The 56,919-nt window shown below is 65.2% G+C and carries 57 protein-coding genes (2 of these 57 running past the window's edge); 48 read left to right on the top strand and 9 right to left on the bottom strand.

What is annotated here, in order from left to right; translation table 11 throughout:
• Together AB4Y63_RS07430 and AB4Y63_RS07435 are read left to right on the top strand one after the other, a co-directional pair.
• On the top strand, positions 1–629 hold the 3' portion of the coding sequence (locus AB4Y63_RS07430; RefSeq protein WP_441790477.1) for an NAD(P)H-dependent glycerol-3-phosphate dehydrogenase. Its footprint begins 463 nt before the window's first position; 629 of the gene's 1,092 nt are visible here — the last part of the coding sequence; its start codon lies off the left edge, out of view; it ends in the stop codon at positions 627–629.
• Positions 532–1,632: a D-alanine--D-alanine ligase family protein gene (locus AB4Y63_RS07435; RefSeq protein WP_441790412.1), complete on the top strand. Its 1,101-nt coding sequence runs from the start codon at positions 532–534 to the stop codon at positions 1,630–1,632. The genes AB4Y63_RS07430 and AB4Y63_RS07435 overlap by 98 nt, the downstream gene beginning before the upstream one ends.
• A 74-nt stretch (positions 1,633–1,706) precedes the next feature.
• On the opposite strand, the gene AB4Y63_RS07440 is transcribed toward AB4Y63_RS07435, so the two are convergent.
• Complete coding sequence (locus AB4Y63_RS07440; RefSeq protein WP_441790413.1) at positions 1,707–2,234, bottom strand: DUF3515 domain-containing protein; 528 nt, start codon at positions 2,232–2,234, stop codon at positions 1,707–1,709.
• A gap of 24 nt (positions 2,235–2,258) precedes the next feature.
• On the opposite strand from AB4Y63_RS07440, the gene thiL reads away from it, so the two are divergent.
• Positions 2,259–3,284, top strand: a complete 1,026-nt coding sequence (gene thiL / locus AB4Y63_RS07445; RefSeq protein ID WP_441790414.1) for a thiamine-phosphate kinase — start codon at positions 2,259–2,261, stop codon at positions 3,282–3,284.
• Positions 3,285–3,426: 142 nt separating this feature from the next.
• Here thiL and rsmD read toward each other — a convergent pair whose 3' ends face one another.
• The gene (gene rsmD, locus AB4Y63_RS07450) at positions 3,427–4,005 is read right to left on the bottom strand and encodes a 16S rRNA (guanine(966)-N(2))-methyltransferase RsmD (protein ID WP_441790415.1); all 579 of its coding nucleotides are present in this window, start codon (positions 4,003–4,005) and stop codon (positions 3,427–3,429) included.
• A gap of 129 nt (positions 4,006–4,134) precedes the next feature.
• Between rsmD and AB4Y63_RS07455 the strand changes: the two genes are divergently transcribed.
• On the top strand, positions 4,135–6,312 hold the full coding sequence (locus AB4Y63_RS07455) for an ATP-dependent DNA helicase RecG (protein WP_441790478.1): 2,178 nt from the start codon (positions 4,135–4,137) through the stop codon (positions 6,310–6,312).
• Positions 6,313–6,359: 47 nt separating this feature from the next.
• On the opposite strand, the gene AB4Y63_RS07460 is transcribed toward AB4Y63_RS07455, so the two are convergent.
• Complete coding sequence (locus AB4Y63_RS07460) at positions 6,360–7,295, bottom strand: TetR/AcrR family transcriptional regulator C-terminal domain-containing protein (RefSeq protein ID WP_441790416.1); 936 nt, start codon at positions 7,293–7,295, stop codon at positions 6,360–6,362.
• 76 nt (positions 7,296–7,371) lie between these two features.
• Here AB4Y63_RS07460 and AB4Y63_RS07465 point away from each other — a divergent pair, with 76 nt between their 5' ends.
• The 12 genes from AB4Y63_RS07465 to AB4Y63_RS07520 all read left to right on the top strand — a co-directional run bounded on the left by AB4Y63_RS07465 (position 7,372) and on the right by AB4Y63_RS07520 (position 18,852).
• Positions 7,372–8,562: an FAD-dependent monooxygenase gene (locus tag AB4Y63_RS07465; RefSeq protein WP_441790417.1), complete on the top strand. Its 1,191-nt coding sequence runs from the start codon at positions 7,372–7,374 to the stop codon at positions 8,560–8,562.
• Between the two features lie 175 nt (positions 8,563–8,737).
• A complete protein-coding gene (coaD, locus tag AB4Y63_RS07470) occupies positions 8,738–9,226 on the top strand; it encodes a pantetheine-phosphate adenylyltransferase (protein WP_441790418.1) in 489 nt (162 codons plus the stop codon).
• Between the two features lie 119 nt (positions 9,227–9,345).
• Complete coding sequence (locus tag AB4Y63_RS07475) at positions 9,346–10,347, top strand: AAA family ATPase (RefSeq protein WP_441790479.1); 1,002 nt, start codon at positions 9,346–9,348, stop codon at positions 10,345–10,347.
• An 80-nt stretch (positions 10,348–10,427) separates the two neighbouring features.
• A complete protein-coding gene (locus AB4Y63_RS07480) occupies positions 10,428–11,693 on the top strand; it encodes a DUF58 domain-containing protein (RefSeq protein WP_441790419.1) in 1,266 nt (421 codons plus the stop codon).
• Positions 11,690–14,044: a transglutaminase family protein gene (locus AB4Y63_RS07485; RefSeq protein ID WP_441790420.1), complete on the top strand. Its 2,355-nt coding sequence runs from the start codon at positions 11,690–11,692 to the stop codon at positions 14,042–14,044. Before AB4Y63_RS07480 ends, AB4Y63_RS07485 begins: the two co-directional genes overlap by 4 nt.
• A gap of 20 nt (positions 14,045–14,064) precedes the next feature.
• Positions 14,065–14,637: a YceD family protein gene (locus AB4Y63_RS07490; RefSeq protein WP_441790421.1), complete on the top strand. Its 573-nt coding sequence runs from the start codon at positions 14,065–14,067 to the stop codon at positions 14,635–14,637.
• A 2-nt stretch (positions 14,638–14,639) separates the two neighbouring features.
• Positions 14,640–14,843, top strand: a complete 204-nt coding sequence (rpmF, locus tag AB4Y63_RS07495) for a 50S ribosomal protein L32 (protein WP_345063222.1) — start codon at positions 14,640–14,642, stop codon at positions 14,841–14,843.
• A 24-nt stretch (positions 14,844–14,867) separates the two neighbouring features.
• Complete coding sequence (rnc, locus tag AB4Y63_RS07500; protein ID WP_441790422.1) at positions 14,868–15,560, top strand: ribonuclease III; 693 nt, start codon at positions 14,868–14,870, stop codon at positions 15,558–15,560.
• 8 nt (positions 15,561–15,568) lie between these two features.
• Positions 15,569–16,480: a bifunctional DNA-formamidopyrimidine glycosylase/DNA-(apurinic or apyrimidinic site) lyase gene (gene mutM, locus AB4Y63_RS07505; protein WP_441790423.1), complete on the top strand. Its 912-nt coding sequence runs from the start codon at positions 15,569–15,571 to the stop codon at positions 16,478–16,480.
• A gap of 226 nt (positions 16,481–16,706) precedes the next feature.
• A complete protein-coding gene (locus AB4Y63_RS07510) occupies positions 16,707–17,105 on the top strand; it encodes a GntR family transcriptional regulator (protein WP_441790424.1) in 399 nt (132 codons plus the stop codon).
• A 2-nt stretch (positions 17,106–17,107) separates the two neighbouring features.
• Complete coding sequence (locus tag AB4Y63_RS07515) at positions 17,108–18,037, top strand: ABC transporter ATP-binding protein (protein ID WP_441790480.1); 930 nt, start codon at positions 17,108–17,110, stop codon at positions 18,035–18,037.
• Positions 18,034–18,852: a hypothetical protein gene (locus tag AB4Y63_RS07520; RefSeq protein ID WP_441790425.1), complete on the top strand. Its 819-nt coding sequence runs from the start codon at positions 18,034–18,036 to the stop codon at positions 18,850–18,852. Before AB4Y63_RS07515 ends, AB4Y63_RS07520 begins: the two co-directional genes overlap by 4 nt.
• 13 nt (positions 18,853–18,865) lie before the next feature.
• Here AB4Y63_RS07520 and AB4Y63_RS07525 read toward each other — a convergent pair whose 3' ends face one another.
• Positions 18,866–19,942 (bottom strand): GNAT family N-acetyltransferase, encoded by a 1,077-nt coding sequence (locus AB4Y63_RS07525; RefSeq protein WP_441790426.1) that lies wholly within the window; start codon positions 19,940–19,942, stop codon positions 18,866–18,868.
• Between the two features lie 136 nt (positions 19,943–20,078).
• Here AB4Y63_RS07525 and smc point away from each other — a divergent pair, with 136 nt between their 5' ends.
• A complete protein-coding gene (gene smc, locus AB4Y63_RS07530) occupies positions 20,079–23,645 on the top strand; it encodes a chromosome segregation protein SMC (RefSeq protein WP_441790427.1) in 3,567 nt (1,188 codons plus the stop codon).
• Between the two features lie 12 nt (positions 23,646–23,657).
• Here the strand turns inward: smc and AB4Y63_RS07535 are convergent, their stop codons facing one another.
• Positions 23,658–25,037 carry an FAD-binding oxidoreductase gene (locus AB4Y63_RS07535; RefSeq protein ID WP_441790428.1) on the bottom strand — a complete coding sequence of 460 codons (1,380 nt, stop codon included), beginning with the start codon at positions 25,035–25,037 and terminating at the stop codon, positions 23,658–23,660.
• Positions 25,038–25,162: 125 nt separating this feature from the next.
• Between AB4Y63_RS07535 and ftsY the strand changes: the two genes are divergently transcribed.
• The 7 genes from ftsY (at position 25,163) to rimM (ending at position 30,617) form a co-directional block, all read left to right on the top strand.
• Positions 25,163–26,038: a signal recognition particle-docking protein FtsY gene (gene ftsY, locus AB4Y63_RS07540; protein ID WP_441790429.1), complete on the top strand. Its 876-nt coding sequence runs from the start codon at positions 25,163–25,165 to the stop codon at positions 26,036–26,038.
• An 8-nt stretch (positions 26,039–26,046) separates the two neighbouring features.
• On the top strand, positions 26,047–26,550 hold the full coding sequence (locus tag AB4Y63_RS07545; protein WP_441790430.1) for a DUF2004 domain-containing protein: 504 nt from the start codon (positions 26,047–26,049) through the stop codon (positions 26,548–26,550).
• Positions 26,551–26,623: 73 nt separating this feature from the next.
• Positions 26,624–28,189, top strand: a complete 1,566-nt coding sequence (ffh, locus tag AB4Y63_RS07550; protein WP_441790431.1) for a signal recognition particle protein — start codon at positions 26,624–26,626, stop codon at positions 28,187–28,189.
• Positions 28,190–28,304: 115 nt separating this feature from the next.
• Positions 28,305–29,093 (top strand): LLM class F420-dependent oxidoreductase, encoded by a 789-nt coding sequence (locus tag AB4Y63_RS07555; protein WP_441790432.1) that lies wholly within the window; start codon positions 28,305–28,307, stop codon positions 29,091–29,093.
• A gap of 195 nt (positions 29,094–29,288) precedes the next feature.
• Positions 29,289–29,708 carry a 30S ribosomal protein S16 gene (gene rpsP / locus AB4Y63_RS07560; RefSeq protein WP_441790433.1) on the top strand — a complete coding sequence of 140 codons (420 nt, stop codon included), beginning with the start codon at positions 29,289–29,291 and terminating at the stop codon, positions 29,706–29,708.
• Between the two features lie 2 nt (positions 29,709–29,710).
• Positions 29,711–29,947 (top strand): RNA-binding protein, encoded by a 237-nt coding sequence (locus AB4Y63_RS07565; RefSeq protein ID WP_179578221.1) that lies wholly within the window; start codon positions 29,711–29,713, stop codon positions 29,945–29,947.
• Between the two features lie 97 nt (positions 29,948–30,044).
• Positions 30,045–30,617, top strand: a complete 573-nt coding sequence (gene rimM, locus AB4Y63_RS07570; RefSeq protein ID WP_441790481.1) for a ribosome maturation factor RimM — start codon at positions 30,045–30,047, stop codon at positions 30,615–30,617.
• Positions 30,618–30,717: 100 nt separating this feature from the next.
• Here rimM and AB4Y63_RS07575 read toward each other — a convergent pair whose 3' ends face one another.
• Positions 30,718–31,398 carry an endonuclease domain-containing protein gene (locus AB4Y63_RS07575; RefSeq protein ID WP_441790434.1) on the bottom strand — a complete coding sequence of 227 codons (681 nt, stop codon included), beginning with the start codon at positions 31,396–31,398 and terminating at the stop codon, positions 30,718–30,720.
• 516 nt (positions 31,399–31,914) lie between these two features.
• Between AB4Y63_RS07575 and trmD the strand changes: the two genes are divergently transcribed.
• The 12 genes from trmD (at position 31,915) to AB4Y63_RS07635 (ending at position 42,442) form a co-directional block, all read left to right on the top strand.
• Positions 31,915–32,691, top strand: coding sequence for a tRNA (guanosine(37)-N1)-methyltransferase TrmD (gene trmD / locus AB4Y63_RS07580; RefSeq protein WP_441790435.1), 777 nt, complete (start codon positions 31,915–31,917; stop codon positions 32,689–32,691).
• 27 nt (positions 32,692–32,718) lie between these two features.
• Positions 32,719–33,261, top strand: coding sequence for a hypothetical protein (locus AB4Y63_RS07585; protein ID WP_441790436.1), 543 nt, complete (start codon positions 32,719–32,721; stop codon positions 33,259–33,261).
• Positions 33,262–33,472: 211 nt separating this feature from the next.
• A complete protein-coding gene (gene rplS / locus AB4Y63_RS07590) occupies positions 33,473–33,814 on the top strand; it encodes a 50S ribosomal protein L19 (protein ID WP_179578218.1) in 342 nt (113 codons plus the stop codon).
• Positions 33,815–33,894: 80 nt separating this feature from the next.
• Positions 33,895–34,641, top strand: a complete 747-nt coding sequence (gene lepB, locus AB4Y63_RS07595; RefSeq protein WP_441790437.1) for a signal peptidase I — start codon at positions 33,895–33,897, stop codon at positions 34,639–34,641.
• A complete protein-coding gene (locus AB4Y63_RS07600) occupies positions 34,641–35,285 on the top strand; it encodes a ribonuclease HII (RefSeq protein ID WP_441790438.1) in 645 nt (214 codons plus the stop codon). Before lepB ends, AB4Y63_RS07600 begins: the two co-directional genes overlap by 1 nt.
• 12 nt (positions 35,286–35,297) lie before the next feature.
• The gene (locus tag AB4Y63_RS07605; protein WP_066596196.1) at positions 35,298–35,621 is read left to right on the top strand and encodes a DUF2469 family protein; all 324 of its coding nucleotides are present in this window, start codon (positions 35,298–35,300) and stop codon (positions 35,619–35,621) included.
• 58 nt (positions 35,622–35,679) lie between these two features.
• Positions 35,680–37,110, top strand: coding sequence for a glyceraldehyde-3-phosphate dehydrogenase (locus AB4Y63_RS07610; RefSeq protein WP_441790482.1), 1,431 nt, complete (start codon positions 35,680–35,682; stop codon positions 37,108–37,110).
• Positions 37,111–37,237: 127 nt separating this feature from the next.
• The gene (locus AB4Y63_RS07615; protein WP_441790439.1) at positions 37,238–37,594 is read left to right on the top strand and encodes a YraN family protein; all 357 of its coding nucleotides are present in this window, start codon (positions 37,238–37,240) and stop codon (positions 37,592–37,594) included.
• A complete protein-coding gene (locus AB4Y63_RS07620) occupies positions 37,594–39,129 on the top strand; it encodes a YifB family Mg chelatase-like AAA ATPase (RefSeq protein WP_441790440.1) in 1,536 nt (511 codons plus the stop codon). Before AB4Y63_RS07615 ends, AB4Y63_RS07620 begins: the two co-directional genes overlap by 1 nt.
• Positions 39,126–40,376, top strand: coding sequence for a DNA-processing protein DprA (locus AB4Y63_RS07625; protein WP_441790441.1), 1,251 nt, complete (start codon positions 39,126–39,128; stop codon positions 40,374–40,376). The genes AB4Y63_RS07620 and AB4Y63_RS07625 overlap by 4 nt, the downstream gene beginning before the upstream one ends.
• A gap of 93 nt (positions 40,377–40,469) precedes the next feature.
• Complete coding sequence (locus tag AB4Y63_RS07630; RefSeq protein WP_441790442.1) at positions 40,470–41,507, top strand: phosphodiesterase; 1,038 nt, start codon at positions 40,470–40,472, stop codon at positions 41,505–41,507.
• 2 nt (positions 41,508–41,509) lie between these two features.
• Positions 41,510–42,442 carry a tyrosine recombinase XerC gene (locus AB4Y63_RS07635; RefSeq protein ID WP_441790483.1) on the top strand — a complete coding sequence of 311 codons (933 nt, stop codon included), beginning with the start codon at positions 41,510–41,512 and terminating at the stop codon, positions 42,440–42,442.
• Positions 42,443–42,482: 40 nt separating this feature from the next.
• On the opposite strand, the gene AB4Y63_RS07640 is transcribed toward AB4Y63_RS07635, so the two are convergent.
• Complete coding sequence (locus tag AB4Y63_RS07640) at positions 42,483–43,061, bottom strand: M23 family metallopeptidase (protein ID WP_441790443.1); 579 nt, start codon at positions 43,059–43,061, stop codon at positions 42,483–42,485.
• 350 nt (positions 43,062–43,411) lie between these two features.
• On the opposite strand from AB4Y63_RS07640, the gene rpsB reads away from it, so the two are divergent.
• From rpsB to AB4Y63_RS07685, 9 genes are all read left to right on the top strand, one after another.
• Positions 43,412–44,341 (top strand): 30S ribosomal protein S2, encoded by a 930-nt coding sequence (gene rpsB, locus AB4Y63_RS07645; RefSeq protein WP_441790444.1) that lies wholly within the window; start codon positions 43,412–43,414, stop codon positions 44,339–44,341.
• 11 nt (positions 44,342–44,352) lie between these two features.
• Positions 44,353–45,180, top strand: coding sequence for a translation elongation factor Ts (tsf, locus tag AB4Y63_RS07650; RefSeq protein ID WP_441790445.1), 828 nt, complete (start codon positions 44,353–44,355; stop codon positions 45,178–45,180).
• A gap of 112 nt (positions 45,181–45,292) precedes the next feature.
• Positions 45,293–46,024 (top strand): UMP kinase, encoded by a 732-nt coding sequence (pyrH, locus tag AB4Y63_RS07655; protein ID WP_441790446.1) that lies wholly within the window; start codon positions 45,293–45,295, stop codon positions 46,022–46,024.
• Between the two features lie 31 nt (positions 46,025–46,055).
• On the top strand, positions 46,056–46,610 hold the full coding sequence (frr, locus tag AB4Y63_RS07660) for a ribosome recycling factor (RefSeq protein ID WP_441790447.1): 555 nt from the start codon (positions 46,056–46,058) through the stop codon (positions 46,608–46,610).
• A 12-nt stretch (positions 46,611–46,622) separates the two neighbouring features.
• On the top strand, positions 46,623–47,603 hold the full coding sequence (locus AB4Y63_RS07665; protein ID WP_441790448.1) for a phosphatidate cytidylyltransferase: 981 nt from the start codon (positions 46,623–46,625) through the stop codon (positions 47,601–47,603).
• A 48-nt stretch (positions 47,604–47,651) separates the two neighbouring features.
• Positions 47,652–48,197 (top strand): DivIVA domain-containing protein, encoded by a 546-nt coding sequence (locus AB4Y63_RS07670; protein ID WP_441790449.1) that lies wholly within the window; start codon positions 47,652–47,654, stop codon positions 48,195–48,197.
• Positions 48,198–48,311: 114 nt separating this feature from the next.
• A complete protein-coding gene (locus AB4Y63_RS07675; protein ID WP_441790450.1) occupies positions 48,312–48,914 on the top strand; it encodes a lytic transglycosylase domain-containing protein in 603 nt (200 codons plus the stop codon).
• Between the two features lie 57 nt (positions 48,915–48,971).
• Positions 48,972–49,271 carry a hypothetical protein gene (locus AB4Y63_RS07680; RefSeq protein WP_441790451.1) on the top strand — a complete coding sequence of 100 codons (300 nt, stop codon included), beginning with the start codon at positions 48,972–48,974 and terminating at the stop codon, positions 49,269–49,271.
• A 21-nt stretch (positions 49,272–49,292) separates the two neighbouring features.
• Positions 49,293–50,027 (top strand): alpha/beta hydrolase, encoded by a 735-nt coding sequence (locus AB4Y63_RS07685; RefSeq protein WP_441790452.1) that lies wholly within the window; start codon positions 49,293–49,295, stop codon positions 50,025–50,027.
• On the opposite strand, the gene AB4Y63_RS07690 is transcribed toward AB4Y63_RS07685, so the two are convergent.
• Together AB4Y63_RS07690 and AB4Y63_RS07695 are read right to left on the bottom strand one after the other, a co-directional pair.
• Positions 50,024–51,073 carry an AI-2E family transporter gene (locus AB4Y63_RS07690; protein ID WP_441790453.1) on the bottom strand — a complete coding sequence of 350 codons (1,050 nt, stop codon included), beginning with the start codon at positions 51,071–51,073 and terminating at the stop codon, positions 50,024–50,026. The genes AB4Y63_RS07685 and AB4Y63_RS07690 overlap by 4 nt on opposite strands.
• Positions 51,074–51,124: 51 nt before the next feature.
• Positions 51,125–52,738 (bottom strand): hypothetical protein, encoded by a 1,614-nt coding sequence (locus AB4Y63_RS07695; protein ID WP_441790454.1) that lies wholly within the window; start codon positions 52,736–52,738, stop codon positions 51,125–51,127.
• 212 nt (positions 52,739–52,950) lie between these two features.
• Here AB4Y63_RS07695 and AB4Y63_RS07700 point away from each other — a divergent pair, with 212 nt between their 5' ends.
• The 3 genes from AB4Y63_RS07700 to AB4Y63_RS07710 all read left to right on the top strand — a co-directional run.
• On the top strand, positions 52,951–54,771 hold the full coding sequence (locus AB4Y63_RS07700; protein ID WP_441790455.1) for a hypothetical protein: 1,821 nt from the start codon (positions 52,951–52,953) through the stop codon (positions 54,769–54,771).
• Positions 54,768–55,745, top strand: a complete 978-nt coding sequence (locus AB4Y63_RS07705) for a tetratricopeptide repeat protein (RefSeq protein ID WP_441790456.1) — start codon at positions 54,768–54,770, stop codon at positions 55,743–55,745. Before AB4Y63_RS07700 ends, AB4Y63_RS07705 begins: the two co-directional genes overlap by 4 nt.
• Before the next feature lie 220 nt (positions 55,746–55,965).
• Positions 55,966–56,919: the 5' portion of a S8 family serine peptidase gene (locus AB4Y63_RS07710; RefSeq protein WP_441790457.1), read on the top strand. 528 nt of this gene lie beyond the right edge of the window; only the first 954 of its 1,482 coding nucleotides appear in the window; the start codon lies at positions 55,966–55,968; its stop codon lies beyond the right edge, outside the window.

Consider the following 56,919-nt stretch of genomic DNA (forward strand, 5'->3'; position numbering starts at 1 on the left):
CGGCGCAGGCCGTCGCGATGCTCGCGAACACCCGCTACTTCCGTTCCTATGTGAACACGGATGTCATCGGCACTGAGTTCGGCGGCGTCCTGAAGAACCTCATCGCCGTGGCCATCGGCATCGTCGACGGTGTCGGCTACGGCGAGAACACCAAGGCCTCGATCATCACGCGCGGACTCGTCGAAATGACCGACTTCGCCGTCGCCTACGGCGCTCACCCCGAAACACTCGCCGGTCTGGCCGGACTCGGCGACCTGATCGCCACCTGTCAGTCGCCGCTGTCGCGCAACAACACGGCGGGACGCCTCCTCGGCCAGGGCTACAGCATCAATGATGTGACCAAGCAGATGCAGCAGACCACTGAGGGTCTCGCATCCGTCGGCCCGATTCTGGAACTTGCGCGCGCCAAGGGCGTCGAAATGCCTATTGTCGAGCAGGTGCGCCAGGTACTTGCCGGAACATTGAACCCGAGGGACATCGCGCCCCACCTGACCACCGACTCTGGGGAACCGCAGGGCGAAAGGACGATTGATGACGGACAAGCTCACGGTAGCGCTGCTCTTTGGGGGTCGCTCAAGCGAACATTCGATCAGCTGCGCCACAGCCGGCGGGGTATTGGCGGCAATTGACCGCGACCGCTACACGGTCATCCCGATCGGGATCACGCGCGACGGCGCGTTCATCCTCGAGGCAGACGACCCCACCAAGTTTGCGCTGAACCCGGCAGCGATGCCGGAGGTCGTCGACAACGGCACCCGAGTGATCTGGCCGGACAGCGCGGGCAACACGACGTTGCGTGTGACGGATGGCGGCGAAACGCGTGACCTGGGTGACGTCGACCTGGTCTTTCCGATCGTTCACGGGCCCTTCGGCGAAGACGGCACCCTGCAGGGGATGCTCGAGTTGATCGGTCTGCCCTACGTGGGTTCCGGCGTGCTCGCCTCGGCGCTCGGCATGGACAAGCACTTCACCAAGACGGTGCTGATGCAGGCGGGGGTACCGGTGGCGCCGTGGCGCACGATCACTGCTGACGCGCACGCGGCCGACTCCACGCTGGCAGAGCAGGCGCTGACCGAACTCGGTCTTCCCGCGTTCGTGAAACCGGCCCGCGCCGGGTCGAGTGTCGGCGTGAGCAAGGTGTCGACTCCGAATCAGCTGGCCGAGGCGTTGGCGACGGCGTTCGCCGAAGACCACAAGGTGCTTATCGAATCGGGCCTGGTCGGGCGCGAAATCGAGGTCGCCGTGCTGCAGGACCGACCGGGAACGCCCACCCGGGCATCCGTCGCCGGTGAGGTCATCGTCAGCGGTCGCGACTTCTACGACTTCGCCGCCAAGTATGAGGGGGCGGCCGGTATCGACCTGGTCTGCCCGGCCGATCTCTCCGCTGCGGAGCTGGCCGAGATGCAGGCGCTGGCGATTCGCGCGTTCGACGCGATCGGCGGCGCGGGGCTCGCCCGTGTCGACTTCTTCTTGACCGCCGACGGCTGGGTCGTCAACGAGCTCAACACGATGCCGGGCTTCACGCCGATCTCGATGTTCCCCACGTGCTGGTTGGCCAGCGGCTTCACCTACCCGCAGCTGATCGATGAGCTGATCGAGGTGGCGCTCGCGCGGGTCGGGCACGGATCGTAGCCTTCGACCCGATTCATCACAGGTACGTCAACAGCCCCCGATCACGGATCGGGGGCTGTTGACGTTGACGGGTGCTACGGGGTCGGCGCGTCTGAGGGGAGCGTCACGTCATCGGCGCCGAGGCACGCTCCAGTGGCCGGGATGACGCTGACGGCGTTGGTGAGGTCGGCCAGCACGGTTGACCCGGCGACGGCCTTCGAGTCGACGACCACCTCGACGGCGGGTTCACGTCCATAGGTCGTGAACCGGTAGAGCGGGGCGTCGGCATCGTCTTCAATCCAGTCGACGCCGTTGATACTCACACACGGCAGAGTCGTCGGCCCGGGAACGTCCACACCGCAGTGCAGCAGAATCGCCGAAGCGCCGGGTTCCCCCCACGCGCCGGTCGCCTGCGCATTGGTCTCGAGTTCTGCCTTGTCGGCGACGGAGATGGGCAGATGAACGACGACATCGGCACATTTCGCGTTCGTCGCGTCGGGAGCCGGCTGCATCGGAACGGCCGCGGCACAGCCAGAGAGCAGCAGGGCGCCGACGAAGAGAACGGGGGCCGCGAGTGCGGCAGGGCGGAGTGCGGCGTGGCGCGCGCGGAATCGGAGAGTCATCCCTTTCAGGCTACCGTTTCAGATATGACGAATGCTGCGAGCACCCCTCCTTCGCCGAGATCGGCCAGTGCCGACACGCTGACCCTGGCCGACCTGAGCGAGGGCGAAGTGCTTGCGCGCATTTTTCCACGTCTGCCGCACGCCGACGCCGAACTGCTCGGCCCCGGCGACGATGCGGCGGTGATCGCCGCCCCGGACGGGCGCTTCGTCGTGACCACCGACATGATGATCCACGGTCCTGACTTTCGGCTGGCCTGGTCGACGCCGAACGACCTCGGCTGGAAGGCTGCGGCCACCAACCTCTCGGATGTCGCGGCCATGGGTGCGACACCGTCGGCGCTCGTCGTGGCCATCGCGGCGCCCCCGCACACACCGATCAGCGTGATCGAGGGCATCGCCGACGGACTGCGAGCCTGCTGCGAAGCCCTGTCCCCGGGCTGTGGGGTCGTTGGAGGCGACCTGTCGGCGTCGGACACCCTCACCCTGGCCGTGACGGCATTCGGCGATCTGGGCGGGCGCGCCCCGGTTCTGCGCTCGGGCGCGCGTCCCGGCGATGTCGTGGCGATCGCCGGTCGCCTGGGCGCCGCGGCGGCCGGTCTCGAACTGCTGTTTCGGCACGGTGTCGACGAGGCGGGCAACCCGGATGCCGCGCGTGCGGCCGAACTGAAGCTCGCGCATCCCGAGGCCCTCAACGCCCAGCTTCGCCCCGAACCGCCCGTCGTGCTCGGCCCGGTCGCCGCGATCGGCGGGGCCACGGCGATGCTGGATGTCTCCGACGGGCTCGCCATCGACGCCGGACGGATCGCCCGTGCGAGCGGCGTCGGCATCGATTTCGACTCATCGACGCTGGGGGAGCGCATCGAGGTCTCGCTCGGCGGCGGCGAAGACCACGGTCTGCTCGCGACGTTCCCCGCCGACGTGCCGCTGCCCACCGGATTTCGGGCGATCGGGATCGTCACGGCGAAGGTGGGATCGATTCTCGTCGATGGTGCCCCGCACGACCAGAATGGCTGGGACCCCTACCGTGGTTGGAACGGTGCGGTCGGCTAATCCCTCGCGCCGAGTTTGACACTTGCGGTCGAAACACCCTGGCGTGCCGGGGTACTTCGACCGGAACGGTCAAACTCGGCGACGTGTGATGGGCGGATGCGCACGGTCAGATGGTGAGGTCAGGCGTGAGCCAGTCAGCAGATCAGGCGTCGGGGAGGGCCGGCTCCACGTACCAGACGATCGTCTCGCCGTAGGCCTTGCGACGCGAGGGCACGAGGCCGGTGCCCCACACGGGCTCGGGCGAGCGCGAGCCACGCTCCAGAACCACGAGGGCGTCCTCGGAGAGCAGGGGAGCCAGCGCCGCTAGGTTCTGGGTCAGCTCGGCCTCGTCGAGGTCGTAGGGCGGGTCGATGAAGACCAGGTCGAACTCGCCGGTGGCCGAGTTCAGGAAGGCCTGCACCGACTGACCGGTTGTCGAAATCTTGGGGGCGTCGCGTGAGGGGGCCATCCGCAACACGGCCTCGGTGTTCTTGCGGCACATTGCGGCGGCGCTCGAGGCCTTCTCGACGAGCACGACAGAACGTGCTCCGCGACTGGCGGCTTCGAGGCCCAGGCCGCCGGAGCCGGCGTAGAGGTCGAGCACGCGGGTGTGGCTGATGGCGTCGCGCGCGTCGAGCGCCGAGAAGATCGCTTCGCGCACACGGTCGCTGGTGGGGCGGGTGCCGGTCTTCGGAACGGCCAAGGTCAGGGAGCCGGCGAAACCGGCGACAATTCGAGTCATCTCTCTTTGAGCCTATCGGCAGAGCGAGGTGGGGAATGAAAAGATAGGGGGGTGACTGACGCTGCGCCGATTCTGCCCAACCCGTCGGCCGAGCCTTCGGCGCACGCCTCCGGACCCGCCAAGCCGCTGATCTATGACGCCACCCTCGACACCAAGATCTCGGCCGTCGTCGGCGGTCGCACGGCCCAGGCACTGGCCAAGGCGTTCGACATGGAAACCGTCGGTGACCTGCTCAGCCACTACCCGCGTCGCTACGCCCGTCGCGGCGAGCTGACTGCGCTCGACGAGCTGCCGCGCGGCGAGAGCGTCACGATCGTTGCCGAGGTGCTGTCGGTCAATCTCCGGGAGATGAAGTCCAAGCGCGGGTCCATCGTCGAGGTCAAGATTTCCGACGGCAACGGCATTCTCACGTTGACTTTCTTCAACCAGAAGTGGCGCGCCGAAGCGCTGCGCCGCGGCATGCGCGGCATCTTCGCCGGCAAGGTGACGGACTACAAGGGCGCTCTCCAACTGGCGCACCCCGACTACGAACTCTTCACCGACGACGCCGAGGCACCTCCGCGCGACAGTGATGCACAACGGCGCTGGGTCGAGGCGCCGATTCCGATCTACCCGGCCACCTCGACAGTGGCCAGCTGGCAGATCGCGAAGACCGTGGCGTTGGTGCTGGACGCCTTGGGCCCGCTGCCCGACCCGCTGCCCGGTGCCCTGCGCACCGAACGCTCACTGCTCACTCAGCGCGACGCCCTCGAGAAGATCCATCGCCCGGCAACGGATGCCGACTGGCGCGGGGCCAGAGACACGCTCAAGTTCACCGAGGCGTTCGTTCTGCAGTGCGCGCTCGTACTGCAGCACAATGCGGCCCGCGGGCGGGCGACGCGGCCTCGCGTGCCGACGCCCGGCGGTTTTCTCGATCACTTCGACGCCACCCTTCCGTTCGAGTTGACCGGCGACCAGCGCCAGGTGGGCGGCGAAATTGCCCGCGACCTGGCCGAGAGCGGTCCGATGAACCGTCTCGTGCAAGGTGAGGTGGGTTCGGGAAAGACGGTCGTCGCGCTGCGCGCCATGCTCGCGGTCGCCGATTCCGGCGGACAATCCGCCCTTCTTGCGCCGACCGAGGTGCTCGCGGCACAACATCTTCGCTCGATCGTGCGCATGCTCGGACCCGACCGCGCGGCCGAGCTCATGCCGACTCTGCTCACCGGAGCGCTTCCGGCCGCCGACCGCAAGAAGGCGCTGCTGCGTACGGTGTCCGGCCAGGCGCGCATTGTCATCGGCACCCACGCGTTGCTCAGCGACACGGTTCACTTCTTCGACCTCGGCCTCGTCGTCGTCGACGAACAGCACAGATTCGGGGTCGAACAGCGTGAGGCCCTGCGTTTGAAGGGCGCCCAGCCGCCGCACGTGCTCGTGTTGACGGCCACTCCGATCCCGCGCACCATTGCGATGACCGTGTTCGGCGACCTGGATGTCAGCACCATCGCCGAACTCCCGGCCGGGCGCCAAGGGATCGAGAGCTTCGTCGTACCACTCGCCGAAAAACCCGCCTGGTCGATGCGCGTCTGGACGCGGCTCGCCGAAGAGCTCGCACAGGGTCGCCAGGCCTTCGTCGTCTGTTCCGCAATTTCGCCCAAGCTACGGGAGCCGGGGGAGGAGACCCTGCCGGCCGGTGAGGGCGACGACGTGAAGACGCCGCCGGTCACCGTCGAGGGGTTGCTCGCCGAGTTGCGCGCCAAGACTGAGCTCGCCAGCGCACGGATCGAGCCGCTGCACGGTCGGATGTCGAGCGACGAGAAAGACATGACGATGCGTGCGTTCGCCGCGGGTGACATCGACATCCTCGTGGCGACGACGGTGATTGAGGTCGGCGTCGACGTGCCCAATGCGTCGGCGATGGTCGTGATGGATGCCGATCGCTTCGGCGTCTCTCAGTTGCACCAGTTGCGGGGACGGGTGGGGCGAGGCGAGATCCCGGGGCTCTGCCTGCTCGTGACCACCGCGTCGGCCGACTCCCTCGCCCGGGAGCGCGTCGATGCCGTCGCATCCACTCTCGACGGCTTCGAACTGGCCCAGGCCGACCTCTCGCTGCGGAGGGAAGGTGACGTTTTGGGTGGCGAGCAGTCAGGTGGCAAGTCGTCGTTGCGGCTGCTTCGCGTCGCCACGGATGGCGAGCTGATCACCCAGGCCCGTGCCCACGCACACGAACTCATCGGGGACGATCCCGATCTGTCGAGCATCCCGCCCCTGGCCGCAGCGGTGCGCCGCCGGCTCGATGAGTCTGAGCGCTCCTGGCTCCGCAAGGGCTGAGTCGCGTCTCAGCCCGTCGTGCTCTCCGACGGGGGAGCGACGAACGATCAGGCTTCCCCGGGGGCCAGGGGCTTCTTTGCGCTGGGGGTCGTGTTGTCGACGACAGGCGTACGGGCGAGCCAGCCTTCGATTCCGTCGAGCAATCGCTGGAGCCCGAATTCGAACAAGGCGTTCAGGTCAAGGTCGAAGTCGTCTGATCGCACCAGGGAGGCGAGCAGCGGGAGGTCTTGCGGCGATACCATCGCCGCGATGTCTGGGGATCGTGTCGTCATGTATTCGTCGGCTGTGAGACCCGTGTCTTGCTGTTGCTCGGCCTCGGAGGCGATGTCGATCGCCATCCCCTTGACGTGACTGAAGACGATGACGCTGATGTACATCATCAACTCCATGCTCAACTCAAGCGGAGCGAGTGCTCGCAAACACCATTCCGTATAACGGAATCCATTCGGCACGAGCTGTGGTCTCGTGATTGACATCACGCCGGCGAGCCACGGATGCCGCAGAAAGCCCGCCCACTGCAACCGGGCGGAGACCTCCAGATCGGCACGCCAGTCCGAGTCCGACGGGGGTGGGAAGGAATCCTCCCCGAGCACCGTATCGATCATGAGCAGGACGAGGCCGTCCTTGCTTTCGACATACCGGTACAGCGACATCGTCGAGGTGCCAAGCTCGGCGGCGATGCGTCGCATCGAGATCGCATCGATGCCTTCCGCATCCGCCATCATGATGGCGGCCGCCACGACCCTTTCGGTCGACAGGTGTGCCGGCGACGGGGCGGCCGGCGATGCGACCACGCTCCCAATGCCCGGCGTCGACACGATGAGCCCCTGCAGTTGCAGCTGCGCAAGCGCCTTCGTGGCGGTGGCAATTGCGACGCCCCACTCCTTGGTGATCCCGCGCGCCGAAGGGACTCGATCGCCGGGGCCCAGAATTCCCGACACGATCCGCTTGGCGATCTCCGCCGCAATGCTCTGAGAAGTCACACGCACCGTACTAGTACACCACCCTCACAACTAGAACACTTGTACGGCGTACATTGCTTGTACTACCGTTCGAGCTATGAACGAATACAGTGTACTCATTTCAGGTGCAGGGATCGCAGGGCCCGCCCTCGCGCATTGGCTGCACCGGCAGGGCATTCGGTCCACGATCGTCGAGCAAGCGCCCGATCTTCGACTCGGCGGACAGGCCGTCGACCTCCGTGGTCTCGGCGAGGTGGTCGCGCAGCGTATGGGAATCATGCCGCGCGTTCGAGAACGCATCGTGCACGAGAAGGGGCTGCGCTACATCGACAGAACCGGCAGGGAGCTCGCCACGATGCCCGCTGATCTGTTCGTCGGCGACGGCAGTCCGGTGACCGAGATCGAGATCATGAAAGGCGACCTCACGGAGATCCTTCACGACCTCGTCGAGGAGCACACCGAGATCATCTTCGGCGACCGCATCACGGCGCTGTCGGACGGTGTCGACGGCGTCGCCGTCACCTTCCTCAGCGGGCTCACACGCACCTTTGACCTCGTCGTGGGAGCCGATGGGATCCACTCGGGTGTGCGATCGCTCGCCTTCGGTCCGGAGTCCCAGTTCGTGGTCCACCTCGGCGCCTACCTCGGCTACTGCACGGTCTGGGATGCCGGACCACTCGACTCGTGGTTCGACATGTACAACGAGCCCGGCAGGATGCTCGCCCTTCGGCCGGAGCGAGGCGGCACCGCCAAGGCCATGCTCGCCTTTGCCGACACCGGAGTGGACGTCGATCGGCGCGACGTCGCCAGCCAGAAGCGTCTTCTGCACGAGGTCTTCGCGGGCATGGGCTGGCGATCTGAGGAGCTGCTCGCGGCGGCCGATGCGGATGACGACTTTCACCTCGACACAGTCAGCCAGGTGCATATGGAGGGCTGGTCCTGCGGCCGGGTCGCGCTGCTCGGAGATGCGGGCTACTGCGGCTCGCCGCTCACGGGCATGGGCACGAGCTTGGCCCTGGTCGGCGCGTACGTGCTGGCCGGTGAGCTGGGCCGTGCACAGGGGGATCACGCCGCGGCCTTCTCGCGCTACGAGAAGGTCATGCGGCCGTATGTCGCCGCGTCCCACACGCTGCCCCCGGGCGGCGTCAACGGCTTCCTTCCGAAGGGGCGCTTCATGCTCCGGATGCGGGTGCTCTCGGCGCGGATGATGCACCACTGGCCGATGCGCCAGCTCGTCGCTCGACTGCTCGACAAGTCCGACGCGATCGCCCTCCCCGAATACGGCTGAGAGGCAGCACCGGGGCCGGAACCCGGTGCGCTGATTTCGAGTGCCACCGGGCAGGGCGAGCAGGGCGGGCGGTCGCGAGTTCATCGCATCCGCCCGCTTCTGTGCGGACACGCTCAAGCTTGGAGGTTGCCTCTGAACGAAGCGGTGGATTACCGGTGGCGCTAGTGTGATCCCTATGCACAGGATCGCCGTCGTCCCTGGTTCTTTCGACCCCGTCACCCTCGGGCACCTTGATGTGATCGGACGGGCCGCCGGCCTCTTCGATGAGCTTCACGTTCTCGTTGTGCACAACCCCGGCAAGTCGGCGCTGCTGCCGATCACCCAGCGGGTCTCCCTGCTGGAGGAGGCGATCGCCGAGGCTGAGCTGCCCGGCAACATCGTCGTCGCCTCCTGGAGCGTCGGTCTGCTGGTCGACTACTGCCAGGAAGTCGGCGCGAGTGTTCTCGTCAAAGGCATCCGCTCGCAGGTTGATGTGGCCTACGAAACCCCGATGGCCATCGTCAACCGCAACCTGGCATCGGTGGAGACGATCTTTCTGTTGCCCGACCCGGCCCACGCCCACGTCTCAAGTTCCCTCGTGCGTCAGGTCGCCTCGCTCGGCGGTGACATCGCCCCCTATGTGCCGTCGAATGTCGCCCGCTACCTGCAGCAGGTGCGCGTGTGAACCCGGGCTCGCTTCCCGTCTCGACCGACCAGGGAGTCGGCCGGGACGTCGCTGTTTCTGTCGAGGATGCGGCGGTGCGCGGCGCGCAGGGAGGGGAACCGGCCGGGAGCACACACGGGGTGAGTTCCTCCCGGCTCGCTGATGGCTCGATCCCGGCCGTCGCTGAGATCCAGACGGCTGCGGCCCGCATCATCCGCAACGTCGAAAAGGTCATCGATGGCAAGTCGGCCGCGGTGCATACGGCGCTGACGGTGCTGCTGGCCGGCGGTCACCTCCTGATCGAAGATGTGCCGGGTGTCGGAAAGACAATGCTGGCCAAAGCCTTGGCCGCCTCCGTGGACTGCAGCGTCAGTCGCATCCAGTTCACCCCCGATCTGCTTCCCTCCGACGTCACGGGCGTCTCGATGTTCAATCAGGCCGAGCGGCGGTTCGAGTTCAAGCGCGGCGCGGTGTTCGCCAACATCGTTATCGGCGACGAGATCAACCGGGCAAGCCCGAAGACGCAGTCGGCTCTGCTCGAATGCATGGAAGAGCGCCAGGTCACCATCGATGGTGTCACCTACCCGCTGGGGAGCCCCTTTACTGTCGTCGCCACCCAGAACCCGATCGAGATGGAAGGCACCTACGCGCTGCCCGAAGCACAACGTGACCGGTTCATGGCCCGGATTTCGATGGGCTACCCCGACACCTCGTCGGAGCTGGCCATGCTCGATTCCCGTGACACCACGAGCCCGCTGTCTGAGATCGGAGCGGTCGTGTCGGTCGAGGAGTTGAAAGCGATGATGGTGGGCGCCCGCAACGTTTTTGCCTCCAGCGCAGTCAAGGAATACGTGGTGGCGGTCGTACGCGCCACGCGGGATGATCGTGACCTCCGGCTGGGGGCGAGCCCGCGCGCCACTCTCCAACTGATCAGAGCGGCAAAGGCCCAGGCCGCCCTGCATGGGAGGGACTACGTTCTGCCCGACGACATCGACTCCCTGGCCGTCGCGGTGCTCGGGCACCGTCTCATGCCGACCAGCCGGGCCGTCGGCCACCATCGCCAAGACAGCGCGCCGATCATCGAGGAGATCGTGCTGCGAATCCTTGCGGCGACACCTGTTCCGGTGAGTGTCGCGCGCTGACGACAATGTCCCCACGACGGCGACCGGCGGTTCCGGTCTGGTTTCCGCGGCTGACTTTGCGCGGCAGAGTCTTTCTCATCGTGGCTGCCGCAATTCTGGCCGTCGCCTATCTGCTCGGACGTCAGGACCTGCTCTTCATTGGGAGCGTGCTCGTTTTTGTTCCCGTCGTCGCGGCGGTCGTGGTCGGATTACGGCCGGTGCGGGTGCAGATCACTCGCGTGTTTCGGCCGCCCGTCGTCGCTGCGGGGTCGTCGGCGTCGGTGTCGGTGCGGCTGCAGAATCTGTCGGCGGGTCCCCTCAACGGCATCCGTTGGACAGAGCTCACGTCCGCAGGGCTGCTCGGGCCGGATTCTGCCGTGCTCCCGGGACTCCAGGGGGTGCTGGGCGGCGCGCCGCACCGGCCGCAGACCGTCACCGTCGACTACACCCTCACCCCCGACGAGCGGGGCGTCTACGACGTCGGTCCACTCGTGCTCACCCGGTTTGACCCGTTCGGCTTGGCGTTCTCGCAACGGCCCTGCGGGTCGGCCAACGACCTGGTCGTGACGCCGCGCGTCGCGTGGCTTCCGGGCAGCGGGCTGTCTGTCGTCGGCGGCGACGGAGCAAACCACGAGCTGCAACGCCACCATAATCCGCACGCGGATGAACTCATCGCGCGGGAGTATCGCCCGGGGGATCCGATGCGGCGGGTCAATTGGCCGGCAACGGCCAGGCGCGGCGAGATCATGGTGCGACAAGAGGAACAACGCAGCAACCCGTCGGTGCGGATCGTGCTCGACACGACGGAGGCCGCCAACTCCTCCCGCGATTTCGATGTGATGAACCCCGGCGATTCCGCCTTCGAGCTGAGCATCGAGTTCGTTGCCTCGATCGGTGTGCATCTGCTGGAGGCAGGCTACCGCCTCGAGGTCATTGAACTCGGACAGAGTCAGTTGCGCGCCGACGGGCCCGGCAGTGATGCGGCAGCCCTCCACGGCGATGTACCCGCGACCTACACCGGTCTGCACGGCGATCGTGTCCTGCTCGAGGGTCTGGCCGGAATTGTTCCGGTCGCCGCGCCGGTCGATGGTTCTCCCGCGGGCCCGCGGCGCACAGAATCGTCGGCAGATCGGGGATTCGAACCGACCTTCGCCATTCTGTCGGCGGTCGACGATCAGGATGTCCACACCCTCGACGTTCTGCGCGTGCATGCCGACCCCGCCGTTGCCTTCGTGCTCGACACCGTGTCAGAAGAGATGATCGATCGGTTGGCCGACTCCGGCTGGCTCTGCGTGGCCGTGCATCGCGAAGAAGACTTCGGTCGGGCCTGGGAGCAGGCGATGAGTGTGCGCAAGGTCGAGAAATGATCCCGGTGCAAGCACCTCCCGGTTCTCCGGCCGTCGTGCGGCCTCCGGAGGCCACCGAAGAATCTGCGCGCGAACGAGCCGCACGCGGCAGGAAGCGGCGGGTACCCGACGCCCAGTGGCCAATCGTTGCAGCCCTGCTGGTTCTCTTCGCGGTCAGTTGCGGAGCCCTCGGCGCGATCCTCGACGGCACCGGATGGTGGCTGCCGATGGTGGTCACCGCCGCAGTGGTTCTCGGCGCCGGGGGACTCCTCCGCGCGCGCGGACTCGGCCCCCGACTGACCGTGCTCGCGGAGGTCGGCGTCTTCGTGATGCTCATCACCTTGTTCTTCGGTCGAGGCAGTGGTCTGCTCTGGCTGATTCCGACGACGGCGACGATTGACCGGCTGGACGCCCTGGTCGGGGAGGGCATCGATTCGATCTATGTGCAGAACGTTCCGGCAGACGTCGATGCCGGCATTATGTTCTTGCTCATCGTCGGGGCCGGACTCCTCGCGATTCTGATGGATGCCTGCGCAATCGCCTGGCGGGCCCCCGCGTTGGCGGGGGTGCCGATGTTGATTCCGCTGGCTGCGCCCGGCCTGCTCATCGATGGTGGAGCGTCTGTGGTGGCGTTGATGCTGGCCGCCGCCGCCTTCCTGGCCCTGCTCATGGTCGATCAGCGAGTGCGACGGCGCGTGGAGCAGTGGCGCGTCGGCGGTTCGCTTGTCGTCGGCGGAATCGGAATTGTTGCCGCGCTGATGCTCAGCATCGTCTTCCCGCCGGTCGGGGCGGGCCCGCTGGTGGGAAACGGAACCGGCGGGCTGTTGTTCGGTTCCGGGGTCAGCCCCCTGGTCGACATCGGCAAAGACCTGCGCCGACCCGATCCGAGCCCCGTACTTCACTACACGACGACGGCCACGACCCTTCCGTACTTCAAACTGCTGACCCTGGACCGTTTCGTCGGAACCACCTGGACGTCCGGGTCTCCTCCGGGGCGCACCGGCCTCTCCATCGACGAGATCACCCGGCCCCCCGGGCTCGGCCCAGATGTCAAGACGTCGGAGTCGAGGACCGAGGTTGACATCGACGGGGTGGCGACGACCTGGCTTCCGGCGYCGTCGCCCGCTGTTGCGGTCGATGGTTTGAACGGCCGATGGTTCTGGAACGACTCGGCAGAGGTGATCACCAGTTCGAACAGCACCACCAGGGGCCAGCGGTACACCGTCACGGCGCTGCAACTCGAGCCGACAGCTGAACAGCTGCGCGCCGCGAGCACAAGCTATCCCGAGGACATCCTCGGCTCGCTCGACGTGCCGTCGCCGCGGCCCGCCATCATCGATGAGACCGCACAGAGCGTGACAGCAGGCGCGACGACCACCTACGACTCCGCTGTGGCCCTGCAGGACTATTTACGGAGCTACCGATTCAGCTACGACACCAAGGCTCCCGTCGTGAATGGCGCCGAAAGTGGGGGAGTCCAGGTCATCGGTGCCTTCCTGGAATCGAAGACCGGATACTGCGTGCACTTCGCCTCGGCGATGGCCATCATGGCTCGCACGCTCGGCATCCCGGCCCGGGTGGCCGTTGGCTACCTTCCGGGATCCCGCGAATCCAACGCCGGGGCGTCGGCCGGCACGTACACCGTCGACTCGCACGACCTGCATGCGTGGCCGGAACTGTATTTCGTCGGAATCGGCTGGGTTCCGTTTGAGCCGACGCCGAGCCGCGGAACCGTGCCCGCCTACGCCAGGCCCAATCAGCCGGCACCCGCCGGGAGCACGCAGAGCCCCGCGGCGCCGTCGTCGATTCCGCGCCCGACCGACAAGCCAGGGCAGGGCCAGAGCACGGCAATTCCTGCTGAAGCCGCTCAGGCGCAGACGATCGACACGGTGGGGAAGGTGACCGGCGCGGTGTTCGCCGTGCTGCTGCTGCTGCTTGTGCCGCTGGTCGTCCGCCAGCTGCGCCGCGCCCGCCGCCGCGCTCTGATCAGATCCGGCGACGCGAATGCCGGTGTGGCCTGGTTGGAACTCACCGACACCGCACGGGATCACCGCATCGGCGTGTACAGCACGGAATCCCCGCGAGCTTTCGCGGCGCGACTGGCCGACATGCCGGCGATGACCGGTGCCGAGGAGCGAGCCGCGCTGGAGCGACTGCTCGTCGAGGAGGAGCGGGAACGATACGATCGCCGCCCTCGCGGGGACGATCGAACAAGCGGTGTCGAACGAGAACACGACGTTCTGCTCGTGGTCGGCGCACTTCACTCCGGCGCCTCACGCTTCACCCGTCTTCTCGCGACGCTGCTGCCGGCTTCGCTTCTCCCGCAGGGCCGAGGCGCTGCCCGCCCTGACCCGAGCAAGCTCCCATCTTGAGAAGCGTAGAATTAGATCTCGTGACCAAGTTCAAGAAAACGCCATACACGGTCGAAGTGCGTGACCTCATCAATCGGCCAGGCTCGATGCACGAGCGCCACCTCGATCTCGTGGTTCCAGAAGACCTCGGTGAAGGACTCGTGTCCGTTAAAGCCGGCTCAATCATGGCCACCGACCTGCGCCTGGAAACGATCCACGACGGCATTCTGGTGACCGCAGATCTGTCTGCACAGGCATCCGGAATCTGCGGCCGATGCCTGATTGACATCGAGTTCCCGCGTCAAGTTCATTTTCAGGAGCTTTTCGCGTACTCTTTAGACGAAGCTTTTGAGTTTGAAGTTCAAGATGACCACGTGGATCTTGAACCTCTGATCAGGGATGCAGTGGTTTTGTCACTGCCTTTCCAGCCGGTTTGCCGGCGGGATTGCCCAGGTCTCGACATGGAGACCGGGCAGCGGCTTGCCGAATCCCCGGTACTTGAACCGAAAGAAGTGCGCGACCCCCGGTGGTCCGCGCTTGCGGGATTCCAAGCCTTCGAAGACATCGGCACGGATGAAGACATTCATGCTGAAACAGATAGAGAAGAGAAGTAGTCATGGCAGTTCCGAAGCGGAAGCAGTCACGAAGCAACACCCACGCGCGTCGTTCACAGTGGAAGGCCGAGGCCCCCACGCTGGTCAAGACGCTCGAAAACGGCAAGGTCACCTACAGCCTCCCGCACCGCGCCAAGGTTGTCGAAGACTCCGCAGGCACCCCGCTGTTCATGGAGTACAAGGGCCGCAAGGTCGCCGACGTTTAGTCGATACTTTTCGGTATACCAGTCATGACCGGTATGCAGGCCGAGGGCTCGTCGCTCCAGACGACCCTCGGTGTGTCGATTAACCCGCAACTTTTAGAGCTCGCGCTCACACACCGGTCTTACGCCTATGAACATGGCGGAATTCCGACCAACGAGCGACTCGAGTTTCTGGGCGATTCAATTCTCGGGCAGGCCGTCACGGTCATGCTGTACCGGGATTACCCTCATCTCGATGAGGGCGATCTCGCCAAGCGCCGGGCAAGTCTCGTCTCGAGTGCTGCGTTGGCCGAGGTCGCGCGGAGCATTGGTCTCGGCCAATACATCCGCTTGGGCCGCGGCGAAATGCTCACCGGCGGTAACGAGAAGGCGTCGATCCTTGCCGACACCGTCGAGGCCCTCATCGGTGCCGTTTACCTCGATTCCGGGGTCGACGTCTCGACTGAACTCGTCATGCGTCTGATCGCGCCCTTGAAGGCCGATCCGACGCGGTTCGGCGCTTCGATGGACCCCAAGACGACGCTGCAGGAACTCGCGGCCCATCGTGGCGCCGGTGTACCCGTTTACACGATCACCGAGAGCGGACCCGACCACTCGAAGGTCTTCGTGGCCACGGTCACGGTCGGTTCTCTGGTCAGTGCCGAGGGTCACGGAACCAGCAAGAAGCACGCTGAGATGGCCGCGGCTCTCGAAGCCTGCGCCCTCCTCGGTCGCAACTGAGGCGACGCGTGCCCGAACTGCCCGAAGTTGAGGTCGTGCGCGCCGGTATCGAACCGGCGGTCACCGGGGCGGTCATTGCCGGCGTCGAGATCTTCGAGCCCCGATCGCTTCGTCGGCATGCCGGGAGCAGCGAATCCTTCGTGAACGCCCTCGAGGGACAGCGCGTGCACGCCGCGGTGAGGCGGGGCAAGTTTCTCTGGCTTCCGCTCGCCTCCGGTCAGGCCCTGGTCATGCACCTGGGGATGAGTGGCCAAGTGCTGCTTCGAAACCCGGGCGCCGAGGGTGACCGGATGCTGCGCATCCGTCTGCACCTCGATCATCCCGACCATGGTGAGCTCTGGCTCAACTTCGTCGACCAGCGCATCTTCGGCAGTATGGCTGTCGACACGATGCTGCCCACCCGCGATGGGTTCGTCGGCGGATTCAGTGGTGATGCCACCACTCCGGGGGAGTGGGCGCACCTCATCCCGTCGCAGGTGGCGCACATTGCACGCGACCCGCTCGATCCGGCCTTCTCCGCCGCCGGCTTCGGACTGGCGCTCTCCCGCAAGAACACCGGGATCAAACGGGCCCTTCTCGATCAGGCTCTCGTCAGCGGGATCGGAAACATCTATGCCGACGAGGCGTTGTTCGCTGCCCGACTTCACTATGCCCAGCCGGCGAACTCGCTGTCGCGCCCGAAGGTGACCCGGCTGCTGGCCGCCGTGCGCGAGATTCTCGGCAAGGCGCTCGTCGAAGGCGGCACGAGCTTCGACGCCCAATACGTGAATGTGAACGGGGAGTCCGGCTACTTCTCGCACAGCCTCAACGCCTACGGGCAGCACGGAACGCCGTGCCCGCGTTGCGGCACGATTCTCGTGCGCGAGTCGTTTATGAATCGTTCCTCGCACTTCTGTCCGCGCTGCCAGCGTCTGCGCTGACGCGCGTCTGGACTGACCCGCGCCTGGGCGAGCTCGTCCCCGATGGCGTAATTCTGCGCCGCGCGGGCTGAAAACCGCGACGCGCGATGAGCTCATCGCGCGTCGCGGTTTTCGACACGCGCGACGGACTTTTCGGCGACCCTTGACATCCGCGAGCGTAGATGGTTGGTTAGTTACGCAAGTAACTAACCAATGAACCATCTTCACTCCAGAGAGCGGGCCAGCGTTGATCGAAGAAGGCAAGCCGATCTTCGTTCAGATCGCCGAACAGATCGAGAACGACATTATCGAAGGTGTGATTCTCGAAGAGAGTCAAGTGCCCTCGACCAACGAGTTCGCGGCGTTCTATCGCATCAACCCCGCCACGGCAGGCAAGGGCGTCAACCGCCTGGTCGAAGACGGCATCCTCTACAAGAAACGGGGAATCGGAATGTTCGTGGCCACCGGCGCGCGTCAACGACTCGTCACTACACGCACCGACGAGTTTCCGGGCCGTTACCTCCGGCCGCTGCTCGACGAAGCAGCAAAGCTCGGCATCTCACCGAACCAGGTGGCCGAGATGATCCAGAACAGCCCGACGCTGACTTCGAGCGGCGCGACACAGAAAGAAGCGATGTCCTCATGAGCATGACAAACCCTCCCGCCGTGCGCGTTGACGGCCTGACCAAGCAATTCGGTCGGTTTACCGCGGTCGACAATGTGAGTTTCGACGTCGAAGCGAACAAGATCTACGGTCTGCTCGGGCGAAACGGCGCCGGAAAGACCACGGTGATGCAGATGCTCACCGGTCAGCAGTTCGCGACGAGCGGGCGTGTCTCGGTGTTCGGTGAAGAACCCGTCGAGAACTCACGGGTGTTGCAGCAGATCTGTTTCATCAAAGAGAGCCAGAAGTATCCAGAGCAATACAAAGTGAAGCACGTGCTGAAAAGTGCGCCGTGGTTCTTCTCGAACTGGGACGCGGACTTCGCCGCCCAGCTTGTCGACGACTTTCGGGTGCCGCTGAATCGCGAGCTCAAGAAGGTCTCGCGCGGCCAGCTCTCGGCCGTCGGGGTCATCGTCGGACTCGCCTCCCGCGCACCGCTCACGTTCTTCGACGAGCCCTACCTCGGCCTGGACGCCGTTGCGCGCCAGATCTTCTACGACCGCCTGCTCGAGGACTATGCCGAGCACCCGCGCACCATCATCCTTTCCACTCATCTCATTGACGAGGTGAGCAATCTGCTCGAGCATGTGCTGCTCATCGATGAGGGACGCATCCTGCTCGATCAGGACGCCGACGAGTTGCGCGGCAGCGCCAGCACCGTCGTCGGGCGCGCCAGCGATGTCGATGCGTTCATCGTCGGCCGCGACGTGCTGCATCGCGAGCGTATCGGCGGGTTGGCCTCAGCAACGGTCGGCGGTCTGAGCAGCGAGGATCACCGCCGCGCCTCCGCGGCCGGAGTCGAACTGGGCCCGGTCTCCCTGCAGCAGCTGATTGTTCGATTGACGACAGGGCCGAGCGGCGTTGCCGCGCGCGACGGCTCACGCACCACCGCAGATTGGAGCGCCTCAGCATGACCACAACATCCACCCCCGTACCGTCAGACCTGAGGGAGACACCGAGCATGAGCGATCCGGTCGTGACGGCGCCACAGCATTCCATCCTGACGCGAATTTGGAGCGTGGTGCGGATGCACCTCGTCGACCGCCGCACCTACATCGGGATTCCCTGGCTCATCGTTGCGTTCGCCTTTGTGATTTCGATCATCATCTCGAACATCATCGGCTTCGCCACGGGGAACGGACTCGGTGGTGTGGAAGCGACGGAGAACCAGCGTTACAGCTGGGCCGTGCTCGCACCGCAGTGGTACCTCATCGTTGTGGCCGTGCAGTCGATCGCGTTCGGATTTCCGTTCGCCCTCGGCTTCAGCGTGACGCGGCGGGAGTTCTATCTCGGTACCTCACTCTTGTTCGTGCTGATTTCCGCCTTCAACGCCGTGGCCTTCACCCTGCTGACCCAGATCGAGCAGCTCACGAACGGCTGGTTCATCGGCACCTACATGTTCAACGCCCTCTGGTTCGGGCAAAGCGGGTGGTACGTCGACCTGCTCGCCTTCTTCGTGATGCAGATGCTCGTCTTCTTCGTCGGCGCATCCGTGGCGACGATCTACATGCGCTGGCGGATGCCCGGAATGCTCGTCTTCTGGGTCTCGTTCGCGCTGCTTCTTCTCGGCAGTATCGCCCTGATCACGTACACCAGCAGCTGGCCCATGGTCGGAACCTGGTTCGTGGCGCAAGGCACGGCCGGCATCTTCGCTTGGCTCCTGATTCCGACGGCGTTCGCGGCCCTCGGCGGCTTCCTGGCGCTTCGCCGGGCGACGCCGAAGAACTAGTTCAGCGGATGGGTTACGAGACGACCCGCTTCCACGCCCCCTCGTAACCCATCGGCACGAACCCCAGCTCCTCGTTGACCCGCAGCATGTGCCGGTTCTCCTCGGCGTTGAAGGTCGTCACGGCCGGCCGGCCCGGATGTCGCTCGGCCAGGTGCTGCAGATTGGCCAACTTGACCAGCATCCCGAGCCCGTGTCCGCGGTGTTCGCGGAGCACCAGGGTGGATTCCTGGCTGACGCTGCGGCGGGTGTCCGGCGGAACCGACAATTCGGTGAAGCCGACGAGCCGGCCAGACGGACGGTGCAGGGCGGCTGCGGTCAGAAGCGTGCGCGGGCTCGCCTGATGCTTCTGTTCGTAGGAGACGAGGCGTTCGACGCTCCACACGTCTTCCGGCTCGTTCAAACCGGCCGACGGAGCATCGGTACTCATTCGCGTGTACAGCACCGCGATATCCGCTCGCCAGCGTGACGGCGTCATGCCGTCCCAGACGAGCACCACGTACTCGGGTCCCGCGGTGCTCGACGCAGCGGTGAACCGCTTGGCGAGCGCGGCGGGGTCGAGGGGAAGCGCCAACCGGCTTCCGCGTTCGATCTGCTCGAGCTGGTAGCCGCGGCCGAGCAGAAACCTCACCTCGGGATTCGCCCGGGGCACGGATCCGAATCCGGTCGGTGCCGCCAGGCGATCGCCGGGGCCGTCGGGGGAGACCGTGTAGACGTACTGCGTGGTGCGTCCCTCGGCGGCGGCGACACCCTCCACGTGGGCGGCAAGGGCGGAACCGATTCCGAGGCGGCGCCAGTCCCGATGCACCGACAGCGACAGCCAGACGCAGTCGTCGCCTCCCTCGGCCTGGGCGTCGGTCCGGGCGCCGGCGACGATGTGGTCACCGACCCTGACGGCATAGAGGCGCCGCGGGTCGTACTCCTGGTGGTGATAGCCGGGAAGGAGCTCTTCGGGGGTAAAGGTCAACTCGTCGGTGCCGTAGCCCTCGGCCTCGACTGCGTTCTGCAGCTCGAGGGATGCGGCGAAATCCGCCCAACCGGATGCCCCTGGCCGTGACGGTATCGGCAACTCTTCGATGGTGAACGAGACCATAGCGTGACAGCGTAGCCCGGCGGGGGAACGGACACCACCCGTTCGGCGGAACACGACGCGCACTTCAGGGCCCACCGGCCCTCTGTCGGGTACCGTTGACCTGCACCCCAGCACACCAGAGGAAAGGGCGAGCGCGTTGTACCTGAAGAGTCTCACCCTCAAGGGTTTCAAATCGTTTGCCCAATCGACCACATTCGCCTTCGAGCAAGGGGTGACCTGTGTGGTCGGCCCCAACGGTTCCGGCAAGTCGAACGTCGTCGACGCACTCGCCTGGGTGATGGGGGAGCAGGGCGTGAAAACGCTGCGCGGCGGAAAGATGGAAGACGTCATCTTCGCCGGCACCTCCACACGCGGACCGCTCGGTCGCGCCGAGGTGACGCTCACCATTGACAACGCCGACGGCGCCTTGCCCATCGACTACTCGGAAGTCACGATTTCCCGCACCCTGTTCCGCAACGGCGGCAGCGAGTATGCGATCAACGGCCAGACCTGCCGTCTATTGGATGTGCAGGAGCTGCTGAGTGACTCCGGACTCGGCCGTGAGATGCACGTCATCGTCGGGCAGGGGCAACTCGACGCGGTTCTGCATGCCAGCCCGGAGGACCGCCGCGGGTTCATCGAAGAGGCAGCTGGCATTCTCAAGCACCGGCGCCGCAAGGAGAAAACCCTCCGCAAGCTCGACGCGATGCAGACGAACCTCACCCGGTTGAACGACCTGGCGGGCGAGCTGCGCCGGCAACTCAAGCCCCTCGGTGCGCAGGCCGAAGTGGCCCGCACAGCACAGGGAATCGCCGCGGTGGTGCGGGATGCGCGCGCACGCCTGCTCGCCGATGATGTTGTCACCCTCCGCACGGCCCTCGACACCCACGGTCGCACAGAGAGCGAACGGCACTCCGAACGAATCGTGCTGCAGGATCAGCTCGAACAGAAGCAGGCGCGCGTGCAGCGGCTGGAACAGGCGCAGATCGGCGACGCCGTCGACGCCGCGCGCCGCACGAGTTTCAGCCTCGAGTCGGTGCAAGAACGTCTGCGCGGTCTCTACACACTGGCCAACCAGCGCCTGGCTCTGCTCGGCTCTGAAACCCCGGCGCAGGACCGGGGCCCCGGCGTCACGTCGGCCATGCTGCAGGATGCCGCCGACGAGATCGATCGGCTCCGCGCCGGCATCGCCACGGCTGAGGCCGGCTGGATCGACGCCCAAGCCGTGACCGTGACGGTACGCCGCCGATTGGACGCGGTCGACGAGGAGATCGCCGCCCAGGCGCTCCGCGTCTCCGCTCACGACCTCGAGGTGTCCAAGCTGAGCGGCCAGGCCGATTCGGCTGCCTCGCACCTGGCCGCCGTGCGGGGTGAGGTGTTGCGCCAGCAGAACGCGCTCGATGCCGCAGAGGCCAGGCGCCAGGCCGCCCAGGAGCGCATCACCGAACTTGAGACTGCAGCGAACAGCGCCTCGGCCGAGGCCGGCGACGCCGACGTCGCCGAACTCGCCGAACGCGCCAACGCGGCGATCGTGACCGTCGAGGCCGACATTGAACGCCTCCGCGAAACGGTGCACGCCGCAGAGCGTGAACGGGATGCCCTGGCTGCGCGCCGGAGCGCCCTCTCGCTTGCGCTCGACCAGAAAGACGGTTCCTCCGCCGTCATCGCCGCCGGGCTCGCGGGTATCCGCGGGCTGGTTGCCGAGCACATTCACGTGCAGCCGGGCTTCGAAGCGGCGATTGCCGCAGCACTCGGCACACTGGCGGACGCCGTGCTCGCCGAGACGCGCACCGCGGCGTTCGAAGCCGTCGAGCACGCCAGGGATGCCGACCTGGGCCGCGTCGACCTGATCGTCGCTGAGGCGAACGGTGCGCGCGGCTCGTCATCGATCGCGGACGAACTGCCGGCTCTTCCCGGTCTTGTTTCGGCGAACTCCGTCGTTGACGCTCCGGAAGGGGTTCAGGGGATCCTGGCGACCACTCTGATCGCCGCCGACCTCGCCGCGGCCCGTGCCGCCTACCCGCAGCTGGGTGCGGCACTCGCCGTCGCGGGAAGCACGACCCCGATCACGCTGATCACCCGGTCGGGAGACGTGCTGACCGACTACCTGTTGCGCGGGGGTTCCGGGGCGAAACAGAGCAAACTCGAATTGATCGCGGAGCGCGACGCCGCAGCAGACAAGCTTGAGGCGGTGCTGCACGACATCGAACGTGAGCGATTCGAATTGGCCGAGCAGCGCACGCTTCTTCAGTCCCACAAACAGCAGTCCGCGACGGCAGAGAGTGCGCTTCGCGAATCCGAAGCGCGTCGGTCAGCGCACACCGCAACGCTCAGCCGCGCCGTCGTGCAGATCGAGGCGTCGACCGCCGAATTCGACCGGCTGTCGGCGGGCCTGGCTCTTGCGAGCGTCGCGGTCGCCGAGGCCGAAAAGGCCGTCGCTGCGGCTCAATCCGAACGTGAAGTTGCCCAGTCGCGCCCGCGACCGATCCTCGACGTCAGCACACGCGACGCCCTCTATGCCGAACTTGAGACGGCCCGCGAACGCGAGGTCGAGGCACGGTTGCAGGTTGAAACGTCACGCGAACGGGTCACGGCCGCCGAGGCACACCGTGAATCGCTGACGAAGCAGCGGGAGGCGGACCGCACCGCTGCTGAAGAAGCGGCCAGGCGCGCGGTCATCCGCCGTCGTCAGGTGGATGCGGCGACCGGCGTCGCCGAGGCGCTGCCCGCCGTTCTCGCCTCGGTCGACGCATCGGTGGCGGAAGCACGAGTGCGGCTGACGAGTGCTGAAGCCGAGCGCAGCAGTCAGAACCAAGAACTCGTCGCCCTCCGCTCGGAAGAATCGGCGCTTCGCGATCGGCTGCAAGCGATCACCGAGAACGTGCACGGCCTCGAGTTGCAGATCTATGAGAAGAAGCTGCATCTCTCCAGCTTGCTCGAACGGGCCGAGAGCGAACTGGGCCTCGTCGAAGCAGTGTTGGTGGGCGAGTACGGTCCCGACCAGCTGATTCCCGCCGCCGATCCGGCGGATGCCGACGCGTCGCCGACCCCGTTCGATCGGGACGAACAGCGGAAGCGCCTCGCCGATGCCGAACGCAAATTCGCCCAACTCGGCCGGGTGAACCCGCTCGCGCTCGAAGAATTCGCAGCGCTCGAACAACGACACCTGTTCCTGACGGAGCAACTGGCCGACCTGACGAAGACCCGGGCCGATCTGTTGACCATCATCGACGACATCGACGGCAAGATGGAGGTCATCTTCGCCAGCGCGTTCGACGACACGAAGGCGGCGTTCGCCCAGGTCTTCCCGGTGCTGTTCCCCGGCGGCACCGGCAGCATCTGGCTGACTGACCCCGACAATATGCTGACCACCGGCATCGAAGTCTCGGTCAAGCCGGCCGGCAAGAAGATCGAGCGGCTCTCCTTGCTCTCCGGCGGCGAGCGTTCACTCGCGGCTGTGGCGCTCCTGATCGCGATCTTCAAGGCCCGGCCCAGCCCGTTCTACATCATGGACGAGGTTGAAGCGGCCCTCGACGATGCCAACCTCGGCCGGTTGCTCACCATTTTCGAGGACCTCCGTGAGACGAGTCAGTTGATCGTGATCACGCACCAGAAGCGCACGATGGAGATCGCCGACGCGCTCTATGGGGTGTCGATGCGTCAGGACGGCGTGTCAGCGGTTGTCGGTCAGCGTCTTGCGCGCGACGAAGAGCAGGCGTCGTAGAGAGCCCGGTGGTTATGCCGGCAACCCCCGGTTGCTGCGGATGACGTCGTGCGGGTCGACGCGCCGCTTGATCTCGGCCAGACGTGCGAGGTCAGCCTCGCCATAGGCATCCGCCAATCCCTGACCATGCGTGAGGAACGTCGGCACCGTCAACTGCACGGTGCGTCCGGCCACGGCCTCGTCCAGCGGTTCGAAGAGGGCGTCGGGGTCGAGAGCGGCCGTCGGATCCATGATGATGGCTGCGGCGAACACCGTGTACTGGGCATCAAGGTGGCCGACGACTGCCGTTGCGTCGCGGTCGGAGCGGGCGATGGCGCCGCCGAGCGGTCGGAGTGTCAACAAGGTCAGACCGGCCGGCGTCGCGGCACGGAAGCCGGCAGCGACATCGGCCAACACCGATCCCGATGCATCGGTCAGGGTTGCGGACCAATCGATCGCCCCGCTCGGATCGGTGGGTTCAGCGGCGACCTCGCCGAGCTGGCCGATCGTGAACGGGCGAGTCATGTTGGCGACCGGAGGGATGCCGTTGACGAGCGGCGCGAGCAGCGCGGCGCCGGCGGCGGCCGAACCGACGAAGACGACATCGACGCTGGCGAAGGTCTGCCCGCGCATCGGCTCCGGTACGAATGGGGCGTCAGGCATGTTGATGAGGCCGAGAAGGAGGGACAGCTCGTCGGGCGCGGTGCGAATGACGGCATCGGCCAGCTCGAAGACGGCCTCGGCGGTCACGCCCGGGAAGATGATCTTGCCACCGAACAGGTCGGGTGCTTCAAAAAGGTCGATCTCCAGCGTCGTCACGACGCCGAACAATCCGCCTCCGCCGCGGAGGGCCCACAACAACTCCGGGTCGCTTTCCGCGGTCACCCTGCGCAGCTCACCAGAGGCATCGACGAGTTCGACGGCACGGATCGAATGAGCGGCGAGTCCCTTCCACCGGCTGAACCAGGAGTGACCGCCCGAGAGCAGGTACCCGGCCACACTGACGTCGGGATTCGTGCCGGCCAGCGCGATCAGTCCTGTTCCTTCGAGCGAGGGAAGGAACGTGCCCCAGAGCACGCCGGCTCCGACGCGCGCATAGCGCTCCTCGACGTGGATCGTCACCTCATCGAACGCGGTCGGGCGCAACAGAATGCACCCGGCCAGGTCGCCGTTCGCTCCATGCCCGCGCGGTTGCACCGAGACATCCAGACCCGTGGCGTGTGCGGCCTTCAAGATGTGGCCGATGTCTTCCACATGGTTCGGCGTGACGACGGCGGCAGGTTGCTGATCGATCGCGAGATTCCATGCGGCCCGAGCCTCATCCCAGGTCGCCTGTCCCGGACGAATCACCGTGCCGTCGAGAAGTTCGGCGAGCTCGTCAAAAGCCGATTCGTGGTGGGAGGTGAACGTCATGACGTGGCCTTTCATCGTGGGTGAATGGAGGTTCGTCGGCTGAGATTCGCAGTCGGCACCCCGGAGCATAACCAGGCACTCCCGTCGGCGCCAGCCCCCAGGTTCCGGGGCCGTAGGCTAGAGCCATGGCAGATCGCACCCCCTGGTCACTTTCCGGCGCCCTGCGCGGCATGTTCGCGAAGAAGACAATCGACGCAGAGACCTGGGACGACCTCGAGGATGCCCTGCTCCGCGCGGACTTCGGCCCCGACGTCACCGACGCAGTCGTGGCCGATCTGCGGGCGAAGGTCGCCAAGTACAACACGACCGACCCGGCCGACCTGCAGCGGATGCTGCGCGAAGGCATCGAAGAGCGCCTCGCCCGGTTGAACCCGACGCTGACCCTCAGCGATCGCCCTGCCGTCGTGCTCGTCGTCGGCGTGAACGGGGTCGGCAAGACGACCACGATCGGCAAGTTCGCCAAGTTCCTGCGCACGCACGGCCGCACCGTGCTGATCGGCGCGGCCGACACGTTCCGCGCCGCGGCCGTCGAACAACTGGCCACCTGGGCCGAACGCGCCGGCGCCGAGATCGTGAAGCCACAGGCGCAGGGCCAAGACCCGGCATCCGTCGCCTTTCAGACCGTGGAGCGGGCCAAGGCGGAGGGTTTCGAAATCGTCATCATCGACACCGCCGGCCGTCTGCAGACCAAGGGCGGTCTGATGGATGAGCTCACCAAGATTCGCCGGGTGCTCGAGAAACAGGCGCCAATCGCCGAGGTGCTTCTCGTGCTCGATGCGACGACCGGTCAGAACGGGCTCGCCCAGGCCGAGGCCTTCATCGAGCACGCCGGAGTGACCGGCCTCGTTCTGACAAAGCTTGACGGCTCGGCTAAGGGCGGTTTCGTTCTGGCCGTGCAGGAGAAGACCGGCATCCCCATCAAGCTTGTCGGCCAGGGCGAGGGAATCAACGACCTCACCGGCTTCACGCCTCACGTATTTGCACAGAAACTCGTCGGATAGGACCCCTCATGACCATCGAACACGACTTCTTCGGTGTACTCGGCAGCGACAGAGCCGGCGACATCCACTGGTCTGAAACCGCCGAACTCGGCGACCAGAACGTCGACATTGACTTGAACGCTCCCGATGAGGAGTCGGTGAAGGTTGAGAACCTCGATATCGCCGCTGCGATGATCAGTTCCCTCGAAGACTTGGACTCGCAGGCCCGTGAGTCGCTCGTTGCCGATTTGAGCAAGGAAAACTCGAAGACCGCGCTGTACATCGAGCAGTCGATCGATGAGCTCGGCCCCGAGGCGCTCTCCGACGCGCTCATTTGGGGCTCTGGCGACCAGCAGATCGACTTCTTGCGTTCTCTGCGCCTGCAGCGCATCGGTTTCCACCCGCACAACAGCGGCAGCGAGGAGCACTTCGCCGTGCTCGACTACTCGATCAGCCCGCATGAGACCGACACCCTGCTCATCGTTGCGCTTGACGTGAACGGCGACACGGTGTCGGTGGAGATCGACGACTAGTCGAGGCCGCCACGCCCGCCTGTGCGCGGCCTGTGCGATTGTGACCAGCAAGACCGGTTAAACTAAAGCCACCATGGCTACTTTCGGAAACCTTTCAGACCGCCTCGCCGAGACCTTCAAGAATCTCCGCACCAAGGGCAAGCTTTCGGCTGCGGATGTCGACGGCACAGTTCGCGAGATTCGTCGCGCTCTTCTCGACGCCGACGTGGCGTTGTCCGTGGTCAAAGATTTCACCGGCAAGGTGCGCGAGCGCGCCCTCGGTGACGAGGTCAACAAGGCGCTCAACCCGGCGCAGCAGGTTGTACAGATCGTCAACGAGGAACTCATCGCGATCCTCGGCGGTCAGCAGCGTCGTCTCGAGTTCGCGAAGAAGCCGCCGACGATCATCATGCTCGCGGGCCTGCAGGGTGCCGGTAAGACCACCCTCGCCGGAAAGCTCGCGAAGTGGTTGGCCAAAGACGGCCACACTCCGCTTCTCGTCGCCGCCGACCTCCAGCGCCCGAACGCCGTCACCCAGCTGCAAGTCGTCGGCGAGCAGGCCGGAGTGCCGGTCTACGCGCCCGAGCCCGGCAACGGCGTCGGCAATCCGGTCAAGGTCGCCAAAGAAGCGATCAAGTTCGCGCAGCAGAAGCTCTATGACACGGTGATCGTTGACACCGCCGGTCGTCTCGGTGTTGACGCCGAGCTGATGAAGCAGGCCGCCGACATCCGCAAGGCGATCGATCCCGACGAGGTGCTCTTCGTCATTGACGCGATGATCGGTCAGGATGCGGTCGCAACGGCCAAGGCGTTCCAGGACGGCGTCGACTTCACCGGTGTGGTGCTCACCAAGCTCGACGGTGACGCGCGCGGTGGCGCCGCGCTGTCGGTGGCCTCGATCACCGGACGCCCGATCATGTTCGCGTCGACGGGCGAGAGCCTCGACGACTTCGAACCGTTCCACCCCGACCGCATGGCCAGCCGCATCCTCGACCTCGGTGACATCCTCACCCTGATCGAGCAGGCGCAGGGTGCCTTCGACGAAGACGAAGCACGCAAGGTCGCCGAGAAATTCGCGACGGACACCTTCACTCTCGATGACTTCCTCGGTCAGATGCAGCAGCTGCGCAACATGGGCTCCATCAAGAAGATGATGGGCATGCTGCCGGGCGCCGGCGCCATGAAGGCTCAGCTCGACAACTTCGATGAGCGCGAGATCGTGCGCACCGAAGCCATCATCCAGTCGATGACGAAGGCCGAGCGGGTCTCCCCGAAACTCCTGAACGGCTCACGCCGTCTGCGGATCGCCCGCGGCTCCGGCAGCACGGTGACCGAGGTGAACCAGCTGGTTCAGCGGTTCGAGCAGGCCGCGAAGATGATGAAGACGGTCGCCAAGGGCGGCATGCCGAACATTCCCGGAATGGGCCCGATTCCCGGCGCCGGTTTCGGCGGCGGACGCGGCAAAGTGCAGGCGAAGAAGAAGGGCTCGAAGTCGGGCAACCCGGCCAAGCGCGCCGCGGAGAACGCGGCAATCGAGGCCGGTGTGAAGCCGGCAGGCGCCGAGGCTGCCGGAACGGGCTTCGGCCTCGGCGGCGCCAAGAAGGCCGGCGGACCGAGCGAAGACGAGATGGCTGCCCTGCAGAAGATGCTGGGCCGCTAGCCCGGGTCTCTTACCCTTGAGAATCGCCGCTCCTGCCGAGAATCGCCGGAGGACCGGCGATTCTCGGTACGAGGGGCGACAGCCGGCGGACGTTGGTCGCCAATAAGCTGTCGCAATGACTTCTTCGCAACGACCGGTTCGATTGGGTGTGCAGTTGGCGCCTCAGCATGCCGACTACTCACAGATCAGAACCGCCGTGGCCGAGGTGGAGGCCCGTGGCGCCGACATCGTCTTCAACTGGGACCACTTCTTCCCTCTGTCGGGCGACCGTGACGGTCTGCACTTCGAATCCTGGTCGCTGCTCTCGGCTTGGGCCGAGCAGACGACGACGATCGAGCTGGGGGCGCTGGTCAATTGCAACAGCTACCGCAACGCCGACCTGCAGGCCGACATGGCCCGCACCATCGACCACATCAGCGGCGGTCGGTTCATCTTCGGCACCGGGTCCGGCTGGTTCGAACGTGATTACGTCGAATACGGCTACGAGTTCGGCACCGCCGGCAGCCGGCTGGATGCCCTGGCCGCCGATCTGCCCCGCATCGAAGCGCGGTGGGCGAAGCTGAACCCGCCCCCGACCCGTGCCGTGCCGGTGCTGATCGGTGGTGGGGGAGAGAAGAAGACCCTGCGCATCGTCGCCCAGCATGCCGATATCTGGCATTCCTTCTCGACGCCTGACGTACTCGAGCACAAGCTCGGCGTGCTGGCCGGATGGTGCGACACGGTCGGTCGGAACATCGACGAGATCGAGATCTCCACCGAGGTGCGTCATCGCACGTTCGCCGAAGCCGATGAGCTCTACGACCTGGGTGCCCGACTCTTCACCCTTGGGGTCTCCGGCCCACACTATGACCTCGGCGCCGTCGCGGATTGGCTGGCCTGGCGGGACGGCAAGAACGCGCTCTGACGCATCCTTCGTCACCGTGAGCATCCGTTGAATCTGGATTATCACAAATGCGGTGAAGTCTGACAGAATGGTTAGTCGAGTTCTGTTGTGTCCGACCCTCTAATCAGATGCACTGAACCCCTTTGAGCTTGTGCCGAGTGTGCCCCCACGCTCACGGCCCTCAGTTCGCCAAAATATCAACATCACAGGAGAATTGTGGCTGTCAAAATTCGTTTGAAGCGCATGGGTAAGATCCGTGCACCGTACTACCGCATCGTCGTTGCCGACTCGCGCACCAAGCGCGATGGTCGTGTCATCGAAGAGATCGGCATCTACCACCCCACGCAGGAGCCCTCGGTCATCGAGGTCAAGTCCGACCGTGCTCAGTACTGGCTCGGCGTTGGCGCCCAGCCGACCGAGCAGGTTGCCGCACTGCTGAAGCTCACGGGCGACTGGGGCATCTTCAAGGGTGACAAGGACGCCAAGAACACCGTCAAGGTCAAGGAGCCCAAGGTTGCCTTCGTCGCTGACGAGAAGAAGAAGCCGGTTCTGAAGCCCAAGGCTGAGAAGCCGGTTGCCAAGGTTGAGGCTCCGGCCGAGGCTGAAGCTGAAGAAACCACCGAGGACAAGGCGTAATTTTGCTTGCTCCCGCACTTGAGCACCTCGTCAAGGGGATCGTTGATCACCCTGACGATGTGCACGTTGCTGCAAAAAATTCCCCCCGCGGCGATGTTCTCGAGGTTCGTGTGAACCCCGAGGACCTCGGCCGGGTCATCGGTCGCTCAGGCCGCACTGCGAAAGCACTGCGCACCTTGGTGGCCGCTCTGGCCGACGGCAAGCGTGTGCGTGTCGACGTCGTCGACACCGACTTCTAAGTCGTACTCGGTGAACGAGAACACGCCTCCGCGCACCCAGCTCCGGGTGGGACGCCTGACGAAGGCCCATGGCCTCAAGGGCGCTATCAAGCTGGAAATGTTCACGGATGACCCGGGACGTCGTTTCGTCCCGGGCTCTGTGTTCACCCTCCAAGTGCCGACCGGGTCGCCCTGGCACGGCAAGACTTTGGAACTCGTCGAGTTGCGCTGGTACAACCAGCACCCCGTCGGTTTCTTCAAGGATGTTCTCGACCGCTCAGCGGCCGAGACGCTGGCCAAGGCGATCCTCTGGATCGAGCAGGACCCGGCTGAAGCATCCGATGAGGAAGACGCCTGGTACGACCACCAGCTCGTCGGTCTCGCGGTCATGCGTGACGGTGTGAAGGTCGGGACCATCGCGCGTCTCGACCACATGCCTGCGCAGGACTTGTTGATCGTGAAGACGCCCAACGGCGATGTGATGGTGCCCTTCGTGAAGGCCATCGTTCCCGCCGTTGACATCGCCGCCGGCACCGTCACGGTGACGCCGCCGACCGGTCTGTTCGAGGAACTGCCCGACGAGGCTGAGGAATCTGCAGAAACTGCAGAGGCCGAGGCCCCTGTTGCTCCCGAAGCCGAAGCGCCTGCTGGCGCTGACGCCGACGCGACGCCGGACGTTCCCGCCGAGTAGTTTCAGCAGTCAGCTCAACTGTGTGGCCACGTGCGTTCCTTCGGGAAGCACGTGGCCACAGTTGTATGCGGTACCCGCGTGCATCCGTCACCCGCGCTGCCTACTCAGGCGCAACGGCGAGGCCGGCCCTCCGGTGTATCGATTGCCACCGATGTTCGCGTCTGTGCACGATCGCGAGGATCGCTCGCTCGATTGTCGGCCACTCCCGCATGATGCTGCGGTACGTCACGCGCACGACGAGATAGCCGCGTTCGATCAGGGCGAGATCGCGAGCTCGGTCCCGCTCATACGCGGTCGGATCAGTGTGGTGGGCGCGGCTGTCGAGTTCGAGCACGAGCCGGTCGCCGAACAGGAGGTCGACCCATCCGATGCCCGGAATATGAACCTGGCTCCGCACTCGGATGTTGTGGCGGAGCAAGTTGAGCCGGGCCAAGGTTTCCAGTCCGGAACCGCATCCGGCATCGACGAGGCGCATCATCCATTCGTGGGAGTCAGGTAGTCCGGCCAGAGCCACGCGCAATCGATCGGCCGACAGCACCTGGCCATTGACGAGCGAATCGAAAGCGATGATCGCGTGATCCCGGGGCAGGCACGTCGCGAGGCAGGCCGCCGCATCGTCGATCATCTCAGTGGGCTCGAGTGGGTTGAGAAATCGGGGCTGCCAGTGTGTGACGACCGTCGGCACGCCGCTCATTCCGCCGGCTGTGAGGTTGCGTGCGGCGGGTGAGCGCAGTCTGGTCCGCGACACCGCAACGGCGACGTGAAGGCGGGTGTCCGGCATCAGCCAGACCCCACGCATCCGCAGCAACGAGACGCAACTGAGGCGTCCGCCGACCCGGAGTGCTCTGACAACATCTGACGTATCGCCGGCCAGGCAGTACCATCCCTGCCTAACCCGTTCGATTTCGCCCGTCTGCACCGCACGCCTCAGATCGTTCTCGGAAACCCCTCCTGCGCGCAACGTGCGCAGATGAACAGGCGTCCCACGCGCGTGGAGCATGCTGGCAGCGAGTGACATGGTGACAACTGTGGCGGCGCGGAGGTGCGTGTGGGGGAGTGCATCCAAATCTGTGGAGAACAGATCTGACGAGAGATGTCCTCGATCACAAGCGTCGTCGCGCACAACCTGTCGCGCGGTGTCGATGAGATCCAGCTGTGGGGGTGCGTAGGTCCCCCTGAGCGCTGCAAGTGCCCAGGGCTGAGCATTAGCGACGTCCAGGAAATGGATGCGTCAAYCCGAACGGGCCGTCGAGCACACGTGCAGGGCACCGCGGAGCACTCTCGTAGAATTGTCGGTATGCGCATCGACATCGTCACGATTTTTCCCGAGTTCTTCGATGTGCTGGACATCTCGCTTCTGGGCAAGGCTCGCCAGAGCGGTTTGATCGACCTCGGCGTGCACAACCTGCGCGACTACACGCATGACCGTCACCGCACCGTTGACGACACCCCGTACGGCGGGGGAGCCGGTATGGTCATGAAGCCCGAGCCCTGGGGTGAGGCGTTCGACGCGATTCTCGCTCCGGCGAGCGTCCCAGATGCCGTCCCGGATGCTGCCCCGGCAGATGCCGAGCCCACGTCACACACCGATGACGCCACATCCGAGCTGCCCCTCGTCATCTTTCCGTCGCCCGCCGGCGACGTCTTCACCCAGGCTATGGCTCGCGAGCTTGCGGCCGAGAAGCACCTCGTCTTCGGCTGCGGCCGCTACGAGGGCATCGACCAACGCGTGATCGACGACACCGCCACCCACGCTCGCGTGCGCCTGGTCAGCCTCGGCGACTACGTGTTGAACGGCGGTGAGGTCGCCGTGATGGCCATGATCGAAGCGATCGGGCGCCTGATTCCGGGCGTTGTCGGCAATCCGGCCAGCCTCGTGGAGGAATCTCACGAGAACGGGCTGCTTGAGTACCCGAGCTACACGAAGCCCGCCAGCTGGCGCGGGCGTGACGTTCCGCCCGTCTTGCTGAGCGGCAATCACGGGGCGATCGCCGCCTGGCGTCACGAGCAGCAGGTCGAACGCACCCGCCGTGTGCGTCCGGACCTTCTGCCTGCGGCGAACTCGGAGGAATAAACAGTTTCGGCTGACTATTCTGGAGGCGTGATCATCCGTCGCGCTTTCTATTACTGGCAGTTCATCGCTGCCTTCGTTCTCCCGCTCTGGTTGGTGATCGGCTGGCCGATCTTCGGTGCCGGAGGCTGGCAAGTTCTGGGCGTCGTATTCGGCGCGCTCCTGCTCGGGCTCGGCCTCCTGGTGATCGCGCTGCTGTTCTTCGCGCGCAAAGAAGTCAGGGAAGAACGCGCGGTGTCCTGGGCGGACGTCGGCGTGCTGAGCCTCTGGCATGCGTCGATCATCGCCGTCGGTTTCTACGCCTCCTCGGCCGCGTGGTTGTCGGTCGTCGTTGTCGTGATCGGAATTTGTGCCTTCTGGTTCGCCCTGTGGGAGCTGTTCACCGCCGCGCGTCGCCGGATGCAGGCGATGATGGACCTGCTCGAACAGACCGCGCAACCGGGTGCGGCTTTCCCGCCGACCGGCTTCACGGCGCCCGGCTTCCCCGAGCCTGGTCTCGGAAACACCCCGAATCACACGCCGACTCCCGACCCGAACGTGATCATCGTGCGCGAAAAGCCGGCCTCGCACTAACCATTCTCCGAACGGCAGAGACCCGTCGCTTTGCGGGTGTCCGCTGTTTAGTGGCAGAATAGACACTTGTGCCGCGGCAAGCCTCTGCCACAGGGGAGCTGCACCAGTCGGCACGCAATTACTTATTCCATTCCTCGGCCCTGCGCGACACGCGCCGGAGCAGAGCACAAAGCCGTATTCGACCTGTGGCGGGTGCAGAGAGCGAAAAATCATGCATATTCTCGACCACGTGGATGCCGCATCCCTGAAGTCGGACATCCCCGCCTTCCGCGCCGGCGACACCGTCAAGGTTCACGTCAACATCGTTGAAGGCACTCGCTCACGTGTGCAGGTCTTCCAGGGCGTCGTTATCGGCCGCTCGGGCGAAGGCGTTCGTGAAACGTTCTGCGTTCGCAAGGTCAGCTTCCAGGTTGGCGTCGAGCGTACCTTCCCGGTGCACTCCCCGGTCATCGCTGAGATCGAGGTTGTGACCCGCGGTGACGTTCGTCGCGCGAAGCTGTACTACCTGCGCAACCTGCGCGGCAAGAAGGCAAAGATCAAGGAAAAGCGCTAGTCAGACTGACCCATACGGGTTCACCTGCGCGTGCCTCGGCTCCTCATCCCATAAACTGGGTGGGGAGCTCAGGCGGTTAAATGACAGAAAATACGGTGCCCACGCGATCATCTCGCCGGGCCACAGACGCACGGCGCAAGAAGCGCGGCGTCGCCCTCTTTATTCGCGACCTCTTGGTCATCTTCGTCGTTGCACTCTTGATCTCCTTCTTGATCAAGACGTTCCTGGTTCGGTCTTTCTACATTCCGTCAGGGTCGATGGAAGAAACCCTTCACGTGAACGACCGCATCCTGGTCAACCAGCTTGAGCCGAAACTGATCCCGATCGACCGCGGCGACGTCATCGTCTTCAAAGATCCGGGCGGATGGCTGATGCCTCAGGCGGAAACCCCCCAGAACCCGTTGATCGCCAGCGTCGACTGGCTGTTGTCCGTCGTCGGCCTGTCGGCTCCCGACAGCAACGACCACCTCATCAAGCGGGTGATCGGTCTGCCGGGGGACCACGTCGTCTGCTGCAACGCGCTCGGCCAGATGAGCGTCAACGGCGTGCCGCTCGATGAGCCGTACATCAAGCTTCCGCCGGGAGTGACGAAGGTCTCTGAAGACGACTTCGACACGATCGTGCCGCCCCACTCGCTCTGGGTGATGGGCGACAACCGGTACAACTCCCGGGATTCCCGCTACAACGGCGACACGCCAGGCAAGGGATACGTGCCGATTGACAATGTCGTCGGGCGTGCGCTCGTGATCAGCTGGCCGATCAGTCGGTGGGCCTGGCTCGACGATTATCCCGAAGTCTTCCGCGGCGTCGAAGAGGGGGAGGGCTAATGGCTGTCTCCGACCCCACTCTGGAGACCGAACTGGCGCTCTTGTCGGCGGGCGCCCGAACGGTGATCGGCTGCGACGAAGTCGGTCGTGGAGCTCTCGCCGGCCCCGTCGCCGTCGGCGTCGCCGTGATCGATGCCGGAGTTCTCGCGATCCCGGCGGGCCTGCGCGATTCGAAGCTTCTGAGCGAACCACGCCGCGAAGCGCTCGAACCGCTCGCGAAAGCCTGGGTGCTGCACTCCGCCGTCGGGCTCGCCTCGGCCCAAGAGGTCGACGAACTCGGAATCATTGCCTGCCTGGGGTTGGCCGGCAAGCGCGCTTTGACCGCGTTGCATGAACAAGGCGTCGACATCACCGGCAGCGTTGTGCTGCTCGATGGCAACGACGACTGGTTGAACAAGGCACTTTCCACGCCGCTGAACGTCGTCACCCGGGTCAAAGCGGACCGCGATTGCGGATCTGTCGCCGCCGCATCCGTCATTGCCAAGGTGCACAGAGACCGACTGATGATCGAAGCCGACGAGGCTTCGCCCGGCTATGGCTGGGCCGGCAACAAGGGTTATGGAAGTGCGGCGCACATGAGTGCCATTGCGGAGCTCGGCGCGCACGGCCTGCACCGCAAATCCTGGCTCAAAATCTCAGCGTAGGATTGAAGCACCATGGAAGAAGACGAATTCGAGGACTACGACCGCGAGGTCGAGCTGGCCCTGTACCGCGAGTACCGCGATGTTGTGGGTCAGTTTCAGTATGTCGTCGAGACAGAACGACGCTTTTATCTCGCCAACGAGGTCGAATTGGTGCGCCGCGACACGGAGCACGACTTCTATTTCGAGTTGACGATGAAGGATGTCTGGGTCTGGGACGTCTACCGTTCCGACCGCTTCGTGAAATCGGTCCGCGTGTTGACGTTCAAAGACGTCAACGTCGAGGAACTCGCATCCAAAGAGTTCGAGCTGCCGAAGGAATTGGCGCTCGACGAATAGCCTCAGAAAGGCAACAAAAGCAGTGAAGCAGGAATCTGATCAGCGTCGACAATCCTGGATCGAACGGGAGGCGCTGGCGGAAGCCATGATTCCTCTCATCGGCGGTCTGTATCGCGACAACAATGTCGTGACTTCCATTCATGGTCGTAGCTTGATCAACCAGTCGGTGATGGGTCTTGTGAAGGCCCACCGATTCGCCCGTCAGCTCGACGACGTCGAACTCGAACTCGACGAGACCCTCCCCATGCTGCGCACGATGAGCGAGATGAAGCTCGGCGCCGCCTCGGTCGACCTGGCCCGTCTCGGTCTCGGCTTCAAGGCCCAGAACTCGAATGCCGTGGACTCGGCTCTGACGATCGAGGAGTACGTGCGTGAGCAGCTCGCCGATGTGGCCGGCGGCCACGGTGTCGACGATCGCAGCAGCACCGATGTCGTGCTCTACGGATTCGGACGGATCGGGCGACTGGTCGCGCGCCTCCTGATTGAGCATGCCGGGGGAGGCCACGGGCTGCGCCTGCGGGCCATCGTCGTGCGCAAGGGTTCTGACAACGACCTGATCAAGCGCGCCAGCCTGCTGCGCCGCGACTCGGTGCACGGCCCCTTCGACGGCACCATCGTCGTCGACGAAGAGGCGAACACCATTCTCGCCAACGGCACCCTGATCCAGGTGATCTACTCGAGCGACCCGGCCACTGTCGACTACACCGAGTACGGCATTGAGGATGCCATCGTGGTCGACAACACGGGCCGTTGGCGCGATGCGGAGGGTCTCTCCCAGCATCTGAAGTGCCCCGGAGTTTCCCGGGTCTTGCTGACCGCGCCGGGCAAGGGCGATCTCAAGAACATCGTGCACGGCATCAACCACGACACGATCACCGCGGATGACGCGATCGTCACGGCCGCGTCGTGCACCACAAACGCCATCACGCCGGTGCTCAAGGCGATGAACGACCGCTTCGGCATCATCGACGGCCACGTGGAGACAGTGCACTCGTTCACCAACGACCAGAACCTCATCGACAACTTCCACAAGGGAGACCGTCGGGGCCGTTCCGCCGCACTGAACATGGTGATCACCGAGACCGGGGCGGCGAAGGCCGTCGCGAAGGCGCTGCCCGAACTGGCCGGCAAGCTCACCGGAAACGCGATCCGCGTACCGACGCCCGATGTGTCGATGGCGATCCTGCACCTGAGCCTGGAGAACGGCACCGATAAAGACGAGCTGAACACCTACCTGCGCGAAATGTCGCTCTACTCGTCGCTGCACAAGCAGATCGACTACATCGACTCGCCTGAGGTCGTCTCCAGCGACTTCCTCGGCTCCCGGCGTGCCGGAATCGTCGACGGACTGGCCACCATCGCCACGGGCAAGAAGGCCATCCTCTACGTCTGGTACGACAACGAGTTCGGCTACAGCTGCCAGGTCGTGCGCGTGCTCGAGGAGATGGCGGGCGTTCACCCGCGCGCCTTCCCGGTCGCCGCCCGGTAATCTCGGCGTTCTTCAACGGCCCCCACCTGCTTCTCCACAGCGGCTGGGGGCCGCTGGTTTTCTACCGATCGCCACCCGGCCGCTTTCGACTCCGCTGCTTCCCGCAGGCTGACGGGTGGAGGCTCTGATGGCAGCGAAAGACGACCTGGGCAGGCGCGGCGAAGACTACGCCCTGACCTATCTCACCGCGGCCGGCTACCAGCTGGTCGAGCGTAACTGGCGTTGCGCGCAGGGTGAAGTCGATCTGATCGTCGCGCGTGACGGCGAGGTCGTCTTCGTTGAGGTGAAGACCCGATCGAGCGTGCGGTTCGGGCATCCGTTTGAGGCGATCACCCCGGTCAAACTCGCGCGGCTCCGTCGGCTTGCGTACGCGTGGTGTGCCGAGGCGGAGAGGCCGCCCCGGCGCATCCGCATCGATGCAGTCGCGGTTGTGGCGGCCGCAGGAGCCGAGCCGGTGCTTGAACACCGTCAGGGGTTGTTCTGATGGGGCACGCTCGCACCCATGCCGTTGCGCTTCTCGGCCTGACCGGTGCACTCGTCGAAGTCGAAGCCGACATCTCGGGGCAGTTGCCGGGCATGATCCTGATCGGACTGCCCGACACTGCACTGTCGGAGGCCAAGCAGCGCGTACGTGCCGCGGCGAAGAACTCCGGCTGCTCGCTCACCCGCAACTTTCTCACCATCAATCTCTCGCCCGCCGCGCTGCCGAAGCATGGTTCGGGCTTCGACCTGGCGATCGCACTGGCCTGCCTGGCTGCCGACGGTGTCGTCGCCCCGGCATCGGTGAGTTCGGTCGTGCACATTGGAGAACTGGCTCTCGACGGTCGACTGCGACCGACGCGCGGGATGCTTCCGGCCGTGCTGGCCGCGTCGCGGTCTGGGTACACGACGGTCATGGTGCCGGCGGGCAACGCAGAAGAGGCCGCGCTCGTTCCCGGCATCCGGGTGGTGTCCGTGGCCTCGTTGCGGGATGCGGCAATCTGGCACGGTGCCCAGCTGGAACCGATTCCGGTCGACGCGATGCTTCTCCCGATGGAGCAGGTGCCGGATGCCGACGAGCCGGACCTTGCCGACGTCGTCGGCAACGAGGACGCGATTCTCGCGCTGCAGATTGCGGCCGCCGGCGGACACCACGTGTTCATGATCGGCCCGCCCGGTGCCGGCAAAACAATGCTCGCGGCCCGCCTACCCGGGCTGTTGCCCGATCTCGACGCCGCAGCCTCCTTGGAGGTCAGTTCCTTGCGTTCGCTCAATGGGCAAGGAGTCGGGGCGTCGCTCGTGGTGAGGCCGCCGCTCGAATCGCCGCATCACACGGCGACGGCGGCGGCGATGGTGGGCGGAGGTTCCGGGCTGATCCGACCCGGGGCCGCCGCTCGGGCCTCGCACGGAGTGCTCTTTCTCGACGAGGCGCCCGAGTTTCAGTCGGCTGTGCTCGATGCGTTGCGTCAGCCGCTCGAGTCGGGGGTGATCACCATCCACCGTGCGAACGGTGTCGCGCAGTTTCCCGCTCGATTTCAATTGGTGATGGCCGCGAATCCGTGTCCATGTGGGCAATTCGGCGCGCCAGAGCATGACTGCACCTGCCCACCGAGTGCCCGTCGCCGCTATCTGGCGCGCATCTCGGGACCCCTGCTCGACCGAATCGACATCCAGCTGACGGTGAGCCGCATCACCGCAGCGCACCTCAGGCTCGCGGAATCCGAGCCGCGTGTGACCAGTGCGACCGTGCGCGCCCGCGTCGTCGATGCTCGGTCCACGGCGGCGGAACGCCTGATCGGGACGCCCTGGTCGCTCAACTCCCACGTTCCCGGGCCGTGGTTGCGGGGGCCTCACGCTCGACTCGGTGGTGCGGCGACGGCACCGATCGACCGGGCTCTGGAACGTGGGGGAATCACCATGCGCGGCTATGACCGCGTGCTCCGGCTTGCCTGGACAATCGCCGATCTCGACGGCGTGAGTCGTCCCGGCATTGAACAGGTCGGCCAAGCGCTCTACCTACGAAAAGGGAGAACCTCGTGAAACAGTTCGGGCTCGATGAATCGCGGGTGCGCAGCCTGGTCGGTGCGGTGAGCCCCGGTCCGCCTCAGGATGAGGCGGCGACCGCTGATCTTTTCGCGCGGGCCGCGTGGACCAGTCTGACGGAGCCGGGTGACGGCATGGCCGGCATGTTGATCGGCTGTCTGGGGGCATCGACTGCGCTCACGGCGATCCTCGAGTCGTGGCCTCTCGAGAAGCTGATCGGTATGCTGCGCGATGCGGGCGGCGACCCGGAGGAAGATCTCGGCGAGAAGCTCGATGACGGCCTCCAGCGCTGGCGAAACCGGCTCTCGTCGGCCGACGTCATCCATGCGCTCGAACAATGCGCTCGATCGGGCGGCAATCTGCTGGTACCCGGTGACCGACTCTGGCCCGCTGCCCTGGATGATCTGGGGCCGCATGCGCCCATCGCACTCTGGTGGCGCGGTGTGGACAACGCCTGGCTTGCGCTGCCGAACTCGATCGCGTTGGTCGGTGCGCGTGCGGCGACGGGGTACGGCGAGCATGTGGCCATGGAGGCGGCGGCAGGACTCGTCGACCGCGGGTTTGCCATCGTTTCGGGGGCGGCGTACGGGATTGACGGCATGGCGCACCGCTCGACGTTGGCAAGTGGGGGTCTCACCCTCGCATTTCTGGCGGGCGGCATCGATCGGTTTTATCCGAGCGGACACGATGCACTCCTGGCGCGCATCGCAGAGGTCGGTGCCGTCGTTTCTGAGCTTCCCTGCGGCGCCGCTCCGACAAAATGGCGTTTTCTGCAACGGAACCGGCTGATTGCGGCAGCCAGCACCGCGACAGTCGTGCTCGAAGCGGGGTGGCGCTCTGGCACTCTCAACACGGCGGGCCATGCGGCCGCGCTGGGAAGGCCGCTCGGTGCCGTTCCCGGCCCTGTCACGAGCCCGACGTCAAGCGGATGTCACCGGCTGATCCGCGAGTACGACGCAATCTGTGTCACGAACGCCGCCGAGATGGCGGAACTCGTCGGTTCGATGACCCAGGTGATGTTTGAATTCGCCGACGATGGCGCACCGCAGGGGGCCATCGGTTCCGGGCGCACGAGTGAGCAGGTCCGCGTGTTCGATGCACTCAGCACCCGGGCGCCCCGCCCCATCCCCGACATTGCGCGCCGCGCCGGGTTGTCGACCGGATCCGTGATCGGAGCGCTCGGCACGCTCGACATGGAGGGGGCGGTGCGGCGGCGGGAGTCCGGCTGGGTACGGGCGAGGTAGTGGGGAGGGCGGGGGAGTTCCGGCGCTCATCGGCCCGGTTCCGTGCGCTGTCGGTGCAGCCGTTTAGTCTGGAGCCGAGGGCGAAAGGACACCATGAAACCAGAGCTTCCGCAGTTCGGCCAGTGCCCGCCGGCGACGAGCCTGATCGTGCACCTGAGCGACACCCATTTTCTCGCCCACGGAGCGGCGCTCTACGGCTCCGTCGACACCGACGGCACCGTCATCCAGGCCATGGCGCAACTCGAGCGTTCGGGGCTGCGCCCTGACGCGATCGTCTTGACCGGGGACATCGCCGACCGCGGTCAGGCGGATGCCTACCTGCGGGTTCGCGAGATCATCGAAGCGACGGCCGAGCGGCTCGGGTCCACCGTCGTCTGGGTGATGGGCAACCACGATGATCGCGGCGCATTCCGCTCGACGCTCCTACGCGAAGCCGCGCCAGACAAGGGCTCCGACTCCACCGGCTCGGTTTCGGCAAGCTCAGTGGAACGCCGTTCCACCGACGAATCCGCCATCGACCACTCCGTCAACGATCAGTCCTCGCTGGAACGGCATTCCATCGACCAGCGCGTCGAACACCCGGTCGATCAGGTCTTCGACATCGACGGCCTGCGGATCATCGCTCTCGACACGAGCGTGCCCGGATACCACCACGGTGAACTCACTGCCGAGCAGCTTGCGTGGCTCGCGGACATTCTTCGCACGCCCGCCGCGCGCGGAACCCTGCTCGCACTGCACCACCCGCCGGTGCCGACCCCGTTGCCGCTGATGAACATCCTGGAACTGCGTGAGCAGCAGCGACTCGCCGACGTCGTCGCGGGCAGCGACATTCGCGCAATCTTGGGCGGCCACCTCCACTACGCGACGACGGGCCTGTTCGCCGGAATCCCCGTCTCGGTCGCGGCGGCCACCTGCTACACGATGGATTTGAGCGCTCCGATCCGTGAGCTCACCGGCGTCGCCGGAGGCACGTCCCTCAACCTCGTGCATATTTACGATGATCAAGTCGTGCACTCCGTGGTGCCGATCGGTGCATTCGACATCGCGACCCGATTCCCCGCGGGATACCTCGGCCAGATGGAAGCGCTGAGTGCCGAAGGCCGGCTCGAAGCGTTCTCCCGTCAGTCGTGATGATGCACGCCCAGATCGAGCAGTACCTGCTGTACCTCACTCTTGAACGCGGCTTCTCTGAACACACCGTCCGGGCCTATCGGACCGACTTGCGGCAGCTCGCCTCGTTTGCGGCCGAGCACGCCGTGGACTCGACCGATGGGATCACGCTTGAGCTGCTCCGTGACTGGGTCTGGGCGAGCAGCCAGGCGGGACTGGCCAAAGCGACGTTGTCGCGCCGGGCGGCATCGGTGCGCAGTTTCACCGCCTGGCTCGCGCAGACTGGTGCGCTGCCGAATGACCCGGGCGTGCGGTTGAAATCGCCGAAACCCGGCCGACCGCTGCCGCGCGTGATCAACCGGGTGCAGATGCAGGAAGTGCTGGCGTCGCTGGAGCTTCACGCATCGACGGGGGAGCCGAACGCCCTGCGCGATCTTGCCGTGGTCGAACTGCTCTACGCCTCGGCCCTGCGCGTGTCCGAGCTGGTCGGCCTCGACATCGCGGATGTGGATCTCGACCGCCTCACCGTGCGAGTGACCGGCAAAGGCTCGAAGGAACGGGTGGTGCCGTTCGGGGTTCCGGCACTCTCGGCGATTGTCGACTACCTGCGCCGAGCACGCCCGGCCCTGGCCTCGGCCGCACTGACTGAGCGTTCCGCCTCGGCGCCGCAGCCCGCTCACAACGCGCTCTTTCTCGGCACGCAACAGAAGCGACTCGGTGTGCGGGCTGTCTACCGCGTGGTGGCCGGCCTGGTTGCCGACCTGCCCGGAACCGGCCCAGCCGGGCCGCACGCCCTGCGTCACACGGCGGCGACACACCTGCTCGACGGTGGAGCCGACTTGCGTGCCGTTCAAGAGCTTCTCGGGCACGCGAGCCTCGGCACCACCCAGATCTACACCCATGTCTCCACGGAGCGATTGAAACAGACCTACCTCACGGCGCATCCGCGGGCCTGATTCCGGCGCCGACTCTCCGGTGTGTCTGGTGCCCACGGTGCTACCGCGCATCGCGCGGCAAGAGCACGGCGCGGGGGACTCCGCCCAGCATCGTCAGAGGTGATAGATACTGGCCGTGCAAACGCACCCCGAAGTGAAAGCAACCCGGCACACAATGAACGCCGGCGCCGACCGTGAACGTGACCGTGCCGATCTGCTGACCGGCGCTCACCCGGTCGCCGACCGCGACACTCGCTTCGACCGGCTCGAAACTCGACCGGAGGTCGCCGGCATGATCGATCGCAATGACGGGGCGATCGACGACGCCGCCAGCGAAACTGACGGTGCCGTCGAACGGCGCGAGCACCGCCGTGCCCGGCTCGGCGGTCAGGTCGATGCCGCGGTGCCCAGCCGCATAGGGCGTCGGGGGCGCAATATAGGGGGCGCTGATCTCGATGGGTAGTCCTCGCGGCCACTCCCATCTCTCTGCAACGTCGATCCGCACGAACTGAGCGGAGTAGACGGGCGTGGGCTGCGGTGGAGCAGTGATCGGAGCGGGAGCCAGAGGCGTTCCGGCAACCGCACCGGTGCACACCGGAACCACGAGAACAATCCTGATCAATCGAGTAATGAGCTGCATGCCTCAACCGTGCCGAGCGTGGGGACGGGGAGGCGGGCCGAGTGCGCATCCGTGGAGAAGCTCGCCGGCGCCCGGCTGTGTAGAGATCAGGCGTGTCGTGATCAGGGGTGCAGTGACCAGCCGTGCAGGGGCAATCGGGGTGGCGCGGAGGTGATAGAGTTTTCGAAGCATCCCGGTGATTCGGGATGACTACGCGTGCCCACTCGGCTCCAACATCCACTCGGTCCTGACATCTTCTCGATGTTTGGCGGATGCGTGCCGGGCACCAGGAGTGGTGATCGACCGATCACCGCGCAAACCGATTGGCGTGCGCCGGCTTTGCCGCGTGCGTCGGATAAGGAGAACGGCTCATGGCCGTCGTAACAATCCGCCAGATGCTCGACAGTGGCGTCCACTTCGGGCACCAGACCCGTCGTTGGAACCCGAAGATGAAGCGCTTCATCTTCACCGAGCGCTCGGGCATCTACATCATTGACCTGCAGCAGTCGCTTGCATTCGTCGACAAGGCCTACGACTTCGTCAAGGAGACGGTGGCCCACGGTGGCACCATCCTCTTCGTCGGCACCAAGAAGCAGGCTCAGGAGTCCATCTCCGAGCAGGCAACGCGCGTCGGCCAGCCCTACGTCAACCAGCGCTGGCTCGGTGGCCTCCTCACCAACTTCCAGACCGTTTCCAAGCGTCTTGCACGCATGAAGGAACTGGAAGAGCTGGACTTCGAAGACACCGCGAAGAGCGGTTTCACGAAGAAGGAACTGCTCATCAAGAAGCGCGAGCTCGTCAAGCTTCACAAGAGCCTCGGCGGTATCCGCAACCTCACGAAGACGCCGTCGGCGCTGTGGGTTGTTGACACCAACAAGGAGCACCTCGCCATCGACGAAGCCAAGAAGCTTGGCATCCCCGTCATCGCGATCCTCGACACCAACTGCGACCCCGATGACGTTCAGTACCCGATCCCGGGCAACGACGACGCCATCCGCTCCGTTGGCCTGCTGACCCGCATCATCGCGGACGCCGCAGCCGAGGGCCTCATCCAGCGTCACCAGAAGCCCGAAGAGGGTGCAGAGGTTGAGCCGCTGGCGGCTTGGGAAGCTGAGCTTCTCCAGACGTCGGAGATCATCGACGCTGACACCACCCCGGCACAGTCCTCCGCCGAGACCGCCAAGGTCGCCGACGTTGCTGTTGCAGCCGCTGAAGCCGACTTCGTCGAAGGCGAAGTTGCCGCAGTTGTTGCAGAAGACGCCGCTGTTGTTGCAGCAGACGCTGCTGACGAGACCAAGTAAGGAACCCCCACATGGCAAGCATCAGCCTCGCTGACGTCAAGGCTCTGCGCGAGCGTCTTGGCACGGGCATGGTCGACACCAAGAACGCCCTCGTCGAAGCCGACGGCGACATGGAGAAGGCCGTCGAAATCCTGCGTCTCAAGGGTGCAAAGGGCAACGCCAAGCGCGCTGACCGTTCCACCTCTGAGGGCCTCGTGGCCGCCAAGGAAATCGGCAACATCGCAACCATGATCGAGCTCGCTTGCGAGACCGACTTCGTTGCAAAGGGTGACAAGTTCGTCGCACTGTCCGAGAAGGTTCTGGACGCGGTTGCCGCTGCCAGCGCCACCTCGGTCGAAGAAGGCCTCGCTGCTCCCGCCGGCAACGCCGACGTCGCAACGTTGATCAACGACGAGGCAGCAATCCTCGGCGAGAAGATCGAACTGCGTCGCGTCGCATCCGTCACGGGTGAGAAGTTCGCGATCTACCTGCACAAGACCAGCAAGGACCTGCCCCCGCAGGTCGGCGTTGTGGTCGGCTACTCCGGTGATGACGCTGAGACGGCGCGCAGCGTTGCTCAGCACATCTCGTTCGCGAACCCCGAGTACCTGACCCGCGAAGACGTTCCTGCCGAAGCCGTTGAGGCCGAGCGCAAGATCGTGACCGAGATCTCGAAGAACGAAGGCAAGCCGGAAGCGGCACTGCCCAAGATCGTCGAAGGTCGCGTCAACGCGTTCTTCAAGCAGGTTTCACTGCTCGAGCAGGACTACGCCAAGGACAACAAGTTGTCAGTGGCCAAGGTTCTCTCCGACGCAGGCCTGACCGTGTCGGGCTTCGCCCGATTCAAGGTCGGCGCCTAAGTCAGAACTTGAGGGAGACCGGATAGCGTAAGCGATCCGGTCTCCCTTTTCTGTGCGCACAGCGCTGCGCCCAGTAGCTTTATCATCAAGATCAATGGAAGGACTCCCACGCATGTCAGAAACAGGCCAGGGCCAGACAATCAAGAAGCGCAGGGTACTCCTCAAGCTGTCCGGAGAGGCGTTCGGCGCCGGCGGACTCGGCGTCAACCCTGACGTCGTCAGTGCCCTCGCGCGTGAGATCGCCGAAGCCGCCAAGACGGTTGAGATCGCCATTGTCGTCGGTGGAGGAAACTTCTTCCGCGGCGCGGAACTCTCCCAGCGGGGGATGGATCGTGGCCGTGCCGACTACATGGGCATGCTCGGCACAGTGATGAACGCTCTCGCTCTGCAGGACTTCCTCGAGCAGGCCKGCGCTGAAACTCGTGTGCAGTCTGCTATTGCCATGACCCAGGTTGCCGAGCCCTACATTCCCCGTCGCGCCGAGCGCCACCTGGAGAAGGGCCGCGTCGTCATCTTCGGCGCCGGCGCCGGACTGCCCTACTTCTCGACCGACACCGTTGCCGCGCAGCGCGCGCTCGAGATTGCTGCCGACGTGGTGCTGGTGGCGAAGAACGGTGTCGACGGCGTGTACTCCGACGACCCCCGCACCAACCCCGATGCGCACAAGATCGACGCCATCACCTACCAGGACGCCTTGCAGCGTGGACTCAAGGTCGTCGACTCGACGGCTTTCAGCCTCTGCATGGACAACGGGATGCCGATGCAGGTCTTCGGCATGGCGCCGGACGGCAACGTCACCGCTGCCATCCTCGGCGCCAACCTCGGCACCCTCGTCTCCAACTAAGATTAGTGAAGCCCCCACAGAAGGAGTTCCCGTGATCACGGATGTTCTGTCCGACGCCACCTCACGCATGAGCAAGGCGCTCGAAGCCGCAAAAGACGACTTCGGAACCGTGCGTACCGGTCGTGCAAACCCTCAGTTGTTCTCCAAGATCATGGTGAGCTACTACGGCACGCCGACCCCGTTGAACCAGCTCGCCGCATTGCAGAACCAGGAAGCCCGCACGCTTCTGATCACCCCGTATGACAAGGGTGCCCTGCGCGACATCGAGCAGGCAATCCGCGACACCCCGAACCTGGGGGCCAACGTCGGAAACGACGGCGCCGTCATCCGCGCGTCACTGCCGGAGCTCACCCAGGACCGCCGCAAAGAGTTCGTGAAGATTGTGCGCACCAAGGGTGAAGACGCCAAGGTGTCGGTGCGCAACATCCGTCGCAAGGCGAAGGATGAGCTCGACGCGCTGAAGAGCGAGGTCGGCGACGACGAAGTGGCGCGCGCCGAGAAGGAGCTCGAGCAGATCACGAAGACACACGTCGACGCGATCGACGATGCTCTGAAGCGCAAGGAAACCGAACTCCTCGAGATCTAGGGGTTCAGCGTCATGGTGGAAGATCCTCAGGGGGAGCGCCCGCACCGGCGTGGCCACGGCGTCAGCCGGGCCGAGTTCCGCGCTCAAGTGCGCGCGGCACGAGCCGATGTCGAGCGTCAGGTGCAAGCCACCAGGGCGCAGCTCGATGCGACGAATGCCCGAATTCAAGCCAAAACCGGGCGCAACCTGATCTTGGCAATCTTGATCGGGCTCGCGCTCGGTTTGGTGCTCGTGGTGAGCCTGATTTTCATCAAAGAGCTGTTCATGATCTTCGCCGTGGTGATCGTGGGCTTCACCGCCTTCGAGTTCGCCCAGGCGCTCAGCCATGCCGGGCGCACACTGCCCCGGATACCCGTGGTCATTGCCGCGGTGTCGGTCGTGCCCGCCGCGTTCTACTGGGACGCCGTCGGTCAATGGCTGGCCACCCTGGCCGGCATCCTGCTGATTGCGTTGTGGCGCGTGGCGCAGTGCGCGTGGCCGCGGTATCGCGCCTCGGTCAGCAATGTGCTGAAAGACATCGGCGCCGGTTTTCTCGTACAGATCTACGTCGTGTTTCTCGCGAGCTTCGCCGTTCTTCTCACCACCCAGCCCGGCGGACAATGGTGGACTCTCGCCTTCATCATTCTGGTCATCTCGGCCGACACCGGTGCGTACGTGAGCGGTCTGAACTTCGGCAAGCACAAGATGGCCCCGAAAATCAGCCCGAAGAAAACCTGGGAAGGGTTCTTTGGCGCCGCACTGACCTGCTTGGTTGTCGGCGTGCTTCTTGCGATGTTCATGTTGGGACAGCCCTGGTGGTTCGGTTTGATCTTCGGTGCGGTCATCGTGCTCACCGCGACCTTTGGCGATCTCGCTGAATCACTGGTCAAGCGGGATCTGGGCATCAAGGACATGAGTTCGTGGCTGCCGGGTCACGGTGGATTCCTCGACCGGCTCGACTCGATCTTGCCGTCGGCAGCTGCCGCATACGCGCTGTATCTGATCTTCGCCTAGCCGTGTCAGGTTTCGACAAGTCGATCACGAGTAGGGGAGAATGAGGCCGTGAGTACTACGTTTCCCCGAACCGGCAAGAAGACCCGTGGCTATTCAGTCAGCGAGGTCGAGAAGTTTCTTGCGTCCGCCCGCAGCGCCTATGACGAGTCGGCTCCCACTGCTCTCACCGCTGTGCAGATCAGGGCCACGGCATTCTCGATGACCAAGAACGGGTATTCTCCCGAGCACGTCGATGCGGCGCTGGAGCGCCTCGAAGACGCGTTCGCGGCTCGCGAGCGTGCGCAGCTTGTGGCGCAGGTCGGCGCAGAGGCGTTGACCGAGAAGGCGCAGGCCGACTCGGAGGTGATCGCCGCCCGGCTCCGCCGTGACGCCGGTCGCCGTTTCTCCCGCGTCAGCTTTCTGAGCCTCGGTTACAACCGTGCGGATGTCGACAGGTTCGCCGGTCGCCTGGTGAAGTACTTCGACAACGACTTTCCGCTGACCGTCGATGACGTTCGCGGCGCGGTTTTTCGCCCGCAGCGAGGTGGATACCGCGAGGTTCAGGTGGACGCCGTGCTCGACAGCGTCGTCGAAGTGATGTTGGCTGTTCGCTGACTCGCCCCGTGCTTCTCCGCCCTCCGCCCCAATCTGGGCTAAGGTCGGGTACCGATGGCTAGTTTCAGAAACGACGTCCAGTCCGTAGCGGTCACCAGACCAGCGAGGGCTGTGATGCACCGACCCCGTTCCCGCAGTAAGGCGTCCCTCTTTCTTTTCGCGTTTTCCGCGGCATCCGCCTTCGTGCTGGTGAACGTGGTTGACCCGTATTCCGGCGCAACGGCGTCGCCGTACTTCCAGGCTGTGGGGGAGCGCTTTGGCGGCCAGGAGGAGCAGAGCATGTTCGTCGCCAGCGGCTTCACCAACACCATCACGCGCGACACGTTCACCTTCACGGCGGCTCCGCCGCCGCCGCCGCCCCCGCCGCCTCCCGTGGCGAAGACGTTCGTCGCGCCGACCGCGGCGATCCCCGACCCGGGTTCGGCTCAGGCCTATGCGGCAGGTGCGGTGTCCTCCCGCGGCTGGGGCGAGGAGCAGTACAACTGCTTGGTGTCGCTCTGGAGCCGCGAGTCGGGATGGCGCGTCAATGCGATGAACGGATCGAGCGGCGCCTACGGAATTCCGCAAGCGCTCCCCGGATCGAAGATGGCCTCGGCCGGATCCGACTGGGAGACGAACGCGGCGACTCAGATCGAATGGGGCCTCGGCTACATCAGCGGGCGCTACGGCAGCCCCTGCGGCGCCTGGGCCCACTCCGAAGACGCCGGCTGGTACTAGCAGCGACTCGCCGCCCGAGATCGGGAGTGTGCGTGGGCAACCTTTTAGACTGGTGGGATGCCGCGCAGCAACCGCCCCCGGGGCCGCAAGCCCGGAGGGGACGACGCGGCCGACACCGACCTGTCGAGTGTGCTCTTTGGAACACGTCACACCGAATCAAAGCGTGACGGGGACTGGAACGTGCAACCCGTACCCGCCATCAAAGCGGTGAAGGTCTACCTGTGTCCCGGCTGCAATCTCGAGATCGCCGTCGGTCGTGAGCACCTCGTCGCCTGGCGCGCCGACGGTGTGACCGGCGACGCTGCCGACCTCGCCGCCCGCCGACACTGGCACACACACTGCTGGCGACTCAAGTAGCAAGCAAGAGAAGGAGCACCCGTGGCGTCCCATGCCGTTGAAGTCCGTGGCGGAATCGAACTTCCGGCCATCCGTGAGCAGATCGAACTGCACACCAGCGACGGCCTGACCCTGGTCGGCGAACTCGCCACCCCGGTCGATCGTGCCCCGGTCGCCACCCTGGTCACGTTGCATCCTCTGCCCACCCACGGCGGTTTCATGGACTCCCACATTCTGCGAAAAGCGGCGGCCAGGCTGCCTGCCCTCGCCGACCTGGCTGTGCTTCGTTTCAATACCCGGGGAACCCAGTCGCCGCGCGGAATCAGCGACGGAGCGTTCGGCGAAGGTGTCACCGAGCGTGCCGACGTCGCCGCCGCTATGGCGTTCGTCGCAGAGCGCCAGCTGCCGAACCCCTGGCTCGTCGGTTGGTCGTTCGGCACCGAACTCGCCGTCAAGTACGGCTTGGAGCACCCGATCGTCGGTGCGATTCTGCTGTCGCCACCGTTGCACCGAGCCACCGACGTCGACCTGGCCGCCTGGGCGGGAGATTCACGTCGTCTGGTCGCTGTGATCCCCGAACACGACGACTACTTGCGCCCCGATGAGGCCGTCGCCCGCTTCGCGGGAGTTCCGAACGCTCAGCTGATCGCTGTTGCCGGTGGAAAACACCTCTGGGTGGGGGAGACCCAGTCGCGGCGCATCCTCACTGAGATCGTCGCGCAGGTCAACCCGTCAGCGATCCCACTCCCCACCGAATGGGACGCCGACCGAGGTTAGAGCTCGTTCTGGCGGGGAATGACGACCTGTTTGATGATCATCAGCACGGATGCGGCGACGGGAATCGCAACCAGCGCACCGAGTAGCCCGAGAAGGCTGCCACCGGCCAATGCCGCGATCACCACGACGGCGCCGGGAACGGAGACGGCGCGGTTCATGATGTTCGGGCTCAGGACATACGCCTCAACCTGCATGTAGATGAGGTAGTAGATTGCCGCGACGAACGCGGTGAGCGTGGAGCTTCCGATTCCCGGAATCAAGCAGGTCAGAACGATGATGATCGACCCGGTGATCGTTCCCACCAGGGGGATCAACGAGAACAGGAATGCGATGAAGGCGAGAAGGGCCGGGAACGGGGCGCCGATAATCGACAGGAAGATGAAGCTCAGCACACCGTTGCAGGCGGCCAGGGCGGCCTGCCCGACCACGTAGCGGCCAACGGCCGTCGTGATCTGCTCGCTGAGGTCAGCGAACCGGGCCCGCTTCGACGCCGGCACGAGCTGGTAGGTCGCGCGCTTGATGTTGTGAAGCGACGCGGTGAAGTACAGCGTCAGAATCAGAATGATCAGGCCGCCGAACAGGCCGCTGACAAAGGCGAAACCCGATTGAACGATCGTCGACGTGATCGAGGTGAGGTTTCCGCCCAGGTAGTCGGTGACCGACGTGATGATCTTGTCGATGTCCAGCCCGGGGAACTGTGCTTTCAGGTCGTCGATCAACGTCGACGTGTTGATGCCTTCGATGAGCTGAGGAAGGATCTTCGACAGCTTAGAGACCTGGTCGACCACGATCGGGACGATCGCGAGGATGACCCCGGTCAGCACGGCGACCACACTGAGCAGCACCGTCAAGATTGCTGCCCAGCGGGGGACCTTCTTTCTCTCCAGCCAGGAAACTGCCGGGTCGAGGCCCAAGGAGAGGAACAACGCCGCACCGATGTAGATGATGATCGTCTGCAGTGTGATCACCGAGGAGATGATCAGTAGACCGACTCCGACGCCGAGGGTGCCGATCAATCCCAAGCGAAAAGCGTTATTGATCTTCACGCCTCGTCCCCCTCTGTCACGTCATTGCCGAGTCAAGCCTGACTGCCGATGCTACTCGTCGTCGGCGGCGATTCTTTCTGCCTGGGTCAGAACACCGCGGAGGCTCTCGAAGTAGCCGGCGACGGCATCGCGTTCGACCCTGATCTGGGCCAGACGCGACTCCGCGTCGGCGACCAGTGCCCGGGTGCGCTCTTCAGTCTCGCGGATCAGCTCACGTGCCTTGTCTTCTGCCTCGTGAACGATGCGCTCGGCGTTGTCGTCGGCCTGCTTCTTCTGAGCCTTCGCCTCTTCACGAGCCACCGTGTCGAGCTGCTCGTTCAGTGCACGCAGCTCAGTGGTGCGATTTGTGGTCTCGGTCAGCTGGTTCGTGGCGTCAGCCTGGAACTTCTGCGTCTGGGCGACAGCCTCCTGGTGGCGGGCGAGAAGTTCCTTCTCTGCCTCGTCCCGGCGCGCCTTCAGCTCCACCTCGAGGTCGGCGCGGGTCTGCTCGATTTCACGCTTCTGACGTGCGGCCTCATGCTCACCGCGTTTGCGGGCAGCGGTCAGGTGGTTCTCGAGATCGATGCGCGCCTGCTCACTCTCCGCGTCGAAGTCGGCACGTGACTGCTCGGTGCTGCGGGCCAGATCGGCGGCGGACTGCTGAATCTCTGCGGCCAGATCGGCGCGAGCGAGTTCGATTTCGTGCGCGACAGCTGCGCGCTTGCGGTCGAGTTCACGGGACAGGTCGGTGTGCGCCTGGTCACTTTCAACCGTGAGGTCGGCACGGGCCTGCTCGAGCTCGCGAGCGAGATCGGTGCGTGCCTGCTCGAGCTCGGCGTCGAGTTCAGCTCGGGCCGTCTCGGTCTCCTGAGCGATCAGGAGCCTGGCGGCGGCGGTCTCGCGCGCCAGGTCGACGCGCGTCTGCTCGGTTTCGGTGGCCAGGTCGATGCGAGCCTGTTCGGTCTCACGCGCGAGATCGGCGCGCTGCTGATCGAGCTCGTGAGCAACCTCGGCGCGGGTCAGCTCGGTTTCGCTGGTCAGCCCGGCGGCGATCTCGCGGGCTTCGGTCGCTTCGCGCTGGGCGACGACACGCACTTCGGCGGCCTCGCGGTCAGCTTCGGAGCGAATCGCTGCGACCTCACGCTTGACGGTGGCGCGCAGTTCGGCAACTTCGGTGGCGACTGCGCCCCGGGCGAACGCTGCTTCGTGGGCGGCATCCTGGGTGATCAGTTCGCGCTCTTCTTCGGCGCGAGCGACGAAGTCGTCGGCCTCGGCACGCGCGTCTTCCAGAATGCGGCGGGCTTTGACCGCGGCGTCGGAGAGCGTGCGCTCTGCGTGCTCTGTCGCATCGCGGCGGAGCGTGAATACTTCGGCGTCGACAGCGGCGCGCAGCTTGTCGGCATCGATGTCGGCCTGGGCGATCACCCGCGTCGACTGCTCTTCTGCCACGCGGAGCGTGTTCTCAAGCTTGGTTCCGAGGCCGGAGAAGGTGGGGCTGCCGACCTCTTCGATCTCGGCGTTGAGTTCCTCGATGCGCTGGGTCAGTCGCTTGACCTCTTTAGTCGCTTCGGTACTCTGCGCATTCGACTGGATCAGGTCGCGTCGCAGGCCCTGGATGGCCTTGTCGACTTCGTCCTTGTCATAGCCGCGAAAGGCCTGAGTGAAATCACCCTCGTCGGTCGCCACTGTGTTCTCCTCACATCAAGCCCGATCAACGCGAGCCTCACAATTTTAGCCTGACGCACGGGGCATGTTCGTGCGACTGGCTCAGGCTACTATTAGGCGGCACTCAGGGAGATCAAGTATCGTGATCGGTCTGTGTCTGTTGTCATTCGGGCCCGAACAGGGGAGTGCGTGCACGACTAGCGACCTCGATCTGGCAACACAGGAGGGTTTACGTGCGTTTTGTTTTTGCCATCGTGGCATTTGTACTCGCGGCAGTGATGATTGTGCTGGGCATCGCCCAGCGAACGGTTTTTCTGGAACCGGCATTCACGAGCCTCTCGGCGACCGTGCCCGACGACGCCCCCTATGTGGTCGTCGATTCCAGCGCGCTGTCCGCACACGACGGCGCGCAGAGCGTGACGGTCAGCGGTCCGGGCCCCATTTTCATCGCCTACGGCCGGAGCGCGGATGTCACGGCCTGGGTCGGCGACTCGAGTTTCGCCAAAGTCACACTGAAGAAAGACGCCGAGAAGTTGTCGGCCAAGGTGCAGAAGGCCGCACCGGCCGACTCGTCCACCCCGGCTGAACCTGCCCCGGCTGAACCCGCCCCGGACGCCGCCCTGCCAACGAACCCGGCCGGCTCGGATCTGTGGCTCGGCGAGTTCAGGGGAGAACGGTCCCTCACCACGACGATCAACGTGCCAGACGGCATCTCGCTGATCGTCGCTTCGGACGGCACCGACCCTGCACCGAAAAACATCAGCATTTCCTGGCCGACGAACAACGCCACGCCGTGGGCCGGTCCGCTCATCGTCGGAGGCGCGCTTCTCGCGCTCATCGGTCTTGCTCTCTATCTGTGGGCTCTTCTTCACCTGCGCCGCTCCCGCGGGCCCCGGCGCAACCTCCCGCGCGGCCCCCGCATGCCCAAACTTCCCCGTGCACCGCGTCCGAAGATGATCAAGGCGAGCGAGATCACCGGGCAACGGCGTTCCGTGGCGCGCTCGCTCGGTGCCGTCGTGCCGGTGCTGCTGGTGTCTGGTCTCGTGCTCTCCGGTTGCTCCGCTGACTTCTGGCCGAGTTCGGCCTCGTCGCCCTCCGCCACCGGAACTCCGACACCGGATGCTACGGTCGCCCCCGACGCAGCCGCAGATGTGCCGCCGCCGGCCGTGACCGTGCCGCAGCTGGAGCAGATCGTGAAGGAGATCTCCCAGGTTGCGACAGAGGCCGATGCCAGCCTCAACGTCGACGCGATTGCCGCCCGGTTCACCGGCCCGGCCCTCGAGCAGCGTCTCTCCAACTACAAGATCCGCGCGAAGATCGCCGACTATCCCGCACCCACTGCGATTCCCGACTCGAAGTTCGAGCTCATCCTTCCGCAGCAGTCGGCGGGTTGGCCACGCACCGTGATGACCGTCGTCAAGGCCAAGGACGATCCGACCGTCGCCCCGATCGCGCTCGTGCTGAGCCAGGAGTCGGCTCGTGCCAACTATCACGTCGACTATGCGGTGCAGTTGGAGCCCGGCGCGCCGGTCCCTGAAGTGGCTCCGGCCTCAATCGGTGCGCCGATTATCAAGCCTGACGTCAAGCTGTTGGTGCTGCCGCCCGACCAGATCGCCGCCGCCTATTCCGACATCCTGCTGCACGGCGAGGCAAGTTCGTTCTACCCGCTCTTTGAGGCAGAGGGCGACTCGTTCCGCGCTCAGATCGCACAGGATCAGCAGGCGAAGAAGGCTGGTCTGCCGACCACCGCATCGATTGAGTTCGGTGCCGCCCCCGGCCCCGGCCCGGCCATCGCGCTCGGCACCATCGACTCAGGCGGAATCGTGGCGGTCAACGTGAACGAAACCGAAACGGTGAAGCCGGTGGATGCCGGCGCGACGGTGAGCCCGTCGGGCGCCAGCGCCGCGCTGTCCGGCGTAGCGGCCACGGCCAAGGGCATTCAGAGCACCTATGGCGACCAGCTCTTGTTCCACGTTCCCGCCGCCGGCTCGAACGAAAAAATCGTCCTCCTGGGATTCGCCCAGGGTCTGATCTCATCTGCGGAGCTCCCATGACCACCGTTCCCCCCTCTGGAGTAAACCTGCGCGGAGCAGTCGACCTGTCGTCGCTCGTGAACCGGCCGGCCCCGGGCGCGGCTGACGCAACCGGTGCCGCCGGTGCCGCGGGTGTGCCCGCCGGTACCGTCATTCCGGTGCCGAGCCTGGTGTTGGAAGGCACAGACACGAACTTCGGTGAGCTGCTTGAGCTCTCGAAGATCGTGCCGGTGATCGTTGATCTCTGGGCCGAATGGTGCGAGCCGTGCAAGACGCTCACACCGGTGCTGGAGAAACTGATCGCTGAGTTCGGCGGACGGCTCGTTCTGGCCACCGTGGACGTCGACTCGAATCCGCAGCTGTCACAGGCGTTCGCGGCGCAGTCGATTCCGACGGTCGCGGCGGTCATCGGCGGACAGCCGGTGCAGCTCTTCTCGGGCGCAGTGCCCGAGGCACAGGTGCGCGAGGTGTTCGAACGCGTGCTGGAACTTGCTGCCTCGAACGGCGTCACCGGTACGGCTTCGGCCGCGGATGCCGATGGCGCTCCTGACGCTGCTCCGGCCGAGCCCGTCGACATTCCGTTGCCCCCGCGCCATCAGGCGGCGTATGACGCGATCGAGCGCGGCGACTACACCGCGGCCATCGCCGAGTACAAGGCGGCCCTGGCCAGCGATCCCCGGGACACCATGGCCGTCGCCGGTCTCGCCCAGGTCAGCTTGCTCGACCGGTTGACCGGAAAGACGATTCCCGTGATCCGCGCTGAAGCCGCCGCCGCGCCGAACGACATCGACGCCCAGCTGCTCGTTGCCGACCTCGACCTGTCGGGCGGCCACATCGACGACGCGTTCGATCGTCTGCTCACCCTGTTCCCGAGCCAGGATGCGGAAGGAAAGAATGTCATCCGCCAGCGCCTGCTTGAGTTGTTCGAGGTTGTCGGCCTCGACGACCCCCGGGTGCCGCCGGCGCGCGCGCGACTGGCTGCGCTACTCTACTGATGTGTAGGTGGCGCGCGCGACCGGTGGTCCTCCTAAGAGTCGACTAGCCGCTTCGACGCCGCCTCCCTAGCGTTGCTCCAGAGAAGGCCGAGTGCCTTCTCGCTGTGTTCCACCGTCGGCTCACAACGCCCGACGGTGCCGGACGCAGCGTCTGGCTTCATCGAAGCCACAAGAGATCAGGAGCACGATGTTCACTCTCCGGAGTAGTACCGATTCACCCATGAGACGGCGCGGTCTTGTCGCAGGAGTGGCGTTGACTGCCGCCCTCGGCGCCACCTTCCTCGTTCCCAGTATGGCGACCGCGGCGACCAACTCGCCCCGCCACGGAACCGCGATCGAGCCCGGCGCGCTGATGAACTACGCCATCAATGTGACCACGGCCAATCGAGGTCGAACGCTCAAGGTGGAGCGTGCCGTCACCGCAGCGGGCGGAACCGTCATCGAGTCGTACGCCGAGATCGGCGTGGTGATCGCTCAATCTGACAACGCCGTTTTCGCTCGCACTCTCGCCGCTGAGAAGGCTGTGCTGTCGGTGGGTGCGACGCGCACGGCCGCAGTCGGCCCGACCGACCCGACGTACGGCGTGAGCGATCCATTGGCGCCGGGCGAATCCGGCAAGCGCAACTCGAACGAGGCCAAGGCCAAGGCCACGGCCAAGACGAAGGACGAAGGCGTTGAGGCCGACGTCAACCTCATTCCCGACCCCTCGGAAGGTAAACAGTGGGATATCGCCGCCATCGGCGCCGACAAAGCCCATGAGATCACCGAAGGGAGCCGCGACGTGCTTGTCGCGGTCCTCGACTCCGGGATCCAGGGCGACCACCCTGACCTGGTCGCGAACATCGATACGAGCGTTTCGGCAAGCTGCAACAGCGGGGTGCCGAACAGCAGCTATGAAGCGTGGCAACCCACCACCAGCTCGCACGGAACCCACGTCGCGGGAACGATCGCTGCGGCTCGCAACGGTGTCGGCATCGTCGGTGTGGCACCGAACGTCCGCCTCTCAGCGATCAAGGTCGTCAGCGACGACGGCTTCATTTACCCGGAGGCCGCCATCTGCGGCTTCATGTACGCCACCGCAACCGGTGCCGACATCACGAACAACAGTTACTACATCGATCCGTGGGAGTTCTGGTGTGACAACGCTCCAGATCAGGTCGCGGTGAAGACCGCC

Source organism: Leifsonia sp. YAF41 (genome assembly GCF_052113185.1).
Classification (GTDB): domain Bacteria; phylum Actinomycetota; class Actinomycetes; order Actinomycetales; family Microbacteriaceae; genus Cryobacterium.

Excerpts from the sequence above, each read along its gene's own strand:
- AB4Y63_RS07605 (WP_066596196.1), top strand. The coding sequence starts at position 35,298 with ATGGAAGAAGACGAATTCGAGGACTACGACCGCGAGGTCGAGCTGGCC.
- AB4Y63_RS07680 (WP_441790451.1), top strand. The coding sequence starts at position 48,972 with ATGCCGCGCAGCAACCGCCCCCGGGGCCGCAAGCCCGGAGGGGACGAC.
- rsmD (WP_441790415.1), bottom strand. The coding sequence starts at position 4,005 with ATGACTCGAATTGTCGCCGGTTTCGCCGGCTCCCTGACCTTGGCCGTT.
- ffh (WP_441790431.1), top strand. The coding sequence starts at position 26,624 with ATGGCTACTTTCGGAAACCTTTCAGACCGCCTCGCCGAGACCTTCAAG.
- rnc (WP_441790422.1), top strand. The coding sequence starts at position 14,868 with ATGACCGGTATGCAGGCCGAGGGCTCGTCGCTCCAGACGACCCTCGGT.
- AB4Y63_RS07630 (WP_441790442.1), top strand. The coding sequence starts at position 40,470 with ATGAAACCAGAGCTTCCGCAGTTCGGCCAGTGCCCGCCGGCGACGAGC.
- AB4Y63_RS07705 (WP_441790456.1), top strand. The coding sequence starts at position 54,768 with ATGACCACCGTTCCCCCCTCTGGAGTAAACCTGCGCGGAGCAGTCGAC.
- AB4Y63_RS07535 (WP_441790428.1), bottom strand. The coding sequence starts at position 25,037 with ATGACGTTCACCTCCCACCACGAATCGGCTTTTGACGAGCTCGCCGAA.
- thiL (WP_441790414.1), top strand. The coding sequence starts at position 2,259 with ATGACGAATGCTGCGAGCACCCCTCCTTCGCCGAGATCGGCCAGTGCC.
- coaD (WP_441790418.1), top strand. The coding sequence starts at position 8,738 with ATGCACAGGATCGCCGTCGTCCCTGGTTCTTTCGACCCCGTCACCCTC.
- AB4Y63_RS07440 (WP_441790413.1), bottom strand. The coding sequence starts at position 2,234 with ATGACTCTCCGATTCCGCGCGCGCCACGCCGCACTCCGCCCTGCCGCA.
- AB4Y63_RS07620 (WP_441790440.1), top strand. The coding sequence starts at position 37,594 with ATGGGGCACGCTCGCACCCATGCCGTTGCGCTTCTCGGCCTGACCGGT.
- AB4Y63_RS07635 (WP_441790483.1), top strand. The coding sequence starts at position 41,510 with ATGCACGCCCAGATCGAGCAGTACCTGCTGTACCTCACTCTTGAACGC.
- ftsY (WP_441790429.1), top strand. The coding sequence starts at position 25,163 with ATGGCAGATCGCACCCCCTGGTCACTTTCCGGCGCCCTGCGCGGCATG.
- lepB (WP_441790437.1), top strand. The coding sequence starts at position 33,895 with ATGACAGAAAATACGGTGCCCACGCGATCATCTCGCCGGGCCACAGAC.
- AB4Y63_RS07555 (WP_441790432.1), top strand. The coding sequence starts at position 28,305 with ATGACTTCTTCGCAACGACCGGTTCGATTGGGTGTGCAGTTGGCGCCT.
- AB4Y63_RS07525 (WP_441790426.1), bottom strand. The coding sequence starts at position 19,942 with ATGGTCTCGTTCACCATCGAAGAGTTGCCGATACCGTCACGGCCAGGG.
- AB4Y63_RS07665 (WP_441790448.1), top strand. The coding sequence starts at position 46,623 with ATGGTGGAAGATCCTCAGGGGGAGCGCCCGCACCGGCGTGGCCACGGC.
- rimM (WP_441790481.1), top strand. The coding sequence starts at position 30,045 with ATGTTCACGGATGACCCGGGACGTCGTTTCGTCCCGGGCTCTGTGTTC.
- rplS (WP_179578218.1), top strand. The coding sequence starts at position 33,473 with ATGCATATTCTCGACCACGTGGATGCCGCATCCCTGAAGTCGGACATC.
- AB4Y63_RS07640 (WP_441790443.1), bottom strand. The coding sequence starts at position 43,061 with ATGCAGCTCATTACTCGATTGATCAGGATTGTTCTCGTGGTTCCGGTG.
- tsf (WP_441790445.1), top strand. The coding sequence starts at position 44,353 with ATGGCAAGCATCAGCCTCGCTGACGTCAAGGCTCTGCGCGAGCGTCTT.
- AB4Y63_RS07600 (WP_441790438.1), top strand. The coding sequence starts at position 34,641 with ATGGCTGTCTCCGACCCCACTCTGGAGACCGAACTGGCGCTCTTGTCG.
- AB4Y63_RS07615 (WP_441790439.1), top strand. The coding sequence starts at position 37,238 with ATGGCAGCGAAAGACGACCTGGGCAGGCGCGGCGAAGACTACGCCCTG.
- AB4Y63_RS07435 (WP_441790412.1), top strand. The coding sequence starts at position 532 with ATGACGGACAAGCTCACGGTAGCGCTGCTCTTTGGGGGTCGCTCAAGC.
- AB4Y63_RS07515 (WP_441790480.1), top strand. The coding sequence starts at position 17,108 with ATGACAAACCCTCCCGCCGTGCGCGTTGACGGCCTGACCAAGCAATTC.
- AB4Y63_RS07520 (WP_441790425.1), top strand. The coding sequence starts at position 18,034 with ATGACCACAACATCCACCCCCGTACCGTCAGACCTGAGGGAGACACCG.
- AB4Y63_RS07575 (WP_441790434.1), bottom strand. The coding sequence starts at position 31,398 with ATGCCGGACACCCGCCTTCACGTCGCCGTTGCGGTGTCGCGGACCAGA.
- trmD (WP_441790435.1), top strand. The coding sequence starts at position 31,915 with ATGCGCATCGACATCGTCACGATTTTTCCCGAGTTCTTCGATGTGCTG.
- rpsB (WP_441790444.1), top strand. The coding sequence starts at position 43,412 with ATGGCCGTCGTAACAATCCGCCAGATGCTCGACAGTGGCGTCCACTTC.
- AB4Y63_RS07465 (WP_441790417.1), top strand. The coding sequence starts at position 7,372 with ATGAACGAATACAGTGTACTCATTTCAGGTGCAGGGATCGCAGGGCCC.
- rpmF (WP_345063222.1), top strand. The coding sequence starts at position 14,640 with ATGGCAGTTCCGAAGCGGAAGCAGTCACGAAGCAACACCCACGCGCGT.
- AB4Y63_RS07545 (WP_441790430.1), top strand. The coding sequence starts at position 26,047 with ATGACCATCGAACACGACTTCTTCGGTGTACTCGGCAGCGACAGAGCC.
- AB4Y63_RS07675 (WP_441790450.1), top strand. The coding sequence starts at position 48,312 with ATGCACCGACCCCGTTCCCGCAGTAAGGCGTCCCTCTTTCTTTTCGCG.